Below are 57,671 nucleotides of genomic sequence, written 5' to 3' on the forward strand. Positions count from 1 at the left end.
CACCCTCGATCCCGCCAAGGGTTCCGGTTCTACTGATTACACTCGGCATTTCATGTTTTATAACGGCCTGACGCGTTTCGACAGTCGTATGGTCCCGCAATTGGAGTTGGCCGAGCGCTGTGAAACCACCGACGCCACACTTTGGGTGATCACCCTTCGAAAAGAGGTGACCTTTCACAATGGCAAGTCCCTGACGGCGGCCGACGTAGTGTTTTCTTTGTTACGGCACAAGGATCCCATCGCAGGCTCCAAAGTCCTGTCGCTGGCAGAGCAGTTCAGCGAGGTCAAGGCGATCAGCGAAAGTGAAGTGCAGATACGTCTCAGCGGCCCGAACGCCGAGCTGATGTCGATTCTCGCAGTGTCGCATTTTCTGATTGTTCCCGAGGGCACCACCGACTTCAGCATGGGCATTGGCACGGGGCCGTTCAAGGTCAAGGAGTTCAAGCCCGGCGTGCGCTCGATTGCCGTACGCAATATCCAATACTGGAAACCGGGTTTGCCTTACCTCGATGAGATCGAATTCATTGGTATTGCCGACGAACCTTCAAGGATCAACGCGCTGCTGTCAGGCGATGTGCATATCACCAATGAAGTCGATCCGCGCTCCACAGTACGCATCAAGGCCAGCAACACTCACAGGGTGATTTCGTCGCCGTCTGGAAACTACACCGACCTGATCATTCGCCAGGATCAAATGCCTGGTAAAAGCCCGGAATTCACTTTGGCGATGAAATACCTGCTGGATCGTGAGCAGATTGTATCTGCCGTCTTCAGGGGTTTCGCCGTGGTCGGTAACGATCACCCAATTTCGCCTGGTTCGCGTTACTTCAATGTTGATTTGCCACAACGAGTTTACGACCCGGAAAAAGCCAAGTTCCTTCTGAAAAAGGCCGGTATTGAGAGCATCAGCATGCCGGTGTACGCTGCGCCAGCTGCGACCGGCTCGGTGGATATGGCGGTTCTCTTGCAACAATCGGCGAAACAGGCCGGGCTCAAGCTAGATGTCAACCGCATGCCCAGTGACGGCTATTGGTCCAATCACTGGGCGAAGCATCCGCTGAGTTTCGGCAACATCAACCCACGGCCGAACGCCGACGTAATGTTCTCGCAGTTCTTCAAGTCGAACGCGCCGTGGAACGAGTCCGCCTGGAAGAACGAGAAGTTCGACCAGTTGCTGGTGTTGGCCCGTGCTGAAACCGATGAGGCCAAGCGCAGTACAATGTACGCGGACATGCAGGCACTGGTGCACGAACATTGCGGCATCGGTGTTCCGGTCTTCATCAGCAATATTGACGGTATCGATCAGCGCATCAAAGGCTACGGCAGCAACCCGCTGGGTGGTTTCATGGGCTACATGTTTGCAGAGCAAGTCTGGCTGGATGCTTAATCGGAGGCGGTACTTCGAGAAAACAGCACCAGCAAATGCATCGCGGTGGCAACGCTGCGGTTGTTGAAGTCATCCAGACGCAGGAGAAACCTGCCTGGGTCAGCTGGAGTTTTGATCGCCGCGCTGGATGACGGGTGGCAGCAGTTGTGCGCGGCTCATCCACTTTGTGGCAGCCTTTCAGTCAATGTGAGATCGCGATTTTGAGCTGCGGTGCGATCTGTTCGAAGGAGTTAGGGCCTTAGGTGGCTGAACTGCGCTAGAAGCCACTCAGCGAGTTCAAACTCCACGCCTTGCAGTTCATTCGACCCTAACCATATCAACCCATATTGACTGCCGTCAGGGTCAAAGCCAGCAGGTGCCGCCAAGCTTCCTCGTCCCACATCGTCAACAGCGAGTATCAGCGGGCTGAGGGCGACACCAAGGCCTGCAGCTGCAGCTTCGACAATCAGAGAGTGATGGTCGTAGTACCGGATTTCTGTGGGCCGAAGCGCCGACGGATGGGTGCTCAGCCATTGCGCCCATGCGTCAGGTCGCGTCTTCGACCCGAGAGCAAGATAGTCGCCGTGTTCGAAATTCGGCACCAATTCCGGCCTCATGACAGGCCCAACCTTTTCGGGGAAAAGGGGCCGGACATTCCACGTCTCGGGCACAGCGAAATCTAGCCGTCGAATAGCGAGATCCACCTGACTCTTGCGAAAGTCCACCAGCCCGCCACCCACGGAGAGGTGGAGGGCGATGTTTGGATGCGCCACTTGAAATCCCCCCAACCGCGGAATGAGCCAGCGCATGGCAACTGAAGGTTCGCAGGAGAGCACCAGGGCCGTTTTCCCGACACTGGTAGCACGCAGGCTTTGCATGGTGGCGGCCAACTCGCCGAAAAACCTGCCAAGGGTCAGGTTGAGTGTCTCGCCGGCCGGTGTGAGCCGCAGGCCTCGCCCATTCCTCTCGAATAACTTGACCCCGATGTCGTCGGCGAGTTTGGTGATGCGGCGACTGACAGCGCCGTGCGTGAGCGCGAGCGAGTCAGCGGCACGCCGGACTGAACCCAGCCGCGCTGTTGCTTCGAATGCTCGCAGGTCATCGAGCGAAGGTATTTCTGAATGGTCCATTGGTGAGAAATTATCACCAATAGTGATCAGAAACTATCGCTTTTTATAGTGTGAATGAATTTTTACAATCGATACATGTGTAGAAGACATCAACCGAATATTGGGGGCCTAATGCTTACAGATAATCAACCCAATATCGGGATCCTCGCCGACGATCTGACCAGTGCGGCAGATGGCGCGGCACCTTTCGTCGCTCGCGGACTGAGCGCGCAAATCGGAAGGGGCCAGCTTCCACGTCAAACAGCAGCGGTCGTCGCTGTCGATAGCGGTTCGCGATCCGCTACTTTGTCGCAAGCATGTGAGGAGGTCGCACGATTGACCTCACTGCTTTCCGGTTGCGCCGTGTTCTACAAGACGGTGGACTCCACGCTACGCGGCAATATCGCGGAAGAGCTTGAGGCATGTTTTGCGGCGAGCGGCCGTAGATCACTGGTGTTCGCACCAGCCTTTCCCCAAGCCGGACGTACGACGGTGGGCGGAATTCAGTTTGTTGACGGTATCCCGGTTTCCGAGAGTGTGTATGGCCAAGACCCTGTGCACCCGGCGCGGCATTCTGCGCTTGTCGACCTGGTCCCGAACTGCATCAAGGATGTCACGCTGCTCGATGCGGTAACGCAGGAAGAACTCGACGCGCAAATTGCTTCTATCGAGGACCCAGAATCTATCCTGTGGCTTGGCTCTCCTGGAATGGCGGTAGCCCTGGCGCGGCGTTTTGTGCCGGCGAAGACTGCACCGCAATTGCTTGATTGCATCAGTAACGATGTTTTGGTCGTCATTGGAAGCGCGAATCCGCGCAGCCATCGACAGGCAGATCTGGTCCGGGAGCTCAGCAGCGTCACGCTGCTGCGCGGACCAGCTACGCGCGAGCGCGACCCGGCTGCGGTGCTGCGCCGCATTGCAGACGACGCGGCGCGCGAACTTCAAGATACACGCTTCGGCGCGTTAATCGCCACCGGCGGCGACACGATGGAAGCTGTCCTGGATCTTCTCAACGTTCGTGAGTTCGAGGTCCTGCAAGAACTGGAACCCGGTTTTCCTCTTTCTCGCGCCAAGCTTGGCGGGGGACGCACGCTCCTGCTTGCCATGAAAGCCGGTGGCTTTGGCAGTGACGACTCTCTAGAGCGCGCTATCGCGCAGATACGCGGTGCAGCCCAAGCCATACACAAGGATTTACTATGAAAAATATTTTCCCTCCAATTGCCCTGACGATGGGCGATGCATCCGGCATTGGGCCGGAAATCGTTGCGAAGTTACTTGCGAAGGGCGGCGAACGCGTGGTCGTGTTCGGCAGCTGTATCGTGATGCAGGACATCGTGCGTCGGCTGGGCCTGGACATCGAGGTGAGACGCATAGATGTGCCCGATGCGGCGCAGTTCCAGCCGCGCGTCATTGAAGTCATCGAGGCCACCCGGATCGTCGAGCCTCCACCACTCGGGCAGATCAGCGCGATTTCCGGGCAGGCGGCCTTCGATGCCATCGTTGCAGCGATAGCAGCAGCCAAGTCCGGAGAGGTGAGCGGTATCGTCACGGCGCCGATCAATAAGGAGGCGATGAGCAGCGCCGGAATTCGCTACCCCGGCCATACGGAAATTCTGGCCGAGTATGGCGGCGCCAGTCGTGTGGCAATGATGCTGGCCAACGACGACATCCGTACGGTGCTCGTCACGATCCACACCTCACTGCGCAAAGCGATCGAACAGGGTGATTTCGACGCGCAGATGTCGGCCATCCGCCTTGCCCACGAAGGCGGGAAGGCGCTCGGCTTCCCGAGCCCACGTATAGCCGTTGCAGGTCTCAATCCGCACGCCGGTGAAGGCGGCCTGTTTGGCGATGAGGAAATCAGGATCATCCTGCCTGCAATTGAAGCGGCCCGTGCCGAAGGTATAGATGCCAGCGGCCCACATCCAGGCGACACAGTCTATATGCAGGCACGGATGGGCAGATTCGATGTCGTCGTAGCCCAATACCACGATCAAGGGCTGATCCCTGTGAAGTATCTTGGTCTGGAAAAAGGAGTGAACATCACACTAGGCCTGCCGTTTGTCCGCACCAGCCCGGATCACGGCACGGCGTTTGACATCGCGGGCCGGGGTATTGCCGACCACGCCAGCCTGGAAACTGCACTTGCCTACGCAAAGCGTCTTGTAGCTGCGCAAGCCACGCAAAACTAATTGAAAGGGAACCATCATGGGACTTCGCTTCATTTTCATGCTCACGCGCAATGACCGCACGGTTGCAGACGCATCGCAGCAACTCCAAACGGCGCTCGACCTCGGTGTTCGACACATCGGCTTCAAGGACATCGGCTTGCCGATCGAGCAGTTGAAGAGCCTCAATGCAGCCATCAAGGCGGGCGGTGCCACCTCCTACCTGGAGGTCGTGTCGTTGGACCGAGAAAGCGAAATCGTGTCAGCGAAGGCGGCTGTCGAGATCGGCGTCGACATTCTTCTTGGTGGCACGCGGGTCGATGACGTGCTGCCGATCATCAAGGAGACCGGCATCCAGTACTTCCCCTTCCCCGGTCTGATCACCGGTCACCCGAGCGTGCTGGAAGGCAGCATCGAGGAGATTGTCGACAGCGCCAAGGCGATGGCAGCGCGCGATGGTGTGCACGGCCTGGATCTGCTGGCATACCGTTCGGCGGAGAACGTGCCCGAGTTGATGCGGGCCGTCTGTGCTGCAGTCTCCAAGCCTGTCTACGTTGCAGGCTCAATCGCAAGCCCCGAGAGAATTGCAATAGTTCAGGGTGCAGGCGCAGCTGGATTCACGATCGGGACTGCGGCCTTGGACGGCCAATACCCTGCCGATGGGAAGGACGTGCCCAGTCAGCTCAACGCAATCCTGCGCGACGTCGCCGCTCTGAACAAGCATCTTTCGCCAATTCGCAAGAAGAACCTGTCAACCGTGTTTGCCGACAAAGTCGAGGGGCAGATCAACAACACGCACATCAAGGTCGCCATGTTCAAGGGCGCCTCCAACTGGTCATTTCGACAGAACGACGATGAACTGTTTTTTGTTCACCGGGGGCGGCTGCTCATGAAATTCCGTGACCGTGAAGAGATTGTCGAACCGGGAGAGTTCATCGTCGTACCGCATGGCGTTGAGCACTGTGCGGTGGCTTTGGACGCAGAGGCATGTGAAGTGTTGCTGGCAATCGCCGGCTAGGTCTTCAGAGAAATCATCGCGCAACGCGCAGGAGCAATCATGACCGTAGCCCAAGTGCTGCATCGCGCCGACGGTGCACCCGTTTCAACTTCCTTCCGCCAAGCGGCGTTCGGTAAGGACGATCCTTTTGCACGACATCGCGAGATTGCCTGGGAAGGAGCCGACTCGATGATCGCGGGTCGAACCAGTTTCATCGGTGAACTTGAAGTTCCGGGCTTCCCTCACAACGAAACCATTGTCGTCGTCGAGGGAGAGCTGACCCTGACCGCAGCCGGAGCGGCCCCGCTGGTGCTCGGCCCGCAAGCGGGTGCTGTCATCGGGTGCGGTACGGAGCTTCGCATCCAGGCCGAATCGGGCGCGCGATTCGTGTTTTGCGCGGCCGCTTGCGACAAGCCGACAAGACGCGGGCTGTTCCCGCTATACGCTGACGCCGACTTCAAGCCATCCGCCTCGCTGCCCGCAGAGGCACTGCTGAGCCAGCCCCCGCAATGCCGCAAGGACAATGTATTCACCGAGGACGGCACGCAGTACAGCGCGGGCACCTGGGATTCGACACCGTACCACCGGATTGTTCGCCCGCATCGCATCAACGAATTCATGTACCTGCTGGCCGGCGGCGTGCGGTTCGCGACTCCTGACGGCAGCGTGCTGTCGCTGGGCACTGGCGACGCACTGTTCGTGCCTCAAGGCGCGCAGGTTGGATGGGAAAGCAGCGATCGCGTGGCGAAGTTCTATGTGACCCAAAGCGTCCAGGCCTGAATTGACTAGCGAGACCCATCATGTCCCCACCACTGAACCACATCAACACATCCTCCAAGCCACCTGCCTCCGCCGAGGTCGTCGTGATCGGCGGCGGCATCATCGGTGTCTTTACCGCCTACTACCTGGCCAAGCGCGGCGTATCCGTCGCCTTGGTCGAGAAGGGGAGGATTGGGGCTGAACAGTCCAGCCGCAATTGGGGCTGGTGCCGGCAGCAGAACCGCGACGCCCGCGAACTGCCCATGGCGAGCAAGAGCCTTGATCTCTGGGAGCAATTTGCCGCTGAGAGCGGTGAAGACACGGGTTTTCGTCGCTGCGGGCTCTTGTTTCTTAGTAACGATGAGGCCGAGATTTCTCGTTGGGCCAGCTGGCATGATTTTGCCAAGAGCGCCGGCGTGACAACCCACATGCTAAGCAGCCGCGAGGCCGCCCAGCGGGGGCAAGCGACCGGTCGCGCCTGGAAGGGCGGCGTCTTCTCGCCCACCGATGGCACCGCCGATCCTGGTAAGGCTGCGCCGGCCGTGGCAGCTGCGCTTATAAAGCTCGGCGGCAGTGTCCACCAGAACTGTGCCGCCCGCGGCATCGAGACCGAAGGCGGGCGGGTTAGCGGCGTGGTGACCGAAGCCGGGGTCATCAAGACCAAGACGGTTGTGCTTGCCGGTGGGGCCTGGGCCTCCTCGTTCTGCCGTCAGCTGGGCATCCGGTTTCCCCAAGCTTCTATACGCCAATCGATCCTGAGCGTGTCCCCTGTGGAACATTGCTTGCCGGATGCCCTGTTTACGAAAGGCGTGTCCTTCACGCGCCGCAACGACGGACGCTACGCATTGGCCATCAGCGGCCGCGCACGCGTGGACGTGACGCCGCAGTTCATGCGATTCGCGCCGCAATTCTTGCCCATGTTCGCGGAGCGCTGGCGCAACCTTCTTCCGGGAGGCCTGCAAGGCATTCAGGGTGGGCACGAAACGCTAAGGCGCTGGCGGCTCGATGCGCCGACCCCCATGGAGCGGATGCGCATCCTCGATCCGAAGCCCTGTTTGTCCACGATCAGGGAGACCCACCGCCGCGCCGTTGAACTGTTGCCCCAGCTTCACGATGCAAAGATCACGCACGCGTGGGCCGGCTTCGTCGACTGCACGCCGGACGGTGTTCCCGGCATCGGCGAGGTACCGGGGGTGCCAGGTTTCATCCTCGCAGCAGGCTTTTCCGGACACGGCTTCGGCATTGCACCTGGAGCCGGCCACCTGATCGCTGACCTTGCCAGTGGTGCCGAACCGATCGTTGACCCTGTACCGTACCGGCCGGGCCGGTTCAGCAGTTCCGCATGGGGCAAGGTCGCTGATTTTTAGGCCATACCCACCCAGCCAAGCCTGAAACGGCTTTCTCGCGGAGTCCCGATGACGGCACACCGTTCCGGGAAGAAGCCAGGATCCTGCGAATGTTGCAAGTCCGAGGAGAGAAACCATGACCAATCAAACGAGGAATGCCGGCGTCACTTATCGCCGGATGACTGAGGATGACCTTCCCTCGGCACATGAACTGTCGCAGGCGGTGTACTGGGCGCATCGCCTCGAAGACTGGCAGTTAATGCACCGCCTCGGCACGGGTTTCGTGGCACAGGAAAACGGTACGCTGGCTGGCACCGGGCTGTGCTGGATATTCGGCAATACCCATGCCTCGCTCGGCATGATCATTGTGTCATCGGAACGGCAAGGCAAGGGCATCGGTCGCGAACTGATGAACCTGGTGCTTGAGGAACTGGGCGAGCGCTGCATCTTGCTCACGGCCACCCCGGTCGGACAGCCACTGTATGAAAAGCTGGGCTTCGTGCCGACCGGCACCGTCGACCATCATCAGGGCATGATGCAGCAACCGTCCCCACTTGCACTTGCCGCGGGAGAGCGCATCCATCCGGTTGCGGCCGGCGATCTGCAAGCGCTGGCGGCACTGGCAACGCGCGCCCTTGGCATGCCACGTGAAGAGTTTATGGCGCAAGTGCTAAATGTGGCCGAGGGCGTACTGATCGAAAAGGATGGCGAAGCGATCGGATTCTCCATCATGCGCCCCTCCGGCCTCGGCCGTGTGATCGGCCCAGTGGTGGCCCCCGATACACAGCGTGCCAAGGCCCTGATCGCCCATTGGGCGCGAACCTACTCCGGTTTCTTCGTGCGCGTCGATGTGACCGGCGAAAGCGGCCTTGGCACTTGGGTGGAAAGCCTCGGGCTGGCACTAGCCGGACCCTCGGTGCGCATGGTGCGCGGCCAGGCACCGGTATCGGACGACACGGTCAAGCAATACGCGATCTTCAGCCAGGCCCTAGGTTGAGCGCGGCCGCAATGCCGTCTACCTATTCCTGACCACTCTTGGGCATTTCGGCAAATCCTGGTTCCTGACGAAGGTAGTGGCGTATTACCGATTACGGGACCAATACACTGAATTTATGCAGTTGCGTCACGTTGCAAAAACGCTTCGGCAATGCGGGAGCATTCGAACCTTCAAACGGTAGAACCGATATGACTGACGATAAAAACAAAGTCGACTCCCAATTGATCACAGGCCAAGAAAGCCTGCGTGTTTTTGAAGGGCTCAATCGTGGTATGTCGCGCCGTGATGCCTTGCGCATGCTGGGGGTCGCAGGGATTGCTGCCGCTGGCGCGGGCAGCCTGTTCGGTTCGGCCGGCCAAGTGTTCGCCGCAACCTCAGCAAGTACGGGTCAAGGCAAGCAGGGTGGCCGCATCAAGGTTGCCACATCGACAAGCTCGACCGCCGATACGCTGGACCCGGCAAAGGGCGCGAACTACACCGACTACTGTCGGCACAACATGTTCTATAACGGCTTGGCGGTCTTGGATGCGCAACTGACGCCGCGCATGGCTCTGGCGGAATCATTCGATACAGATGATGCGACCTCCTGGACCATCAAGCTGCGCAAGGACGTTTTATTCCACGATGGCAGGCCATTCACTTCGGCCGACGTCGTCTATTCGTTGAACCGCCACAAGCTGCCGGAGACTGGCTCCAGGGTGGTGGCCATTGCGCAGCAGTTGGAGGAGGTGAAGGCCGTTGGACCACATGAGGTGCAGATCCGCTTGGTCAGCCCGAATGCCGACCTGCCGGCAATCCTTGCCACTACTTATTTTCTCATCGTGCGCGACGGTACCAACGATTTCGCCATCGCCAACGGCACCGGGCCTTTCAAATGTGCGGAATTCCAGCCAGGCGTGCGCTCGATCAGTGCGCGCAACGCCAGCTATTGGAAGCCGGGCCTGCCTTACCTCGACGAGATCGAATTCTTCTCGATCCCCGACGAGGCTGCTCGTATCAGTGCCCTGCTTGCCGGTGATGTGGACCTGATTAACCCGATCAATCCGCGTTCGGTTGCGCGCATTCAGGAAAGTGCCAAGGTAGAGTTGATGGAGACCCCGACCGGTGGCTATACCAACTTAGGGCTGCGCGACAATCTGGGCCCGGTGCAGAACCCGGACTTTGTCCTGGCGATGAAGTATCTGCAAGATCGCAAACAGATCAATCGGGTTGCTTTCCGGGGCTACGGCGTGATCGCCAACGACCAGCCGGTCGCCCCCAGCAATCGTTATTACTTCGCCGGTCTGCCACAACGTGAGTACGACCTGGATAAGGCCAGGTTCCACCTGCAGAAATCCGGCATGGCCGGACGTCCCTTGCCCCTTGTGTGTTCCGACGCCGCTACTGGCTCAGTGGACATCGCGCAGTTGCTGCAGCTCTCCGGGCAGCAGATCGGCCTCAAGCTGGATATCAAACGGATGCCAGCGGATGGCTACTGGTCCAGTCACTGGATGAAGCATCCGTTGTACTTCGGCAACATCGGTGCGCGCCCGACCGTCGACCTGATGTTCAGCCTGTTCTACCAGTCCAGTGCGGGCATGAACGAATCGGGTTGGAAGAACGAACAGTTCGACCAGTTGCTGGTCGCTGCGCGCGGCGAGACTGATGAAGCTAAACGCAAGCAGATGTATGGCGATATGCAGGTGCTGGTGAATGAACACTGCGGTGTCGGTATTGCGCAGTTCAACAGCAGCCTCGATGGCCACAGCGTCAAGTTGAAAGGACTTACCCCTCATCCACTCGGTGGGATGATGGGTTACATGTTCGCCGAGAACGTCTGGCTGGATGCCTGAGCAATTAGGGAAACGACAGCTCGATAACCAGGGTGTCGCCTGCAGCTCATGCAGGCGCCACTAAGTGAAGGTATGAATTATGAACAGTACTATTGCACGCTTGGTTGGTGGTCGATTGGCTGTAGGCGTGATAACGCTGCTTTTCGTTTCGCTCGTGGTGTTTTTCCTCACCAACCTGCTACCGGGTGACGCGGTCCAGGAACAGCTCGGCCAAGAGGCAACGCCAGAAGTGCTGGCGGCGCTGCGCGCGCAGTTAGGCCTTGATCTACCCGTGCACCTGCGTTACGTAAACTGGTTAGGTGGGCTGATCACCGGTAATCCTGGCGTTTCCCTGGTCAACGGTATGCCGGTTGACGAGATGATCGCCAGCCGGCTGCCCAATACCCTGAAACTGGGAGCGATCGCCGCGTTGTTCTCGGTGCCGCTGGCGTTGGTCATAGGCATTCTGTCAGCGATGTACCGCGGCTCAATCTTCGACCGTTACAGCAACATGCTGACGGTGTTCGCTGTCTCCGTGCCGGAGTTCCTGATCGCCACCGTCGCGGTACTGATCTTCGCGGTCAAGCTGGGCTGGCTGCCGGCGCTGTCGCGTAGCGTCGAGACCGAGTCGTTTGGCGAACTGGTTCACGTATATGCGTTGCCGGTGTTGACGCTGTGTTGCGTACTGACGGCGCAGATGGCACGCATGACGCGGGCCGCGGTGGTCGATCAGCTCAGCGCCTCCTATGTCGAAATGGCGACGCTCAAAGGGGCAGGGCCGATACGGGTAGTGCTTCGTCATGCATTACCCAATGCTATCGGGCCGATCGCCAATGCCATAGCGCTGAGCCTGTCGTACCTGTTGGGCGGCGTAGTCATAGTCGAGTCGATCTTCAACTATCCGGGCGTAGCAACACTGATGGTAAACGGTGTAGTCACGCGTGACATGCCATTGATACAGGCATGCGTGATGTTGTTTAGCCTGGGTTTTCTGGTGCTGGTTCTGCTGGCTGACCTCTGTGCAATCCTATCCAACCCGAGGCTGCGCAAATGAAACCGAACAGTATTTCACCTAAAACGAGTATCGGCAGCGGCAAGGATAACGGCCGGAATCAGGATGAGGATGGAGCGAGCCAGCCGCTGCGAACACGCCGGCGTCGGCTGTCCCTGTCTATAGGCGGCGTCATCGGCTTGCTGATCGTGACTTTCTGGGCGCTAATGGCCGTCGCCGGGCCCCTGTTGGCGCCCTACGATGCCAACGCAATGATCAGTGATGATTACTTCGGCCCGCTTAGTCTGGCGTTCCCATTGGGTACCGACTACCTGGGGCGGGATATCCTCAGCCGCTTGTTGCACGGCGCGCCTTTCACCATCGGTGTGGCGTTGACGGCCACAGCGATAGCCTGCACTGCTGGCGTCGTACTGGCGCTGGTGGCGGCTGCGTCCGGTGGCTGGGTCGACGCATTCATAAGTCGTACCCAAGATGCGCTGATCGCGATTCCAAACAAGATTTTTGCCCTGCTGATAGTGGCTACGTTCGGCTCCTCGGTACCACTGTTGTTGCTGATGGCCGCATTCGCCTATATGCCGGGTTCCTTTCGGATGGCGCGTTCAGCGGCGGTGAACGTCATGACCATGGACTTTATCCAGGTTGTGCGTACTCGAGGCGAAGCCATGCCCTACATCATCTTCATCGAAGTACTGCCGAACATGCTGCGCCCGGTGCTGACCGACTTTGGTCTGCGCTTCGTCTACGTGGTGCTGCTGCTAAGCGCCATGAGTTTCCTTGGGTTGGGCGTGCAGCCACCGGACGCCGACTGGGGTTCGCTGGTGCGGGAAAATATCGATGGCCTTTCGGCGGGGGCCCCGGCCGTGCTGGTACCGGCGGTCGCCATAGCCACCCTGACTATGGGTGTGAACCTGCTCATCGACAGCTTCGGCGGCCGATCCAATCGCTAGATGGAGAAGTGAGATGAACGAAATCGTCAGGGTAAGTGGCCTGCGTGTGGTTGCACGTAACGAAGAGGGCATCAATATACCCATCGTGCACGGTGCCGATTTCAGCCTGAAAAAAGGCGAAGTTCTGGCGTTGATCGGCGAGTCGGGTTCCGGCAAGAGCACCATAGCGCTGTCGCTGATGGGTTACGCCCGCTCGGGTTGCCGTATCGTCGGCGGCTCTATACGGGTCGGTGATATCGACGTGCTGAAACTGTCGAATACCGAGCTGGCAAAGCTGCGCGGGCGCACCGTGGCGTATATCGCCCAGAGTGCGGCCGCGGCATTCAATCCGTCCAAAAGCATCATGGAACAGGTGATCGAAAGCGCGCTGATCCATGGCGTTCTGTCACACAAGCAGGCGCAGGCCAAGGCCGTCGAGCTGTTCCGCGAACTGGCTCTGCCGGAACCGGAACGCATTGGTTCGCGCTATCCGCACCAGGTCTCGGGTGGGCAGTTGCAACGGCTGATGGCGGCGATGGCGCTGATAACCGATCCGGCACTGGTGATTCTGGATGAGCCGACCACGGCGTTGGATGTCACGACCCAGATTGAAGTGCTGCGGGCGTTCAAAAAGGTGGTACGCGAACGCGGCACCACGGCTATTTACGTCTCCCACGATCTGGCGGTGGTGGCGCAGATGGCCGACCGCATCGTCGTACTGTGCGACGGCCGGATTCAGGAAAACAACCCTACCGAACAGATCCTGGCTGCACCTGAACATCCCTATACGCGCAGCCTGCTGGCCGCGATAAGGCCGGCAGCTCGCCCGAGAGCGGGCGTTCAAGAGGTACCTTCGGCGCAAGAGGATCTGCTGCTCGAAATCCACGGTCTGGAGATTTGCTACGGCACCAAGAAGGTGCTGCAGAATGTCGATCTGAAGATCCGGCGCGGCGCGGCGGTCGGCGTGATCGGCGAGTCGGGGTCGGGGAAAACCACGCTGGCGCAGGCCATCGCCGGTTTGGCACCAACGTCGGCCGGACGTATCCTGCTGGACGGTCAGCCGCTCAGCAGGAAGCTGGCGGGGCGCACCCGAGAGCAGTTCCGGCGTGTTCAGTTCGTCTTCCAGAACGCTGATACGGCGCTGAACCCAAAGCACAGCATTGAACAGATCCTCGGTCGCCCGCTACGTTTCTACCACGGGATGAGCGGCGCGCAGCAGCAGCGTCGGGTGGTCGAATTGCTGGAGCTGGTGCAGTTGCCGGCCAGCATTGCGCAACGCCGGCCCGGCGAGTTGTCCGGCGGCCAAAAGCAGCGTGTCAACCTGGCGCGGGCGCTGGCGGCGGAGCCGGATCTGATCCTCTGTGACGAAGTGACCTCGGCGCTGGATACAGTGGTGGGCGCGGCGATTCTTGAACTGTTGCGCGACCTGCGCCGCGAACTGGGAGTCTCCTTCCTGTTCATCAGTCATGACATATCCACCGTTCGTGCGCTCTGTGACGACATAGTGGTGATGTACAGCGGCTACAAGGTCGAGGCCGGTGATCAGAGTGCGTTCGCCCAGGCGCCGTTCCATCCCTACACCAACCTGTTGACCAATTCGGTGCCGGAGCTGCGCCAGGGCTGGCTGGAAACCTGCGGAGCCGCTAAAGGCAAGCTGCCGTCGATTGGCGAGCAGACCAACGTAGCGAATCTATGTGCGTTTCTTGATCGCTGCCCGGTGCGCATCGACGGCCTGTGCAATCGTAGCGCGCCACCGCGCGGCAAAATCGCCGGCGGTAGTGAGATTCTTTGCCATCACACCAGTGCCGAGCTGCTCAAGGTGCAGGAAGGTGTGAGCAGCATGAAATTAGTGGGTACCTACGTATGAGTGCGCGCTTCGTCCGCCTGGCCGAGCGGGAGCGGCCCCCGGTCAGGCTGATGGGGGCCTGCCAGGACTGCCGGGCTTATTGATGCGTTAGATACGCTGGTTTCCAACTTGCACATGGCCGAGTTTTGGCAGGGAATTATGTTCGCGTATTCGTCCAATGATTTGGTGAGCGACTGGAGATATTTCAGTCTACAGACTCTTCGCGGGTTCTCACTCTCGCAGTTTAGGGTAGTTTGATGATTGTCAGAACATTGCTCTCGCGACTTTTGCGTGAGTAGCCACTGCCCGGTTTGATATTCCTAGGGTTCAATTCGACCTACCGGGTCGGAGTTCTGGCGCAGAGTGTTTTCTACTTCCACGTCGCCTGCAATCGAGTGTTAGCTTACGTCCTATAGGCCTCAGCGTTCCTGCGGCCGGCTTCGCCGAGGCCTATGCCGGCTTTGTTGCCCAGAAGATGGGGCTTCCGATCAATCAGATAACCATATCTACCAATCGTAATGATGCTCTGCGCCCATTCATACACTTAAAGACTATCCGGATCGCCAAAAAACATCTGGATCCGCGACCTCAACCAACGCTCCCCAGGGTCATTATCCTGCGCGCCGCGCCAGGCCATATGCAGCTCGAACGTACGGGTTTCAATCGGCAGGTCTTCAGAGCGGACGCCGCCGGCGGCGGTCAGTACCTGCGCGGCATAATCCGGCACGGTGGCGATGATGTCTGTGCCGGTCAGCAGGGTTGCCAGGCCGTTGAACTGCGGCACAGCGAGGACAACATGGCGTTTGCGGTCCAGTTTCTCCAGGTGTTCGTCAATGAAGCCGCTCAGGTCGCCGGCGAAGGAAACCAACGCATGGGGCCGGGCGCAGAAGTCGTCGAGGCTCAAGGGGCCGGGTATTGAATCGGCGCGCAGCAACTGCGGCTTGCTCCTGCGCAATACCTTGCGTTTGGCGTTGGCGGGCAGGTCCTGGGTGTAACTGACGCCGACCGAAATTTCCCCAGACGCCAGCAATGGCGGCATCAGGATGTAATTGACGCGTCTGACAACCAGCACAATCCCTGGTGCTTCGGAGCGCAGGCGCTTGAGCAGCGTGGGCAGCAAGGCAAATTCCACATCGTCCGACAAACCGATACGAAACACCGAAGTGCTGGTCGCCGGGTCGAATTCCGAAGCCCGACTGACGGCGGTCGAAATAGAGTCGAGTGCCGGGGAGAGCAGGGCGAAGATTTCCGTGGCGCGGGCGGTGGGTTCCATGCTGCGGCCGGTACGGACGAACAGCGGGTCGTCGAACAGGCCGCGCAGTCGTGATAGCGCAGCACTGATGGCGGGCTGGCCAAGAAACAGTTTTTCCGCCGCACGCGTCACGCTGCGCTCATGCATCAGGGTTTCAAAAACGATGAGCAGGTTGAGGTCGACGCGACGCAGGTCGTTGCGGTTCATGCGGAATATCTCGGGCCATTTGTCGGTTGAGGACGTGAGCAGGGTGCGATAGTACGAGCAAATGCGGGTCGGGCGCAGGGAAAATTAATGGCAAGGGCACTGAATGTCCACATGGCTTGCAATGTCTCGTCGACATGCGAACAATGGCGGCCATTACGCATACTGGCTTCCAGACGCTCTCTGGCCGCGGCATGCAGCTCTCAGGACACAATCGATGACAGGCATGTCGACTATCAATAGCCACCGATAGTGTTCCCGGCAATGCCCGGATAAAGTTTGTGGCATCAAGGTTTACCAGGCGAGGTTCTAAATGTCCCGCACGATCCGTTTTCACCAGTTTGGCCCGGCCGAGGTGCTCAAGCTCGAAGAGCAGCCTGTCGCGTCGCCTGTATCCGGCGAGGTGCAGGTGCGCGTCCAGGCCATCGGTGTCAGCTGGTACGACGTTCTCTGGCGGCAAAATCTCGCGTCCACTCAGGCCCGGCTGCCGGCTGGCCTGGGTTATGAGATGGCGGGCGTGGTCACAGCGCTCGGCGCAGGGGTCGATGACTTGCAGGTCGGCGACAAGGTCGCCAGCTTCCCGGCAGCCGACGCCAACCAGCATCCTGTCTACGGCGAATCCATCGTCATGCCACGTCGTGCGCTGACCCGTTATCCCGACATCCTTACCCCGGTTCAGGCCAGTGTGCATTACACGCCCTATCTGGTGGCTTACTTTGCCTATGTTGATCTGGCGCGTATCAAGGCTGGCCAGACTGTGCTGGTCACCGATGCCAGCCATTGCTCAGGCCCCGCGTTCGTGCAACTGGGCAAAGCTCTGGGGGTTAGCGTGATTGCAGCCACCAAGACTGATGACGCCCGTGAGTACCTGCTGTCGCTGGGTGCCGACAAGGTAGTGGTCACCGAAGAGCAGGACCTGCTGATGGCGATCAACAAGTACACCGATAATCGTGGTGTCGATGCCGTGTTCGATGGCTTGGGCGGTCCGCAGATGTCAATCATGGGTGATGTGCTGGCGCCGCGTGGCAGTCTGGTGCTGTACGGGTTGCAAGGCGGTAATCAGACGCCGTTCCCGGCTTGCGCAGCATTCCAGAAGAACATTCAGTTTTACGTGCATTGCCTGGGTAACTTCACCGGTAAGCCTGAACTGGGCATTATGCAAGACCAGGAAGCACTGCAACGCGCCCTGAAAGACATTAATCAGATGACGCAGGATAATAAGCTGGTGCCATTACAGACGCGCAGTTTTCCGTTCGAACAGGTCGTGCAGGCACACCGTTACATGGACGCCTGCCCGATTGGCGGGCGCGCAGTGCTGGAAGTCGAGTCTGCCTGACTCCGCACACAGGCACTCAGCAAGTTATTATCGAAAAGGCCTTCCACACGGCAGGCTTTTTTGCAGGCGCCGTGTGCCAAAAGACAAGGCTGATGAAAAGTTGCGGGCGCTGCGGCGGCCAGTTTTGTGTGCCAGAGATAATTAAAGTTGATACGCGCGGTTGTCGATAAGAAAAACAACTTTAACAGCAGTTTATTAGAGTTGATAAATTCTGTCAGAGCAGTGGGTGTCAGGCTGTCTTTTCCTACGGACCATGAAGGCAGAGAGCCACAGCTTAGGCGTTGTCGTAAAAGCCGACATGCCGCTGCCGTTTGTTGGCAGGCCCCGACTGACAGTGTGCTTGTTGATGAGCACTTCCATGACTATGTCGGGCGTTTAAACTAAAGGTTTATGGCGCTGTATAGTTTTACGGTCACAGCCCGCCTTTTGAAAGCAAACTGTATATTGTAATTATCCTGAAGGCCCTGATAATACTTCGGTCATTATTACTCAGGGAATGAGTCATGCCCGACCACACACTTGATTGTCAGCCTGATCTTCGATGCGGTGCCTGCCTATTGTTGTTGTCTGAACGACAGGCAGGGGACGCCCAATGAGTTCTATCCACGAACAAGCCATGAATTACGTCTACCAACAAGTACTGCAACGGCTGTTGGGGTACTTCACGCGTGCGGAACGAACGGCACTGCAGTTATTGATTCAGCGGTTGATTGTCGCTGCAGGCGGAATCGAAAGGATTTCCGGTTTCAAGGTGCTGGTTCTTTTTGGTGGCGGCAAGGACAGTGCCTACACACTGGCTTTTTTACGCGCTGCGCAGTTGAGCATTGCTTGCCGGTCGCCAGGCACGTTCAGCCTGCGAGTTGCCAACCGGCGTCATGCGGGCATGACGCCGGCGGTCATGGACAACATCAACCGTACCTATTCCGCGCTGTTTCTGTATGACGACCCACGCGTGGAAATGCTGGTGATCGACAATCAGTACACCCAGTCGTTTGAGCCGGATCTGCCTTTTTCCAGCGCCGGTCGAGAGCAGAATCGTCTGGACATGCTGCTGGGTGGTCATCTGTCCGCAGGAGACGCCCGCACCACGTTCTGCAATTCTTGCTACCTGGGGCTGGCCGAGTTCGTGGGACGTGCGCTGAGCTGGGGGAATGGCGTCGATGCAGTGGTCAGTGGCGATTCGCGCAGGGAGCAAAAGCAGTACATCACCTGGATCATGCGCCTGGCCCAGCGCACCGGGCAATACTCCGGCAGCTGGCGCGGTCAGACCCTGACCGGCGTGCTTCAGGTGATCGACACCATCGGACAGGCCTATTATCACGAGTTATACGGGGAGGGCGATGAAGGCCCTCGAGCGGTTCGTCCCCTCGCTTATCCGGAGAAAGCCAGCGCTCCTGCGTTCATCACCATCGCCGATCTGGTCAGTTGCAAGGCAGACGAGCACTGGACCTTGCTCACCGAGTTTCTGGATTTTCGCTTCGATGACCTGTCGTTCAGCTTCAGTGAGTCCGATTGTGCCAACCCTTTGCTCATGGCGCACCTGCGGGGTCTGACCACCCAGTACCTGCAAGGGCGCACCTATGCTGACGGCATCGCTGAATACCTGCAGTTGGCAACCTCACTGATGCGCAGAAAACAAATGCCGAAGCGGTTGGTCGATCAGGCGCTCGGCGCCTATGCCGGTAGAGCGCGCATCGAGGCGCGTCGCGAGCTGGCGTCTGGCTTCGCTCAGGACGGTTTCGGCCTGAACGAAACTCAATTGGTCTGCATGCTGTTCTCACCCTTCGTGAATCAGGGTGATGGCCTGGAGATGTTTCTGCGCCGCTGCCACCCCGGCATGCTGGTCGCGTTGCCGGATCTGCATAAGGCGCTGTCAGGCTCGACCGCCCCGGAACAGGTGATGCAATGGCTGGTGGATATCAGCGGTTTAAGCCTAAAGTCGCTGCAAAACCTATATTGCAAGCAGCGGGTCGACTTCGCTGACGAGAACTCGATCATCGCCCGCATACGCGCTGCAGACCCCGACAAACGTCAGGTCATGACCGTTGACCCGGCTACTGGTCAGGCCATGGCAGAAATACTCTCCGGACGCTGATCATGAAAAGCAGATCGGACTTCGCTTATCAGGCGATCTATCGCTATCTGGCGCGTCTGGCTGATGAGAAGCAAGGTGGGCTGCTGTTGAAGATGCCGTCTTTGCGTCAGCTTGCTAACCGTCTTGGTGTGTCGATATCCACGGTACAACGTGCCTATTCGCTGCTCGAGAAAGAAGGGCGGGTCTACTCGTTGGCCAAGTCTGGCTATTACTCGGCACCGCTTGGTCAGGACAGGCTCGTCGGCGCTGACTGCGAAGGTGATCTGTTACAGGTTCTGCAGCACAACGCTCAGCGTCCGGGAATGGTCCTGCTGGGCGGCGATGACCCCACATTGCTTCATCCTCTGGAAAGTCCGTTGCTGGCGATGGAGCGTGAGTTGATTCGGCACTATCCGCGCCCCCAGGCGCCTGGTTTTCAGCCCTTCGGTGACGCGGAATTGCGCAGCGCGTTGGCGGCCTGTTACACGCTTAATGCGGAGCACTGCTGGCACGCCGACCATGTCTACATCGCACCTGATCTGTCAGGGGCGTTCAAGGCCGTGCTTGAAACCCTGGGCCTGCGTGGCGCGAAGGTCCTGGTTGAGTCGCCTTGTGCCTGGACGTTGTTGCATTTGCTGCAATCATTCGACATTCAAGTCGTCGAGCTACCGCTGGATCAGGGCGGCAATCACGATCCAGAAGGGCTCGATGACCTCTTACAGACAAACCACATCGGTCTCGTAGTGTTGCCCTCGGGACTGAGTCCGGTGCGAGGAAGTGTGCGATTGCCAGCCAATAACCAGGCGATCGCCACGGTACTCAATCGTCACAAGGTATGGGTGCTGGAAAACGATACGCACAGCGAGTTGCAGTTTGTCCCCGATCCGTTTCGTCTACGCCACTTGATTGACCCGCAGCGGCTGGTGATCATCGGTGCATTCGACAAGCGTCTGGGGCCTGAAGCGCCCTACGGTTATTTGCTGTGCCAGAATCTTGAAGCGCAATGGCAGCGGTACTTTCTGCTGCGGGCTTTCAAAATGCCTCCGGTTCGCCAGCGGGCCATCGCGAGGCTGTGCAGCAATGGACGACTGGACGCATACCTCAAGGTGTTGCGGGAGACGCTGATCATGCGTGCGCAGTCCATGACACAGCTATTGGATGAGCACATGGGCGGGCTGCTGCGCTATGAAGTCCCCGAGGGTGGTTGCGGAGTCTGGGTCGAGAGCGTGTCTGTCGTCGACATGCGTCAGGTGTTCGATGTGCTGTTGGCTCAGCGTATTGTCGTGACTCCGGGCGAACTGTTCAGTCTGCGAGGCGATTATGGGCAATATCTGCGCCTCAGTTTCGCCATCGACTGGAGTTGCGATCCAGTCATATGGCCAACGGCTTTGGCAGAGGCCCTGAAGGGCGCACGTCATGCATGAATCCTCAGGCGGCAGGCCGTCGATCCATTTGTATTTGCCAGACGTGTTTCAAGGCTGTTAACTGGACGCCTGTCCAGTATTTTCAATCAATGGCTACCCCTCGCAGTGACCCTTATTGCCCCTGTACATCCCGATCCTGCACCTGCCATCGATGACGATGCACCCGCGCGTTATGTGGTGGCCGTGCGCGCGTTGTGCGAGTTCACCGCCAAGGCTGGCGATCTCGACCTGCGTTTCACGCCATCGCCTACCGCGCAGGACGGGATTGCCGGGCATCGCACGGTTGCTTCGCGTCGTGGTGCCGATTATCAGGCCGAGCTGTCGTTGGCGGGCGACTACCGGGAACTGACGGTGAGGGGCAGGGCGGACGGCTATGACGCAGGTCGCAACCAGCTTGAAGAAGTGAAGACCTATCGCGGCGAGCTGGACGCCATGCCCGCCAACCATCGTCAATTGCATTGGGCGCAGGTGAAGATTTATGGCTGGCTGCTGTGTCAGCGTCTGCAGCTCCGGGAGGTGACGCTGGCACTGGTCTACTTCAATATCGTCAGCGAACAGGAGACCCTCATTCGTGAGTCGTTCAGCGCCGCGACGCTGCAAGCGTTTTTTGAACAGCAGTGCACGGTCTTTCTGGGCTGGGCTCGGCAAGAACTGGCGCATACCCGAACGCTTCATCAGGCGCTTGGTAGCCTGACGTTCCCCCATGCCTCGTTTCGTACCGGGCAGAGAGTGCTGGCCGAGTCGGTGTACAAGGCGGTCAGCACCGGCTGGTGCCTGATGGCTCAGGCACCGACCGGCATCGGCAAGACCATCGGCACGCTGTTCCCGCTGCTCAAGGCAGCACCGGGCCAGAAGCTCGACAAGATTTTCTTCCTGACGGCCAAGACCCCTGGACGTCGCCTGGCGCTGGATGCACTGGGGGTCATCAAGCACAGTGCGCCCGAACTGAAATTGCGCGTGCTGGAACTGGTGGCGCGGGACAAGGCGTGCGAACACCCCGACAAGGCCTGCAACGGGGACTCCTGCCCACTTGCCCGAGGGTTTTACGATCGTCTGCCTGCGGCGCGTGCTGCTGCGCTGGAATCGCCTTGGCTGAATCAGGCTGGGGTTCGCGACGCGGCCTTGCAGCATCAGGTGTGTCCGTACTACTTGAGTCAGGAACTGGCGCGATGGGCCGACGTGGTCATTGCCGATTACAACTATTATTTCGACCTGAGCGCAATGCTGTTCGGGTTGAGTCAGCTCAATCAGTGGCGGGTGGCGGTGCTGGTCGACGAGGCGCACAACATGGTCGAGCGCGCGCGGCAGATGTACAGCGCCAGTCTGGATCAAAGCCAGTTGAAGACGTTGATCCAGAGCGCACCCGAACCCGTGAAAAAAGCGTTGCAGCGCGTGGATCGGCAATGGAGTGCCCTGCACAAGGCCCAGCCCGGTGCCTATCAGGCTTATGCGGCTGCACCGGAAAAGTTCGTCAACAGCCTGAATCTGTGTATTTCGACCATCGGTGATCATTTCAACGAGCACCCGCAGGCGGTGGATGGCACGTTGCAGGGCTTTTATCTGGAAGCCATCGGCTTTGCGCGCATTGCCGAGCTGTTCGACGAACACTTCATTTTCGACATCGCCCGGCGCGAGGCGGGCGGCAAGCGCATCCTGTCGCGTCTGAGCCTGCGCAATGTGGTGCCGGCACGTTTCATTCGTCCGCGCCTGGGCGCTGCGCGCAGCACCGTGTTGTTCTCCGCAACGCTCAACCCGCGGCATTACTATGCCGACCTGCTCGGGCTGCCGGACAACACGGCGTGGATCGATGTGGAGTCGCCGTTTCATCACGAGCAACTTGATGTGCGTATCGTCAGTCGTATTTCAACGCGTTTCACTCATCGTCAGGCGTCGCTGGCGCCGATTGTGGAACTGATGGCCGAGCAGTTCGAATCCAGGCCAGGCAATTATCTGGCGTTCTTCAGCAGCTTTGATTACCTGCAACAGGTTGCAGAACTGATGGCGCATACTCATCCGCACATCACCCTCTGGCAACAGGCCCGGGGAATGGGCGAGGAGGAGCGCCACGCGTTTCTCGAGCGTTTCACCTTGAGCAGTCAGGGGATCGGTTTTGCAGTGCTGGGCGGCGCTTTCGGCGAAGGTATCGACTTGCCGGGTGCACGCTTGATCGGTGCCTTCATCGCTACGCTTGGGCTGCCGCAGCTCAACCCGGTGAATGAACAGTTCAAGCAGCGCATGGCCGCACTGTTCGGTGCCGGCTATGACTACACCTATCTTTACCCCGGTGTGCAAAAGGTCGTGCAGGCAGCTGGGCGGGTGATTCGCAGCCAGAGTGATCGTGGCGTCGTGATGCTGATCGATGATCGGTTCGCCGAGCCCAAGGTGAAACAGCTGTTTCCGGCGTGGTGGCGTCCTGAAACGTCAATCGGTTAGGGATCAATACTCAAGCGGCGCTGTCGAACTGCCAGTAAACTGCCGTAACAATTTGATTTTCATCGGCAGCAAGTCTTTCTTTTTGCTCCGAATTTCATTTCTTCGTGGAGGTTGTATGAGTCTCAGTCCTTTCGCCGGCAAGCTGGCACCTGCGCAGTTACTGGTCGATATTCCGAGACTGGTCACGGCTTACTACACGGGCCAGCCCGATGCATCGGTGCCTGTTCAACGTGTTGCGTTTGGCACATCCGGGCACCGCGGCACGTCGTTTGACCTGGGCTTCAACGAGTGGCACGTACTGGCTATCAGCCAGGCAATCTGCCTGTACCGCAAGGCCAATGGCATCGACGGTCCGCTGTTTCTGGGTGCAGATACTCATGCGTTGTCCACGCCGGCCGCTGCCTCGGCGCTTGAGGTGCTGGCCGCCAACGGTGTTGTCGTAATGATTTCGCAAGACGACGAGTACACGCCGACGCCTGCCGTTTCTCACGCCATCATCTGTTACAACCGTGGCCGTACGTCCGGCCTGGCGGACGGCATCGTGATCACGCCTTCGCACAACCCGCCGCAAAGCGGTGGCTTCAAGTACAACCCGCCCAATGGCGGTCCGGCCGACAGCGATGTCACCAAGTGGATCGAAAACAAGGCCAACGAACTGCTGGCTGCGAAATTGGCGGGCGTTTCACGTATCAGCCATGAAAAAGCACTGCGTGCCGACACCACCCATCGCCATGACTACGTCAATACTTATGTGGCTGACCTGAAAAGCGTCATTGATCTGGACGCCATCCGCGATTCGGGTCTGCCTCTTGGCGTTGATCCACTGGGCGGTGCCGGGGTTAATTACTGGTCGGCGATTGGCGAGCATTACGGCCTGAATCTGGACGTGGTCAACAAATTTGTCGATCCTACGTTCCGCTTCATGACCGTTGACTGGGACGGGCAGATTCGCATGGATCCGTCCTCCAGCCATGCAATGCAGAGCCTGATCGGCCTCAAGGATCGTTACCAGGTAGCGTTTGCCTGTGATCCGGATCACGACCGTCATGGCATCGTGACTCCCACTGGCGGGCTGATGACGCCTAATAGCTATCTTGCTGTGTCGATTGATTACCTGTTCCAGAACCGTCCCGAGTGGCGCGCTGACGCCGCTGTGGGCAAGACCGTGGTCAGCAGCGGCATGATTGATCGCGTGGCTGCACGTCTGGGACGTCGCCTGTATGAGGTGCCGGTGGGCTTCAAGTACTTCGCGCAGGGGCTGTTCGAAGGGTCGCTGGGCTTTGGCGGTGAAGAAAGCGCGGGTGCCTCGTTCCTGCGTCGCGACGGTACAGTGTGGACCACCGACAAGGACGGTCTGATTCCGGCGTTGCTGGCTGCAGAAATGACGGCCCGCACCGGTCGTGACCCAAGCGAGCTCTACAAGACTATGACCGACGCGCTCGGCGAGCCGTTTTCGACCCGTGTCGATGCCAAGGCCAATCCGCAGCAGAAGGCGCTGTTGAGCAAGCTGTCGCCGGAGCAGGTCACCTCCACCGAGCTGGCAGGCGAGTCGATTCAAAAAGTGCTCAGCAATGCGCCGGGCAACGATCAGGCATTCGGTGGCGTAAAAGTCATGACCGAAAACGGCTGGTTTGCCGCACGTCCCTCGGGCACTGAAGACATCTACAAAATCTACGCCGAAAGTTTTGTCAGCGAAGATCACCTCAAGCGCCTGGTAGCGGAAGCTCAGGTGCTGGTGGACGGTGCCATTTCGCCGAAGTGATTTAGCCGATAACGGCTGGCGTCATGTGCCTGCGGCTGCGCAGGCCTGAGCTGGCAGATGTATCGAGAAGCCTCGAATCGCCCGATTCGGGGCTTTTTTATTACAGCGTTGGCCGTCAGTCGCGATAGAAGACTTGCACAAGGTGATAACCGAACTTGCTTTTGACCGGCCCGTGCACGACGCGCAATGGCTTCTTGAAGATCACCTGATCGATAGCGCCGACCATTTGTCCAGGTCGTACCTCACCCAGATCGCCGCCACGTTTGCCTGAGGGGCAGCTAGAATGCTTCTTGGCCAAAACATCAAACGCCTCACCCTTGGCAATACGCTGTTTGAGCTGTTCGGCCTCTTCGGCGGTCTTCACCAGAATATGGCGGGCTTGGGCTTTCATGTCGCAATATCACCTGTTGCAAAAGGCTGCCATTATGCCTGCCATTGGTAATTGATGCCCAGACAGGCTCCCAACGCCTGCCAGGGTAGTGCTGTTGCACGCGTACCGTCGTCAAGGCGCTCCGCTTTTACTTCACTTTTGTACGGTATTGATTATGGATTTCCCGGCGTTGTTGAAGATTCTGGCCAGCCAGGATGGATCAGACCTTTATCTTTCCACCGGAGCACCGCCCTGCGCCAAGTTCAACGGGGTGCTCAAACCGCTGGGCAGTGAAACCTTCAAGCCTGGCGACGTGGCTGCGATTGCTCAGGGGTTGATGGATGAAGAGCAGAAACTCGAGTTTCTGCGCGAACTGGAGATGAACCTCGCGGTTTCGCTGGCGGGTATCGGCCGGTTCCGGATCAATATCTTCATGCAGCGCAACGAGGTGTCTATCGTTGCCCGTAACATCAAACTGGATATCCCGCGCTTCGAGGAGTTGCACCTGCCGCCTGTGTTGCTCGAGGTGGTGATGGAAAAGCACGGTCTGGTGCTGTTCGTCGGCGCCACCGGCTCAGGCAAGTCGACCTCCCTGGCTGCGCTGATCGATTACCGCAACCGGAATGCTAGCGGGCACATCATCACCATTGAAGACCCGGTCGAGTTTATCCATCGACACAAGAAATCCATCGTCAATCAGCGCGAGGTCGGCGTCGACACTCGCAGCTTCCGCGCGGCACTGAAGAACACCCTGCGTCAGGCGCCGGATGTGATTCTGATCGGCGAGATTCGTGACCGCGAAACCATGGAACACGCACTTGCGTTTGCCGACACAGGGCATCTGGTGATCTCGACCCTGCACGCCAACAATGCCAACCAGGCGCTGGACCGGATCATCAATTTCTTTCCGGAAGAGCGCCGCGGGCAGTTGCTGCATGACCTGGGCAACAACCTCAAGGCGTTTGTCTCGCAACGACTGGTCAAGACGCCTGATGGCAAGCGGCGAGCAGCGGTGGAGGTGATGATGGGCACGCCGACCATTCGCGACTTGATCCAGCGCAACGAACTGACGGAACTCAAGGGCATCATGGAAAAATCCGGCAGCCTCGGCATGCAAACCTTCGATACAGCGCTGTTCAATCTGGCGATACAAGGAGCGATCAGCGAAGAGGAGGCCTTGAAGAATGCCGACTCGCAAAACAACGTGCGTTTGCGCCTCAAGCTGCACAGTGAAGGCGGAGCCGCCACACTGACCGCGCCGCCCCCGGCACCGACCGGTAGCCGTACTGCAAACACCGCCGAGTGGGGTCTGGTCGACGATGAGGAGCCCGGCCCTCAGGCGTGAACCTTTCAGGTAATTGCCCAAGGGCTTGTGTACGAGTGGCGTTGTTACAACGCCAAGGGCGGAAAGTTAGCGCCGCACGCGTTCCTTTGCGCACCTCGTCATTCAGGGTGGGCAGCGGCCAGCAGTTCGCGTGTGTAGGGATGTTGCGGTGAATCGAAAAGATCGTGACTGGGCCCGCGTTCGACTACTTTCCCATCCTTGACCACGATGACGTCATGGGCCAGGGCCTTGATCACGGCCAGGTCGTGGCTGATGAACAGGTAGGTGAGCCCATGCTTTTGCTGGAGGTCGCGCAGCAGCGCAACAACCTGTTTCTGCACGGTGCGGTCCAGCGCCGATGTCGGCTCATCGAGCAGTATCAGCGCGGGTTTCAGCACCAGCGCCCGTGCGATTGCGATACGTTGACGCTGGCCTCCGGAAAACTCATGGGGATAGCGATGGCGGGTTTGCGGATCAAGGCCGACTTCTTCCAGTGCGCGAATGACCTCGGCATCGCATTGTGCAGCGTCGAACCGGCTGTGTACCTCAAGGCCTTCGCTGATGATCTGCGCCACTGACATACGCGGGCTGAGGCTGCCGTAGGGGTCCTGAAAAACCACCTGCATCTCCTTGCGCCAGGGCCGCATTTGTTTCTGACTGAGTCCATCCAGCGCCTGACCCTTGAAGCGGATGCTGCCTTGCGATTCCAGCAGGCGCAGGATCGCCTGGCCCAGCGTCGACTTGCCGGAGCCCGACTCGCCGACGATACCCAGCGTCTTGCCACGCTCGATACTCAGGCTGATGTCGTCCACCGCTTTCAGGTATTCCTTGTGCTGCCGCAGAATGCCGCCGGTGAGAGAGAACCAGATCTTGAGATGATCGACCTGCAGCACCGTTTCTCGAGAGTCGCGCGGCAGCGGTTCGCCCGCAGGCTCGGCGTCAAGCAGCAATCGGCTGTAAGGATGCTGCGGTGACTTGAACAGCGATTTGCAGTCCGACTGCTCGACAATCTCGCCCGCGCGCATTACGCAAACCCGCTGCGCCACACTGTGAACCAGGTTCAGATCATGGCTGATCAGCAGCAGCGACATATTCAGGCGTTGCTGCAGCTCCTTGAGCAACAGAAGAATCTTGCGTTGCACGGTCACGTCCAGTGCCGTGGTCGGTTCGTCGGCAATCAGCAGTTCCGGTTCGCAGGCCAGCGCCATGGCGATCATCACCCGCTGGCGCTGGCCGCCCGACAGTTCGTGCGGGTAGGCTTTCAGGCGCTTCTCCGGCTGCTGAATGCCGACCAACTCCAGCAGTTCGACAATTCGATTGCGGGCCTCGCGCCCGCTGATTCCGCGATGCAGCAGCAACGTCTCACCAATCTGGCGTGAAACACTGTGCAGCGGGTTCAGGGAAGTCATGGGTTCCTGGAAGATCATCGCAATCCGGTTGCCACGCAGTTCACGCAGGGTACGATCATCTGCGCCAACCAGTTGCTGACCACGGTAAGTGATGCTGCCGGTGGTCTGCGTGCCAGTGCGCGGCAAGAGCTGCAGGATCGAGTGGGCGGTGACGGATTTCCCCGAGCCCGACTCGCCGACCAACGCCAGGCATTCACCACGCCTGACATCCAGGCTCAGATGGCTGACCACTTTCTGCCCATTGAAGGCGACACTGAGGTCGCGGATTTCGATCAGGGTTTCCGGCATGTCAGGACCTCGGGTCGAAGGCATCGCGCAACGCCTCGCCTATGAATACCAGCAGGGTGAGAATCAGCGCGAGCGCAAAAAACGCAGTCAGGCCCAGCCAAGGTGCTTGCAGGTTCTGCTTGCCTTGAGCGATCAGTTCGCCAAGTGAAGCGCTACCTGCCGGCATGCCGAAACCCAGAAAATCCAGCGCGGTGAGGGTCGATATGGCGCCAGTCAGGATGAATGGCAAGTAGCTCAATGTTGCGTTCATGGCATTGGGCAGAATGTGCCGCAGGATGACCTTTCGGTCGCCGAGACCAAGTGCGCGGGCGGCTTTGACGTATTCCAGGTTGCGGCCGCGCAGGAACTCTGCGCGCACCACATCGACCAGCGTGAGCCACGAAAACAGCGCCATGATGCCCAGCAGCCACCAGAAGTCCGGTTCGACGAAGCCTGACAGGATGATCAGCAGGTACAGCACCGGCAAACCTGACCAGACTTCAAGCAGCCGTTGGCCAAACAAGTCGACCCAGCCACCGTAATAGCCTTGCAGCGCACCGGCGGTGATACCGATCAATGCGCTGATAGCTGTAAGAACCAGCGCAAACAGAATCGAGATGCGCGCGCCGAAAATCACCCGGGCCAGCACATCCCGCGCCTGATCGTCAGTGCCCAGCCAGTTGCTCGCGGAAGGCGGGCTGGGGGCTGGAGTGGTCAGCTCGTAGTTGGGTGTGTCGTCGCTGAAGGGGATGGGTGGAAAGATCATCCAGCCGTCCCCCTTGGCAATCAGCTGGCGCACGTAGTCGCTGCGGTAGTCCGGCTGGAAGGGCAGCTCGCCGCCAAATTGCTGTTCGGTGTAACGCTTGAAAACCGGGAAATACAGCGAATGCTGGTAGCTGACCAGCAGCGGTTTGTCATTGGCAATCAGTTCGCCGCCCAGGGTCAGAGCGAATAGCCCGCAAAACAGCCATAACGACCACCAGCCCCGGCGATTGCTGCGAAAGCGTTCAAGGCGGCGACGTGCCAGCGGAGAGAGGTTGCGCATCAGGCATTCCTCGCGCTGAAGTCGATTCGTGGGTCGACAAGGGTGTAGCAGATATCGCCTATCAGCTTTATCAGCAGGCCGAAGACCGTGAAGATGAACAACGAGCCAAACACCACCGGATAATCCCGCGAGACTGCCGCTTCGTAGCTCATGCGACCAAGACCATCCAGCGAGAAGATCACCTCGATCAGCAGCGATCCGGCAAAGAACACGCTGATGAACGCCTGAGGTATGCCCGAGACCACCAGTAACATCGCATTACGAAACACATGCCCGTAAAGCACGCGCCGCTCGCTCATGCCTTTGGCCCGCGCTGTGGTCACGTACTGGCGAGTGATTTCGTTCAGAAAAGAGTTTTTTGTCAGCAGGGTCAGTGTCGCAAAGCCACCGATCACCAGTGCGCAGACTGGTAGCGCCAAGTGCCAGAAATAGTCTGCAACCTTGCCGACCGTCGTCAGTTGATCGAAATTGTCCGAGACCAGCCCACGCACCGGAAACCAGTTCATGGAGGTGCCGCCGCAAAATACCACCACCAACAACATGGCGAACAAAAAGGCCGGTGTGGCATAGCCGATGATGATTGCTGTGCTGCTCCAGATATCAAACTGGCTGCCGTGCCTGACAGCCTTGCGAATCCCCAATGGGATTGACACAAGGTAAGTCAGCAAGGTCGCCCAGAGCCCCAAAGAAATGGACACGGGCATCTTCTGCAAAATTAGATCGGTCACCTTGGCGCCACGGAAGAAGCTGGAACCGAAATCCAGCCGTGCGTAGTTTTTCAGCATCAGCCAGAGGCGCTCATGCAGCGGCTTGTCGAAGCCGTATTGACGTTCTATCTGCTTGATCAGTTCCGGGTCCAGCCCTCGGGATGCTCTGGAGTGCCCGGAGCTGGCCGACTCTGTCGCGCCAGCACCTGCGCCGGCGGTTGCGGCGCCGACCCCCTGTAAGCGTGCGATTGCCTGCTCGACGGGGCCTCCGGGGGCCGCCTGAACGATGAAGAAGTTGACCAGCAAAATGCACAGCAGGGTAGGGATGATAAGCAGTAGCCGTCGCAAGATGTAACCCAGCATCAGTGCATCTCCGCAGCAAGGGCCGAGGCGCCGCGCTTCTCGGCGAACTGCTCGTTGGTCAGCGGCGTGGGGCTGATTTCCCACCAGGTTTCGATGGCTTCGCTGTTGCTGGCCTGGGTTTTCGGAATGCCGAAACGGTTCCACCAAACGGTCGAGGAACCCGGTGGGTAATAGTTCGGGATCCAGTAGTAATTCCATTGCAACACGCGATCCAGGCAGTGCGCATAGTCGGTCATGGTCTTCTTGTTGTCAGCCTTGAGCAGCCCTGCAATCAAGGTGTCGACCGCAGGGTCCTGAAGCGCCATGTAGTTGTTCGAGCCAGGATCCATAGCCACCTTTGAACCAAAACTGTTGTACAACTCGGCTCCGGGGGACGTAGATACCGGGTAACCGGTGACAATCATGTCGTAATCGCGGGCCATCACACGGTTCAGGTACTGCGCCGAGTCAATCCGGCGAATGTCAAAATGGATGCCGATCTGCGCCAGCGTGCGCTTGTAGGGCAGCAGCATTCTTTCGAGCCCTGTCTGCGCGTTGAGAAACGTGAAGCTGAAAGGCTCGCCCTTAGCATTGACCAGCTCATCGCCTTTAGGTGTCCAGCCCGCTGCCTTCATCAGCGCCAGGGCTTGCAGCTGCTTGTCGCGAATAAGGCCTGTGCCGTCAGTCTTGGGCGCTTTGAACACGGTATCGAATACCTCGTCCGGGACCTTGCCACGCAAGGGGGCGAGGATTTCAAGTTCGGCAGCTGTGGGCTGCTGGCTGGCGGCCAGTTCGGAGTTCGAGAAGTAACTGTCCTGGCGAATATACATGTCGCGCATCATTTGCCGGTTGGTCCATTCAAAGTCCCAAAGCAGCGAGAGTGCCTGGCGTACGCGGCGGTCCTGAAACATGGGTCGACTCAGGTTGAACACGAAGCCCTGCGAGCTTTGAATGGCACCTTTGGCCAGATGTGCCTTCTGCAGTCGTCCATCGCTGAGAGCCGGACCGTCATAGCGTATCGAATAGCCAGTCGCCGAAAATTCACGGTTGTAGTCGTAGGCGCCGCCTTTGAGAACCGTGCGAGCCACGTCGATATCACCGAAATACTCGATACTGAATTTATCGAAGTTGTACATGCCTCTGCTGACTGGCAGGTCCTTGCCCCACCAGTCGGGGTCACGTTGAAAGGTAATGGTGCGGCCCGGATCAACATGGCCGATGGTGTAAGGACCACTGCCAGGCGGTATCTCAAACCCGGCGCCACTGGCGAAGTCGCGGGATTTCCACCAGTGCTCCGGGAATACCGGCAATGAAGCCAGATCAAGGGGCAGGGTGCGGCTGTCGTTTTGCTTGAAGTCGAAACGAATCTGCGTGGGCGATTCGACCGTCACATCCTTGACCGACTCGAACTGAGTCCGGTACTGCAGGCTGCCTTGGGTCATCAACAGTTCGTAGGTGTATTTCACATCATTGGCCGTTATCGGTGTGCCGTCGCTGAAGCGAGCCTTCGGGTTCAGGTAGAACCGCAACGACAGACCGTCCTCACCGCGCTCCATCTTCTCGGCAACCAGCCCATAGACCGTATAGGGCTCATCCAGCGAGCGTATGGCCAGCGGCGCATAAAGCATGCCGTTGATCTGTGATACGCCCAGGCCTTTGTCGGTGAACGGCATGAGGTGATCGAACTGACCGATTTCGATGGCTGAGCGACGCATGCTGCCGCCCTTGGGAGCATCCGGGTTCACGTAGTCGAAATGCCTGAAGTCAGCAGCATAGCGCGGCGCTTCGCCATAGACAGTCAGTGCATGTTGCGGTGCGGCGGACAAGGGAGGCACGGCGCCGAACAGGGTCAGCGTCAAAGCGAGCAATGATGAACAGACAAAACGCATGACTCGAATCCTGACTGATGTCCGCAAGCGAATATCAGGGTTAAAGGTGACGGGTGATCGGACACGCAAAGGCACAGGCAAGCAGGCCGTGCATCGATATCGCGATATCTTCTACAGACAAATGGCCGCTTAGCCAAGCCACTGCAGGCAGGCGTCTGAATCAATCGCCGGAAACGAAAACGGCCCATCCGAAGATGAGCCGTTTGGCACTCGGTACGGCAGGATCAGTCCTGACGGCTGGTCACTTCCAGCAAGTGGTAGCCGAACTGGGTCTTGACCGGACCCTGAACAGTATTAACCGGCGCACTGAAAACCACCGTGTCAAATTCCTTGACCATCTGGCCTGGACCGAACGAACCCAGATCGCCGCCCTGACGGCTGGACGGGCAGCTGGAATTGGCCTTGGCGATTTCCGCGAAATCAGCGCCGCCTTCGATCTGAGCCTTGAGTTCGTTGCACTTTTCTTCGCTCGAAACAAGGATGTGGCGGGCAGTGGCTTTAGGCATGGGAAATAATCTCCTGTGAAAAAAAGAAAGAGCGTACCGGATTCAGTGCGGTATTTCCCGACAAAGTTCCTTCGCCTTGCCTATCTGTAGCGCAGCCGGTCGACGGCTTCCCGCAACAACTGTTCGGTGGCTGTCCAGCCCAGGCAGCCATCGGTAATCGACACCCCGTATTGCAATGTCTCGCCCAGCGACTGACAGCCCTCGAACAGGTGGCTTTCGATCATCATGCCAATCAGTGAAGAATTGCCGGACAGGCGTTGCTCGAGAACATCGTTGAATACGTGGGGCTGACGTGCCGGGTTTTTGCCGCTATTGGCGTGGCTGCAATCCACCATGATTCGTGGAGCTATTGCGTTTCTGCTCAGGCTGGCCTGCACATGGGCGACGCTCAGGCGATCATGATTAGGGCCGCCATGCCCGCCACGCAGCACGATGTGGGTATCCGGGTTGCCCTGCGTCTCGATGATCGCCGGGTGCCCGTGGCGGTCCATGCCAAAGTGTCGATGCGGGTGCGCTGCCGAGCGCATGGCATCGCTGGCGACTGCAACGCCGCCATCCGTGCCGTTCTTGAAACCGACCGGCATGGGCAGGCCGCTGGCCATTTCCCGATGAATCTGCGATTCGGTAGTGCGCGCGCCGATCGCTACCCAGCTGAGCAGGTCGTCGAAGTAGCCCGCTGCCATCGGTTGCAGTATTTCAGTGGCGACCGGCAGGCCTATCCCAAGCATGTCGCGCATCAACTGTCGCGATAGCGCCAATCCGCTGGCCATGTCGTCACTGCCATCCAGGTGCGGGTCATAAGCCAGACCTTTCCAACCGACTGTCGTACGAGGTTTTTCAACGTAGGCACGCATCACCAGCAGCATCTGATCGCTGACTTGCGCTGCGAGATCGGCCAGTCGCTCGGCATATTCACGCGCGGATTGCGGGTCATGAATAGAGCAGGGGCCAACAACGATCAGTAGTCGGGAGTCGTCGCCATTGAGGATGGCGCGTATGGCGCGACGATGTGCAGCGACCTGTTCGGTCAGCTCCACACTCAGCGGCAGTCGGATCTTCAGCTCGAGTGTGCTTGGCAGGCGTTTTGAGGCGGGGCTGCTGTCCTCTAGCGTCATTACAGGCGTGGACAGGTCAGACGGTTTTACGGCAACGGACGAATTCATTTTCGGGCTTCCTGGGCTGGCGGGGCAATCCCGCGCTGACCCTACTGGGGTGTTCGACAAAGGGCCGTATTGGCCGGGCGTTTACGGTTGCCACCTGGCAGTGACCGGTCGGAGGCGGCAGGCTGTCCCGAACGGAGGTGGCTAAATCGCCAGGCGAAGTCGATGTCGTTGCGGTAATAAGTGGTGTATTTCATGTCGTGATCCTCAGCAGGCAGTGTGATGTTCTTGAAAAGTTGAAAATTCGGGACTCTGAAAAAACAAAACCCCCGATCGGGGAGCCGACCGGGGGTTAGAGAATTCTCTGGTTGGCGTCCCCTTGAAATGGGCGCCAGATGGGTATCAGGCGCGCCAGTGGCTAAACCAATACCCATAATAAGAATTGAGCTGAAAACACTGACGCAGCGACACCATTCGCACGGCCACGGCTGATGCCTGGCGAGTAATGCCGGCAAGAGCTTGAAGCGTGAATGGGATGGACTGCTGCATGGGTGTGTCTCCGTAGATTGAGCCGAAGCTTACTTCAGGAACGGCGGCGCGTTCAATTGGAAAATTCAATCAAGGTCATTGGCGCGGCTATCAGTGGAAAACAGTCAGTGGCAAACAGTGGAAAAACGAAACATGTTTCAAATGTCGCGCCCAACGCTCAGCGATGAACTACCCGATGGTGGGTGACAGGTGGGGCCGCAACAAGGTATCTTGCAAGCCTGTTTGCACCGCTGGAAGCATTGATTCCTGTAGCTTCCTCCCGATGAGATGAACAATACGTCACTCGTTGCCTTCTTTTTTGCCTGGGTTTTGCAGTCGGGATAAATTCACCCTTCTTGCCTGGCAATACCGTCACTTTATGCGCTTTGCCGTTCCTGCTTTCTGCCATTACCTGGCAAATTTGTTGCGGGATCAACGCTATTTCACTAACAAAAGACTGACCGGATGTGCACTGTTTTTCAAGCCAGGCCTTGGCTTGTGCTGCGGTGCGTATTCCGGGCATAGTTCAAAGCCGTTCAAATCAGTTTAATTCAGCTGGGTTCTACCACCCGTCAGGGTGTGTCAACAGGGTTATGCATTCAAATGAGTGGAATCGGATACCGATTAAGGAAAGAACGAGAACGTCTCGGGCTTTCTCAACGCAGCTTCGGTGAGATCGGTGGGGTTGAAGCCAATGCCCAGGGCAAGTACGAGAACGGTGACCGTGCTCCAAAGGCTGATTACCTGGCTGCTGTTGCTGCCAAGGGTGTAGATGTACTTTACGTGCTGACCGGAACCCACACACCTGTGCCGATCGATAATCTGAGTGTTATCGAGGAGAAGATTCTGGGCAATTACCGGGTGCTGGAAAAAGAAGATCAAGACGCGATCAGACGTCTGACCACGACTATCGCCGAGCATGCCGGCTGTGCTGTTGCTGCCGAAAAGCTCCCTTCCGGTAGCTGATCCGAAAGGGCTTTTCAGCGCTTCGGCACGGGTCATTGTCATATTGTCGAGCGTCGGAGTTCGCAGTGCTAGGTCTCACTCACTGTTTTTGTTATGGTGATTGTCATTCGTTATGACTGTTGCGTGAGGTGTCTGCTTGATTAAGGTGCTAGTTGTCGATGACCATGATCTTGTGCGGACAGGCATCACGCGCATGCTCGCCGACATTGACGGGCTGCAGGTTGTCGGTCAGGCCGATTCCGGTGAAGAATCCCTGAAGAAAGCGCGCGAGCTCAAGCCCGACGTGGTGCTGATGGACGTCAAGATGCCGGGCATCGGCGGTCTGGAAGCCACGCGCAAGATGCTTCGCAGCCATCCGGACATCAAAGTCGTCGCCGTCACTGTCTGTGAGGAAGACCCGTTTCCGACTCGCTTGCTGCAGGCCGGTGCCGCAGGTTACATGACCAAGGGCGCTGGGCTTGCCGAGATGGTTCAGGCGATCCGACTGGTGTTTGCAGGCCAGCGCTACATCAGCCCGCAGATCGCCCAGCAGCTTGCCTTGAAGTCGTTTCAACCGCAGGTCAACAACTCGCCATTCGATCTTCTGTCCGAGCGTGAGATCCAGATCGCCTTGATGATTGTCGGCTGCCAGAAAGTCCAGACCATCTCGGACAAGCTCTGCCTGTCGCCTAAAACCGTGAACACCTACCGATATCGTATCTTTGAAAAGCTTTCGATCAGCAGTGATGTCGAACTGGCTTTGCTCGCTGTGCGCCACGGCATGGTTGATGCCAGCGCCTGAACATGACCCAGACATTTGACCCCAGTGCTTTTCTTGCGACCTGTAGCGGGCGCCCCGGCGTCTACCGGATGTTCGATGCCGAAGCCACTCTGCTTTACGTCGGCAAGGCCAAGAACCTCAAAAAGCGTCTCGCCAGTTATTTCCGCAAAACCGGACACGCACCCAAGACCGGTGCGCTGGTTGCGCGCATTGCCCAGATCGAAACCACGATCACCGGCAACGAGACCGAAGCGTTGTTGCTGGAGCAGACACTCATCAAGGAGTGGCGGCCGCCTTACAACATCCTGCTGCGCGACGACAAATCCTATCCTTATGTGTTTCTGTCCGATAACGCGTTTCCGCGGCTGAGCATTCATCGTGGCGCCAAGAAGGCCAAGGGCCGTTATTTCGGGCCTTACCCGAGTGCGGGCGCCATCCGCGAAAGTCTCAGCCTGCTGCAGAAGACCTTCCAGGTTCGGCAGTGTGAGGACAGCTATTTCAAGAACCGCACCCGACCGTGTCTTCAATACCAGATCAAGCGCTGCAAAGGGCCTTGTGTCGGTCTGGTCGAGCCTGAGGTATACGCCGAAGACGTGCGCCATTCGGTGATGTTTCTCGAAGGCCGCAGCAATGCATTGAGTGACGAGTTGAACGCCTCGATGGAAAAAGCAGCCATGGCGCTGGATTTCGAGCGTGCAGCCGAGCTTCGCGATCAGGTGGCATTGATGCGCCGCGTTCAGGATCAGCAAAGCATGGACGGCGGCACCGGTGATGTCGATGTGGTTGCGGCGTTCGTCAACCCCGGCGGCGCTTGCGTACACCTGATCAGCGTTCGTGGTGGCAGGGTTTTGGGCAGCAAGAACTTCTTCCCGCAGGTGGGCATAGAAGAGGAGGTCGGCGAGGTAATGTCGGCGTTCCTGGCTCAGTACTTTCTGGGCGGGATCGACCGGGAGCTGCCCGGCGAAGTCATTGTCAACGTCGTCAACGAAGACTTCCCGGCACTGATTGATGCCATCGAAGAGCTGCGCGGCGTTGAAATGATCATCAGCCATCGGGTGCGCGGCACTCGGGCTCGCTGGCAGCAAATGGCTGTCACCAATGCCGAGCAGGCGTTGGCAGCGCGTCTCGCCAACCGTCAGCATGTTGCATCGCGCTTCGAAGCGCTGGCGGTGGTTCTCAATCTCGATGAGCCGCCGATGCGCCTCGAGTGCTACGACATCAGTCACTCCAGCGGCGAGGCGACAGTCGCTTCCTGCGTCGTGTTCGGGCCTGAAGGGCCGATAAAATCCGATTATCGCCGGTTCAATATCGAAGGTGTGACAGCTGGCGACGACTACGCCGCCATGCATCAGGCGTTGACCCGACGCTATAGCCGCATAAAAGCCGGGGAGGGCAAGTTGCCCGATGTGCTGCTGGTAGACGGCGGCAAGGGACAGATGTCTATGGCCCGCGATGTGCTCAACGAATTGCAGGTTCCGGATCTGATCCTGCTGGGTGTTGCCAAGGGCACCACGCGCAAAGCCGGGTTCGAGACGCTGTACCTGAACGACGCGGCCCATGAGTTCACGCTACCCGGAGATTCTCCGGCGCTACACCTTATTCAGCAGATTCGCGACGAGGCTCACCGCTTCGCAATCACCGGTCATCGGGCGCGTCGGGGCAAAACCCGGCGCACTTCGACCCTTGAGGGCGTTGCTGGCGTCGGGCCGACCCGGCGTCGAGATTTGCTCAAACACTTCGGTGGATTACAGGAATTGTCCCGTGCAAGCATTGATGAAATCGCAAAAGCACCCGGAATCAGTAAAAAGCTGGCAGAGTCGATTTATGCAAACCTGCACAGCGAGTAGAATGCCCGCTCACCTCGTAGCCAGTTGTGCCGATGAATATCCCTAATCTGATCACCGTATTACGCGTTTTACTGATTCCGATCTTCATTCTGCTGTTTTACATGCCTTATCACTGGAGCTACATGGCGGCCAGTGCGGTCTTTGCGTTTGCTGCGGCAACCGACTGGCTTGACGGGTATCTGGCACGCAGGCTTGAGCAAAGCACGCCATTCGGCGCGTTTCTTGATCCTGTGGCAGACAAACTGATGGTGGCCGTTGCACTGGTGCTGCTGGTTCAGGCGCATGCCAATCTATGGCTGACGCTGCCTGCGGCGGTAATCATTGGTCGTGAAATCGTGATTTCCGCACTTCGTGAGTGGATGGCGGAAATAGGCGCACGTGCCCAAGTCGCCGTTTCCAACATGGGTAAATGGAAAACTGCAGCGCAGATGCTAGCGCTGGTCATACTGCTGGGCAATCCGCCAGCTGTTACCGTCTGGGTAATCCTTGGCTACGCGCTGCTGCTTATCGCCGCGGGGCTGACGTTATGGTCGATGGTGCAATATCTCAGGGCCGCGTGGCCGCACCTCAAGACCACTGCAGAAAAAAAATAAGTTTTTGAATCAAAGGCTTGACGTCGCTATTTGAAAGGCTAGAATAGCGCCCGTCATCAAGACAATGCGGGAATAGCTCAGTTGGTAGAGCACGACCTTGCCAAGGTCGGGGTCGCGAGTTCGAGTCTCGTTTCCCGCTCCAATTCAAAGAAAAAGCCACTCAATGAGTGGCTTTTTCTTGCCTAAAATTTGGTCACGGCATGTGCCGCACACCACAGTCCTTCACTATTCAGATTATCCAGGCAAACGTTTGGCCTCTCGGCCGCGTTGAGCCGGTTTCCGCGCGCCATCATTAAAAAAAGGTTGAATAATCACACCGAATGTTATTTAAATAACAAAAATAATAACGCCGCAGGGCTTGCCACGGCGTATACAAGGTGACGATATTCATGAACAAGATCGCGGTCATCGGCAGCAACATGGTGGATTTGATCACCTACATCGACCGAATGCCTCTGCAGGGCGAGACCCTCGAGGCGCCGGGCTTTGCAATGGGCTGTGGTGGCAAGGGCGCCAACCAGGCGGTAGCCGCTGCCAGGCTCGGCACGTCTGTGCTGATGCTGACCAAGGTCGGCGATGACATGTTCGCCGATAACACGCTCGGCAATTTCAAGCGCCATGGCATAGACACTCGCTACGTCACACGCGTGGCTGGTGTACCCAGCGGTGTTGCTCCAATTTTCGTGAGCAGTGATTCGCATAACAGCATCCTTATCGTCAAAGGTGCCAATGCGCACTTGAAGCCCGCGGACATAGACCACGCCGAGGCAGCACTGATCGAATGCCGCCTTATCGTGCTCCAACTGGAAATCGATCTGGCGACTGTGTACTACGCCATCGAATTTGCCAAGCGCCATGGTATCGAAGTGTTGCTCAACCCTGCTCCTGCGTTGGCAGGGCTGAGCCGCGATCACCTGGCGCAACTGGACTTTTTTATTCCTAATGAAAGTGAGCTCGCGCTGATTACCGGCAAGTCCGTTGACGGCCCAGAGAGCGCGCTGATTGCTGCACGTGAACTGGCTGCGCAAGGCATCCGTCATGTCATCGTTACCCTGGGTGAGCATGGCGCGCTGTACGTTGGCGAGGAGGGCGAGTTCCATGTGCCGGGGCGCGAAGTCGTTGCGCGAGATACGTGCGGCGCCGGCGACGCGTTCATTGGCTGCTTCGCTCACTATTGGACCAAAGACGGTGACATGCGCGCGGCAATCACGCAGGCGGTGGCTTATTCCGCATGCTCGGTGACCGCGCTGGGTACGCAGAGCTCTTATCCCGACGCTGCCACTTTCGCGCGATTCGTTGAAAGTTTCTGATCCACGGTTGATGCCTTGCGTCGCTGACGCATTCTTTTGCTCACGGAGAATAACAATGACAAAAGTCCCGCTCCAACAGACTCCCGATGGTTTTTACCTCAACCGCACACCCTGGTTCGCGTTTCTGTTGCTGTGCAGTATTTTCGCCTTGTGGGCGGCGGCTGCGAGCATGAATGACGTGCTGATTGCTCACTTCAAAAAAGCGTTCTTGCTTAGCGACTTTCAGACAGCGTTCGTGCAGTCGGCGTTTTATCTGGGCTACTTTTTCGTGGCGATTCCGGCGGCGATGGCTGTGCGGCGTTTCGGTTACAAAAGCACGATTCTGATTGGCTTGGTGTTTTACATGCTGGGTTGTGCGCTGTTCTTTCCGGCTGCCTCGACTGCCACGTACGGTATGTTCCTGATGGCGCTGTTCGTCATCGCGTGCGGCCTGTCCTTTCTGGAAACTGCCTGCAACACCTATTCAACGTTGATGGGGCCCCGTGAAACCGGTACGCGTCGCTTGAACATTTCTCAGACGTTTCACCCTTTTGGTGCCATGACAGGCGTGTATGTCGGCAGTTTCGTCATGTTCAAGGACAGTGATGCAACCCGCGAACAACTCACCCAGATGAGCGCTTCGGAAGCGGCAGCCCAGCAACTGGAAATGATTCAATCGACGCTGTTGCCTTACAAATGGATGATCGCCGTCCTGGTGCTGATATTCATCCTGATCCTCATTACCCGCTTTCCTGCCTGCCGTGGCAATACCGAAAGTCGTGAAAAAAAGCATGGTCTTCTTCAGAGCCTTTCTCGGTTGTCGCGTAACTCGCGTTTCACCTTCGGGGTACTGGCGCAGTTCCTCTACGTCGGTGCGCAGGTAGGCGTGTGGAGCTTTACCATCCGCCTGGCGATGCAGATGGGCGGAATGAACGAGCGCAGCGCCTCCTGGTTCCTGTTGACCACATTTGCCACCTATTTCATCGGCAAGATGATTGCCAATCTGATGATGCGCAAATATCACCCGGCCAAGGTCTTGATGATTTACGGAGTGCTGGCAATTGTGCTGCTGGCTTACACCATTCTTGTGCCTAACATCAGCGCCGTATATGCCGCAGTGGGCGTCAGCATCTTCCTTGGACCCTGCTGGCCGACCATTTATGGCCTCACAATCGACGGGCTTGGTGAGGACACCGGTGTCGGCGGCTCGCTGTTGGTGATGAGTATCGTGGGTGGGGGCGTCATGCCGGTTTTCCAGGGCCTTTTGTCCGACGCCACTCATGGCAACATGCAGCTGGCGTATATCGTGCCCTTGCTGTGCTTTGTGGTGATTGTCGCTTATGCCTATTCGTGCATGCGCCATAATCGGACCACCCAGGCCGGTGCTGATGCAGTGGTGGCGTCATGAAAAACCTCACCATAGCCCTGACGCCTGAACAATTCACCATGAGCGAGAAGACGCTGGCGCAATCCGCTGACTTCAAGGTAGTGGCCTGGGCCTATCCCAGTGGGGTGAAGGCGCTGGCGCTGGAGAACGCTCGCGGACGGTTGGTCGTATTGCCCTATCAGGGCCAGATGATCTGGTCGGCGATCTTCGATGGTTGCGATTTGACCATGCGTAACATGTTCAGCCAGCCACGTCCGAGCCCCACTATTATCGGCACCTATGGTTGCTTCATGTTCCATTCCGGACTGTTGCGCAACGGTTGTCCCGGACCGGATGATGACCATCCGTTGCACGGTGAAATGCCCTGCGCGCCGATGGACCTCGCGTGGCTAGAAGTGGGTGAAGACGCCGCTGGGCCTTACCTGCGGCTCAAAGGGGAATATGAATACGTGCAAGGGTTTGGCGACCATTACCTGGCTGCGCCCTCGGTCACTTTGCGCGCCGACTCTGGTGTTTTCGACATAGGCATGCAGGTCACTAACCTGGCGGGTAGCGCGATGGAGCTGATGTACATGGCGCACATGAATTACGCCTATGTGCCTGAAGCGCTTCTGGTCGAGCCGCTTGGGCGTGCCAGCACACGGGTACGCCAGACTGTGCCCGCTCATGTGAAACCCACGCCGGAGTGGTCAGCCTATATTGCGCAACTGAGTGAAGACCCTGCTGGCTTGAGCCGGCTGGATGCGCCGGCTCTTTATGACCCCGAGATCGTCTGCTTCTTCGACGATGTGCCTGTAGATACTGCAGGGAATGCACATTTTCTGCTTGACCACCCTTCAGGCGCCGCGTTTTACACGCGCTATTCACCCGAGCAGTTTTCCCATGCCGCGCGCTGGGTTTTGCACAATGCCGATCAGCAAGTGGCTGCATTTGTGTTGCCTGCCACCTGTGAGCCGGAAGGCTATCAGGCGGAAAAAGCCAAAGGCAATGTGCGCTTATTGGGCGGCGGGCAAAGTACCGCGTTCAGCGTCACCACCGGGTATGTGTCCGCTGAAGAACGGCATTTGCTCCGCCAGGAATGGGAGAGCCGGTGAATGCCTCACACCACACAACGCGCCCCGTTTTTGGCAATCAATTCGCGGTAGGACTTGGGAAGTTTCTTGTCGGAAATCACCACGTTGAATTCGTTGAGCGTGGCGAAATGGGCGGTGCGCACGACGTCGAACTTGCTGTGATCGGCAAGCAGCACGCTGTGCTGGGTCTGGCGAAGAACCTTTTGCTTGACCTCGACTTCGTTGAAGTTGAAACACGTGACGCCGAAGGTTTCGCTGACACCTGCGGCCGACAGAAACGCCCAGGTCAGGCGCACATTGTCGAGAATGCTGTGCTCACCTGCATGGTCGAACACTTGGTTCTTGCGATGGAAGATTCCGCCACACAGCACAATGTTGCAGTTGGGCTTTTGCTGCAGCTTGAGCAGAACGTTCAGCGAGTTACACACCGCTGTGAACTCCATCTCATCGGGGATGAAGTCGATCACATACGGCACCGTGGTGCCGCAATCGAAGAACACTGTGTCTCCACGGCTGATGAACTTCGCTGCGAGTTTGCCGATGCGGCGCTTCTCCTCGACGTGCCGCGCGCCTTGTTCGGTCACCTTGTAATCGGAGGCGTCGGCGGGTTCGAAGGCGAGGGTGATGTGTCCGCCCAACAAGTGCAATTTTTCCGGATAGCGATTCAGGTCGCGACGCAAGGTCATTTCAGAGACGTCGAGCAACTCGGCCATCTCGCGTAAATGGATCGCTTTCTGATGCTGCAGGGCTTGCTGGATCAGCTTGATGCGTTCTGATTGTTTGCTTTCCACGGGCATTCCATTGGCTATTCGTGTTGTGATTTAAACATTTATTGCTATTATTCTAACATGTTGAGTGCGTGGCTTCTTAACCGCGGCTCCCCCCATGACTCATTATCAGGACTGAATCTCATGAGCCCATTAACACCTTCAGCACTCGCCAGATTTATTGATCATACCTTGCTGGCCCCCGACGCCTCTCGTCAACAAGTGGCCACGCTGTGTGCCGAAGCGCAGCAACATGGCTTTTATTCCGTGTGTGTGAATTCTGGTCAGGTGGCCTTTGCCGCACAACTATTGGCAGGCCAGGCCGTCAAGGTCTGCGCGGTGGTCGGGTTCCCGCTAGGCGCTGGAATCAGCGAGAGTAAAGCCTTTGAGGCCCGCCAGGCAATTGCAGCGGGCGCAGGTGAAATCGACATGGTCCTTAATATCGGTGCGCTGCGAGACGGGCTGACGGACACCGTGCGCGACGATATTGCTGCTGTGCAAGAGGCTTGTGGGCCGGTACCACTCAAAGTGATTCTCGAGACCTGCCTGCTGGACGATGCGCAGAAGACTCTCGCGTGTCATATCTGCCGCGAACTGGGCGTGGCTTTTGTAAAAACCTCCACCGGGTTCAGCCGCAGCGGCGCAACCGTCGAAGATGTAGCGTTGATGCGCAGCGTCGTAGGTGCCGATATCGGCGTCAAGGCCTCGGGCGGTGTGCGTGATTATGAAACGGCGCTGGCCATGATCGAGGCTGGAGCAACGCGCCTGGGCACGAGTTCCGGCGTGAGCATTGTCAGCGGCAAGTCCGCTGATGCATCGGGTTATTGAGGTCGCTGCCAGCGCAAGCGTTCAAACAAAAAGCCACTCTGTGAGTGGCTTTTGCTCATCTGCAATCCTTGCCAGGTATTCAGGGATCACCGCCGCCCGGCGCGCGTGCTCACATCTACCCACACTGCCAGCACCAGAATGCCGCCCTTGACGATCATCTGCCAGTAGCTGTCGACGTCGAGCATCGACATCCCGTTGTCCAGACTGGTAATTACCAGCGCCCCGAGCAGGGCACCATAAACGGTCCCGGAGCCGCCACGCATGGAGGTTCCACCGATGAAGCACGCGGCAATGGCATCGAGTTCGCCCATGTTGCCAGCCGAAGGGGAGCCAGCGGCCAGGCGTGCTGTATTGACCAGGCCGGCGAGGGCGCACATGACGCCCATGATGCCGAAGATCCAAAGTTTTATTGCCTGTACGTTGATGCCGGACAGCCGAGTGGCCTCCATGTTGCTGCCGACCGCGTAGACGCGTCGTCCGAATACCGTCTGGCTGGTGACGTAGCTGAACACGCCGAGCAGAACCAGCAGTAACAACACCGGAACCGGAATCCCGTCGTAGCTGTTGAGGATATATACAAACCCGGCCAGTACCGCACCAATCAACACTACGCGCAATCCGTCACGAATCATCGAATGTGGCGCCAGCCCGTGCAGCGCTCTGTTGCGTCGTTGTTTCCAGGTGAGGAACAACGTCAGGGCCATCAGCAACAGGCCCAGGCCGGTGCCTGCTGCGTGAGGCAAATACCCCTGACCCACATACACCAGCGACGGCGAAACCGGTGCAATCGTGGTTCCGCCGGTAATCCCCAGCAAAATGCCGCGAAAAGCCAGCATGCCGCCAAGCCCGACAATAAAGGACGGAATGCGCAGGTAGGCGGTCATGTAGCCATTGGCCAGGCCGATCATCAGGCCACACAGGGCAACCACGCTCAGGTTCGCCAACAGCGGCACGTGATAGACCACATCGAGAATCGCCGCCAGGCCACCGAGCAGGCCGAGCATCGAACCCACCGACAGGTCGATTTCGCCGCTGATAATGACCATCACCATGCCACAGGCCAGAATGCCGGTGATGGACATCTGTCGCAGCAGGTTGGAGAGGTTGCGCGGGGTCAGAAACCCGCCCTCTGTGTGCCAGCTGAAAAACAGCCAGATCACGACGATGGAAATCACCAGCGCGAGCATTTTGTAGCGGGCAAAGAACTGTTTGACCTGATTCATCTACGCGGTCTTCCGGTCGTTGTCATTAGGGTTGCCAAGGTCGTCGGGATGGCTGAGTGCAGCGGCCAGCACCTGTTCCTGAGTCAGACCCTGGTTGATGAAGTCGCCGCGCAGCCGGCCTTCGCCGATCACCAGTACGCGGTCGGAAACACCCAGCACCTCGGCCAGCTCCGACGAAACCATGATGATCGACACACCCTCGGCGGCCAGCGCGCCCATCAGTTTGTAGATTTCGTATTTGGCGCCCACATCGACGCCCCGGGTGGGCTCATCGAGAATCAGTACCCGGGGTTTGGTCAGGAGCATCTTGGCCAGTACAGCTTTTTGCTGATTGCCACCGGACAGGCTGGTGATCGGTAGAAACGGGCTGGCCGTCTTGAGGTGCATGCGCGAAATTTCCCGGTCGATGCTGCCCAGTTCGGCTTCGGCATCGATGCGCGTCATCTTCGAGTAGTTGTCGAGAACGGCGAGGGTGATGTTCTGACCGACGCCCATGTCGGGGATGATGCCCTGGCGCTTGCGATCTTCTGGAACCATGCACAGCCCGGCGCGGATCGATTTGCGCGGCGTACGCGTGTCGATGGGCTGACCATCCAGCCACACCTCGCCGCTGTAGCGCCCTGCATAGGCACCGAACAATGCCGAGACCAGTTCCGTACGCCCGGCACCCACCAGACCGGCGATACCGAGAATTTCCCCGCGCCTGAGGACAAACGAGACATCGTCAACCCGCTTGCGTTTGGGGTTGTCGACGTCATGACAAGTGATATGCCGCGCTTCGAAAAATACCTCGCCGACCTCATGCGGTTCGGTCGGGTACAGATTGCTCATTTCCCGTCCGACCATCTGCGTGATGATCTTCGGAATATCCATTACCGCCATGGCGGTGGTCGCGATGTGTTTGCCGTCGCGAATCACCGAAATGGTGTCACACACGGCTGCTACCTCATCGAGCTTGTGTGAGATGTAGACACAGGCAACGCCCTTTGCTTTCAGGTCACGAATGATATCCAGCAACACCTCGATCTCCGAGCGGGTCAGGGCCGAGGAGGGTTCATCGAGTATCAGCAGCCGTGCCTGTTTGTTCAGTGCCTTGGCGATTTCCACCAACTGCTGATAGCCGCCGCCGTATTGCGAGACCGGCAGCGCCACGTTCATGTCCGGCACCTTTAGCTCGCGCATCAGAGCTTCGGCACGGTGAATCATTGCGGGGTAATTCATGCGCCCGCCAGGCAGGGTCAGTTCGTGGCCCATGAAAATGTTTTCGGCCACCGACAGGTCGGGGACCAGGGTCAGTTCCTGGTGAATGATGACGATCCCGGCAGCTTCGGTTTCGCTGATGGACTGGGCCTTGAGTGGTTGACCGTCCCAGAGGATCTCGCCTTCCCAGGTGCCATAGGGATAAACCGCCGAAAGGACCTTCATCAAGGTGGATTTGCCAGCGCCGTTCTCGCCACACAGGCCGACGCATTCGCCGGGCCTGACCGTGATATCGATGCCATTCAGGGCTTTGACGCCGCCAAAGGTTTTGACGATGCCTTTCATTTGTAGCAGGTAGTCGGACATGGCTCAGGGCTCATACGCAGGCAGCAGGACGGGCTTGAGGACGACCCTGCGCAATCTGGTTGCGCAGGGCCGGCTCAGGCTCTATCGACGTGTCGACGTGTCGACGCTCGACAGTTCACTCTTTGCCCATCTGCGCCTTGGTGTAGAACCCGTCCTTTTCCAACAGGTCGATGTTGTTCTTGGTCAGCTCCGTTGGTGTGAGCAGGATGGTGTCGACTTTTTTGCTGCCGTTGTCATATTGCGAGCTGAAGGTGGTTTTTTCATTGCGCGCCAGTTGCACCGAGAGTTTCGCGGCTTCGGTAGCGATCAGCTTCAGAGGCTTGTAGACAGTCATGGTCTGAGTGCCGTCGATGACCCGCTTGACCGCTGCCAGATCGGCGTCTTGGCCCGAAATAGGCACTTTGCCTGCCAGTTTCTGGGCGGCCAGTGCCTGAATGGCGCCGCCAGCGGTGGCGTCGTTGGAGGCGACGATGCCATCGATCTTGTTGCCATTACGGGTCAGCGCGTTCTCCACAATGCTCAATGCTTCGGTGGGGCTCCATTCCTTGACCCACTGCTGCCCGACAATCTTGATATCGCCCTTGTCGATGGCTGGCTGCAACACCTTCATCTGACCTTCACGCAGGATTTTTGCGTTGTTATCGGTAGGCGCGCCGCCGAGCAGAAAGTAGTTGCCCTTGGGTGCAGCGTTGAGCACGCCTTTGGCCTGCATTTCGCCGACTTTTTTGTTATCGAAGGAGATGTAGGCGTCGATGTCGGCGTTGAGGATCAGCCGGTCATAGGACACGACCTTGATCCCGGCCTTTTTGGCTTCGGCAACAGCGTTGGTCAGCACCGTGGCGTTGAACGGCACAATGACGATCACGTCGACGCCTCGGGAAATAAGGTTTTCGATCTGCGAAATCTGCTTTTGCTCGTTGGCATCGGCTGACTGGACGAAGACTTTGGCGTTCAGCTTTTCCGCCGCAGCAACGAAGTAATCACGATCTCGTGACCAGCGTTCCAGACGCAGGTCATCAATGGAAAAACCGATTTTCGGGTGGGCGGCGTCGGCCATGACCGGCAGCGACAGCAGCGCCAGAGCGCTGGCGAGCAACGTACGTTTCAGGGTGTTCATAGGGTGCGTCCTTTTATTGTTGTTTGAAAGACACTTCATGACCGGCAGCGTAATGCCGGTGGAACTGTAGAACGTTGTCGGGCGCTTGGGGGACTGATTTGTCGCGAGAGTGTCACTGCAGCGCCCGTTTTCGAAACCTTCAGGTATAGATAAACCGGTTGACCACTCCTTCCAGCCATTCCTGCCGCCCGCTGACCGCCTGCGGGTTCAGTTCGTGGGCAAACGCACGCTCGGCCAGTGAGGCAAGGCTGAACTCGCCCGCCAGCACTGACTGGCCGAACGGCTGCTGCCAGCCCGCGTAGCGTTGATCCTTGAAAACCTGGAGCTTGTCGTTTTGCACCATCGCGGCTGCGCGTTCCAGGGCCAGTGCCAGCACGTCCATAGCTGCAACGTGGCCGTGGAACAGGTCGATTTCTTCCAGGCTCTGGCGGCGCACCTTGGAATCGAAATTGTAGCCACCGTTGGTAAAACCACCGGCTTTGAGAATTTCATAGGTCGCGAGTGTCATCTCTTCGACGCTGTTCGGGAACTGGTCCGTGTCCCAGCCGTTCTGCGGGTCGCCACGGTTGGCGTCGATGCTGCCGAATATGCCCAGCGATACGGCCGTGGCAATCTCGTGATGAAAACTGTGCCCGGCCAGTGTTGCATGGTTGGCTTCGATGTTGACCTTGATCTCGTTCTCCAGGCCGTACTGCTGCAGGAAACCAAAAACCGTGGCGCTGTCGTAATCGTATTGATGTTTGGTAGGTTCCTGAGGCTTGGGTTCGATCAGCAGATCGCCTTTGAAACCGATCTTGTGCTTGTGCTCGACCACCATGCGCATAAAGCGTCCGAGTTGTTCGCGTTCATGTTTCAAGTCGGTATTAAGCAGGGTTTCGTAACCCTCGCGACCGCCCCACAGCACATAGTTGGCGCCTTTGAGGCGCAGGGTTGCGTTCATGGCACTGAACACCTGCGCGGCAGCATAGGCGAACACTTCCGGGTCCGGGTTGCTGGCGGCACCGGCGGCAAAGCGCGGGTTGCTGAAGCAATTGGCGGTGCCCCACAGCAGCTTGAGGCCGGTTTGCTCCTGATGTCGCTCCAGGTGATCGACCATCTGTGCGAAGTTATTGCGGTATTCCTTGATCGACTGGCCCTCCGGGGCCACATCGGTGTCATGAAAACTGTAGTAGTCGATGCCTAGTTTGGAGAAGAACTCGAACGCAGCTTCTGCCTTGCCGATCGCCAGTTCCATTGGGTCACCGGTGCGCTGCCACGGGCGCTTGAACGTGCCGACGCCGAACATGTCAGCCCCCGGCCAGACAAACGTGTGCCAGTAACACGCAGACATCCTCAGGTGCTCACGCATGGGTTTGCCGAGGACCAGTTTATCGGCGTCGTAGTGGCGAAAGGCAAGGGGCGAGTCGCTGTTCGGGCCTTCGTAGATAACCTTGTCGACAGTGGGGAAGTACGGCATGGGCGATGTTCCTTATTGTTCTTGGCGATGCCTCGATACTAGCAACGGCCTCAGGGTTGCTGATTATGAAAATCATCAACATGGAGTGCGATTTTGAGTATTGAGATTCGCCTGTCACACGCCTAGTCTGTCGACACGCATCGCGCTTCCCGGATCGGCATAAAAACAATGAAAACCGTACCTCCCGTTCACCGCATCGCGCTGTTGTTCAACGGCAGCAAGATCTATGACCGCGGCATTATCAGTGGCATTGGCAATTACCTCAGCAGCACCCGCGTGTCCTGGGACCTGTTTCTAGAGGAAGACTTTCTGTGTCGCCTGAAAGGCATCGAGCGCTGGCAGGGCGACGGGATCATTGCCGACTTCGACGATCCGCTGATCGGCGAAGCGCTGGCCGGGATCAGGTTGCCGGTGGTGGCGGTCGGCGGTTCCTATCAGGATGAGCGTGCTTACCCGAAGGGCATTCCTTATGTCGCTACCGATAACCACGCGCTGATCAAGGCCGCCTACGAACACTTGATCGAGGCCGGGCTCACCCGTTTTGCCTGCTTCAGCCTGCCTGAGGCGCAGGCCAACCGCTGGGCACAGGAGCGAGAAAAAGCATTTCGCCGATTGTTGCAGCGCGACGGTCTGCATGCAGAGGTCTATCGCGGCATGGGCACCAGCGCGCCGCTCTGGGACAGTGCCGTGGAACAGCAGATTGCCTGGCTGCAAAGCCTGCCGAAACCCATTGGGATCATCGCTGTGACCGACGCTCGTGCGCGGCAATTGCTGCAGGCGTGCCTGACGGCCGGGATTGCCGTGCCCGAGCAAGTGGCCTTGATCGGCATCGACAACGATCCACTGACCCGGACCCTGACTCGGGTGCCGTTGAGCTCGGTGATTCAAGGCACCGAGACCATGGGAAGAACCGCCGCGCGCTTGCTCCACCAGATGCTGCACGGTATGCCTGCCACCGGAACGCAAATTCTGATACCCCCGGAGGCGATCAATGTGCAGGCCTCAAGCCTGCATCAACCGCTAGGCAATCCCTACGTGATGCAGGCGCTGTTGTTCATACGTCAATACGCATGCCAAGGCATCAAGACAGCGCAGGTGGCTGCCTATGTAGGCGTGTCGCGCTCATCGCTGGAGTCGCACTTTCGCAAGGTGAGGGGTTGCAGCGTGCATGACGAAATTCTGCGCTTCAAACTGGCTGCCGCTGCCAGCGGGCTGGAAAAAACCGATTCGGCGATTGCAGAGATTGCCCGTAATTGCGGCTTCAAGTCAGCGCAGTACCTGCATACGGTATTTCGCCGCGAGTTTGGCTGTACGCCGCGAGAATATCAGCAGGGCGGCAGCGATAACGCTGCCTTGGTCAACTGAGCTGCAACGACTAGTCGGCGATGATCCGTATCGTCCAGAAGTCCGAGGACAGATTCGGGTCCATAAGGTAGCCGTACGGCATGGTGAAATATCCTTCCATGCCCCAGGAGACGCCCCAGGAGTTACGTAGCAGGAAGCGCTGGTGTGCATCGTCGTAACCCACTACCAGAACACAATGACCACCGAGCATTTTTTCATCGTGTGCGGGCATGGGTGCATGCCCTGTCTCGGCGACTTTCTTTTTTTCAAAGCTTTCGTACACGCTGAACCCGATTACGAATGGATAGCCGGACGCCAGGCAGCCCTTCATCTGATTAAGGTGTTGCGCAACTTTCTGGTAGGACACGGCTTTATACTTTTTGGCGTCCTTGTAACAGGCGGGCGGCGGCTTTACCGCGAACTTGGCGATATCGTAAGGCCACTCCTTCTCGGGACAGTCACCCAGGGTCGCAACCGCTTTTATTCCATCCCGGATCATCGCGCCGCTGTCTGAACTCACGCTGTGTTCAATGACGCGTTCGTTGTAGTAGATAAATAAACGCGACGGTATGAACGCCGGTTTCAGTTTCTGCTTCATACGGTCAAACTGAATGGCGGCTGCAATTCCATTCGCTGTGCAGCTGCCGAGTTGTCCCTGATCGTAAACGGGAGGGCAATGCTTTCTCAGGTCAATCGAGCGCGGAAGTGTTGTCAACGCAGCCACGGGCGCGGCATACAAATGGTCGCGATGATCCGGCAGGTCGCGAATCCAGCCATATTGCTTTACGGTGTAAGTCATCGTGTTTTCCTTGCAAAAGGGACTGCCTGACAGGCACCAGATCAATTGAGTTGCTCATGATGCCTGGCGCCATGTAAGCAGTTTCCCCAATGGCAAGGGATGAAGATGTTTTTAATGCTTAGTTGGCTAAATATCGCGGACAGAGAGCCATCTTGCCCGAACCGGCAGCCGTTGCGCCTCGGAAAGCAGCATGGGCTCAGGCGCTTGCCGGGACAGACTTAAAGATGGCCCACTGTTTCACGACTTGTCATCAATTCCCGGCAAAAAAGCTCAACCCTTTGCCAATCGCGCATTCATAACTCACCACTTTGCCCACCGGTTCATAAGCCGGAACGCTCAGCGTCGTCATGCTGAAGCTCGCCTTACCGTCAGGGCGCACCTGATAACGAATGAATTGCTGGATAGGCTTGTTATCGCGGCTAATGGTGAAGTGCGTGTCGGAGAAGGCCAGGGTTCCGTCCCCGGTAATGAGGTAGGTATCTATGCGTTTGCCGCCTTTGGTCTTTGACGGCTCTGCGCCTTCGACCGAGGATTTGCATTGCCCCAGATCGATCGCCACGGCCACCGATTTGCCGGTATTCAGGGCCTGGGTAAGGGCAGGGTAGTTGACCAGGGCATCACTTGCGTGGGCAAGAACTGGCAGGGACAGAACAAGCAGTGCAGCACAGTAACGTTTCATGGCTTCTCCAGTAAGGCAGACGGGCCTGATACAGCCAGTCATGTCCGGGGGGTTAAAAAACAGCGAAAACCCTAGCACAGGCTGCTTTTAAAGTGGGCCTCGATTCGCTGTTGGCCAGGCAACAGCGAATCGGCAATCTGTGTTCCAACGCCGCCGGACGACGCCTGCCACTGAGCTGAAGACAATACGCAGCAACGGCAGGAACGCGCCTGCCGCCAAGGCTGGCAGGCGGCTTCAGATGTTTGGGCACGACCTGTGCACTGCTGAACAGGAATGTTTTCCTGAGCCAGCGGAGCTACCCGAATGCCTGATGCCGTCCCGACTTTCAAATCGATTCGATTGCCTGCCGTATGGCGCGCCCTTGCGCTGACCCTGATTGCTGCCAGTCTTGCTGCAACGGCCCGCGCCGACGACAGCGACGTGCCCTCACTGGCGGGCAAACGCATTGCTATCAGCATGACCGGCACCAGTCACTATTTCGATATCAAGACCTTTCAGGCCCAGGTCGATGAGGTCAAGCGTTTGGGGGGCACGCCGATCACCCTCGACGCCGGTCGCAACGACAAGAACCTGGTCAATCAACTGCAAACCGTGGTCACGCAAAAGCCCGATGCCGTTATCCAGACTCTGGGCACGCTCAGCGTGATCGATCCTTGGCTCAAGCGCATCAGCAAGGCGGGCATTCCGTTGTTCACCATTGATGCGCCATCGCAGTACAGCCTCAATAACACCACTTCCGACAACATGGCGACGGGCAAGGCGCTGGCCGGGCAACTGATTAAAGATGCAGGCGGAAAGGGCAATGTGCTGGTGTTCAACGGTTTTTATGGCGTGCCGGTCTGCGCCATCCGCTACGACCAACTCAAGCTGGCACTCAAAGACCAGCCTGAAATGAACATCATCGAGCCCGAGTTGCGTGATGTGATCCCCAATACCGTCCAGGACGCCTATTCACAGGTGTCGGCACTGCTCAATAAGTACCCCAAAGGCAGCATATCGGCCATCTGGGCCGCTTGGGACATTCCGCAGTTGGGTGCCAGCAAGGCGCTGGTCGATGCAGGGCGAACCGAGATCAAGACCTACGGTGTAGATGGCACCCCGGAAGTGCTGGAGCTGATGCGCCGTGAAGACTCGCCGATAGGGGCCGTGGTTGCACAGCAACCGGTACTGATCGGCAAGACTGCTGTGCAGAACGTCGCCCGCTACCTTGCCGGGCAGCGCGATTTGCCCAAGGAAACCCAGGTGCCGACGCTCCTGACCACTGCCGCCAACCTGCCAGAAGTGCAAAAGCTTCGGGGCGATAACTGAAGCGGGAGATTGATCATGGTTTCAGCGATGGCTCAGCCAGCAGATGTGCCTGCCTTGCACCTGAAGGGCATCAGCAAACGCTTCGGCGCCACCCAGGCGCTGGATGGCGTCAACTTGCGGGTGGAGGCCGGGACGATTCATGGGCTGGTAGGCGAAAACGGCGCAGGCAAATCGACGCTGATCAAAGTGCTGGCCGGTATTCATCGTGCAGATGCGGGGAGCCTGAGCATCCTCGGCCAGCCATTCGAGGCTGTCACACCAGGCCAGGTCGAGTCGATGGGCGTGCATTTCATCCATCAGGAGCGGCTGCTGCCAGGCAGCTTCACGGTCGGAGAAGCATTGTTTTTCGGTCAGGAAGTAAAGCGTGGCCTGTTTGTCGACCGACGCGCTCAGGATCGCGAAGCGGCCAGGCTGCTGGATGACTACTTCGCCATGCGCCTGCCAGCCGGGGCGTTGATACGCGATCTGGACAGTGCCCAGCGGCAGATTTTGCAGATCACCCGGGCACTGCTGGCCAGGCCAAGGGTACTGGTGTTCGACGAACCGAGCGTTTCGCTGGTCAAGCGTGAAGTGGACCGGTTGCTGGCCATCGTGCGGCGCTTGCGCAATGAAGGCCTGACCATTGTGTACATCTCGCATTACCTCCAGGAAATCGAATCGCTGTGTGACCAGGTTACGGTTTTGCGCAACGGTCGCGATGTGGCAGTGGTCGATCCCGCAACCACCAGCACTGCGCAGATTGCCCGGCTGATGGTCAATCGTGAGGTAGGTGAGCAGTACATTCGCGCGAAGGCCGTGCCCGGCGAGAACGTCTTGCAACTTCGCGGTTTGGGGGCAGGGCGTTATTACGATGGCATTGATCTCAGTGTGCGGCGCGGTGAAGTGCTCGGCCTGACAGGACTGGTGGGTTCAGGCGCAAAAGAACTGCTCAAAAGCCTGTTCGGACTGCTCAAGCCTGACCGCGGCGAGTTGCTTTTGAACAATCAGCCCTTGCGCCTGAAGTCGCCTCGTGACGCGGTGCGCAACGGCATCGCGCTGGTCCCCGAAGAGCGCCGGACGCATGGCGTGGCTCCGGCGCTTTCGGTGCTGGAAAACGTGACCTTGGCCAGCCTGGGACGATTCAGCCGCTGGGGGCTGCTCGACACTCATGCTCAGTTTCGGGAAAGCCAGCGTTTGATCGGTGAGCTGGCGATCAAGACCCCCGGCAGCGATGCCGCTGTTCATCTGCTTAGCGGCGGCAACCAGCAAAAGGTCGCCCTGGCCAAGTGGTTGAGTCGACATTCCTCTTTATATCTGCTGGACGAGCCCAGCGTAGGTGTCGATATCGGCGCGAAAGTCGAGATATATCGACTGATAGCGCGGCTGGCCGAGGCCGGTGCGGCGGTAGTTGTGTTGTCGTCGGACCTGCCCGAACTGATCGGTATCACCCAGCGCATTGTGGTCCTGCACCGCGGACGAATTGCAGGCGAATTCGAGTCGCACGCCACTGACAGCGATGAGTTACTGGCCTGTGCCACCAATGCCAGTGAGCGGCCCGCGCCTTTCAAATCAGTGCATTTCGAACCAGTGCTCAAGGAGGCTGACAATGTCGACGCATGAGGTGATCGCCAACCTGGACGTTGATCTTCCGCAACACCTGCTGGTGAGGATGGCGCAGCGCGGATCTGTGCTGGTATTTCTGGCGATTCTGTTGGCATTTGCCGTCAGTGCGCCTAACTTTCTCAGTGCCGGCAACATAAGCAACGTGTTCGCCCAGTCTGCCGTGTTGGGCATTCTGGCCTTGGGCCTGACCTGCGTAGTGATCGGTGGCGGGTCCAACGTGGTCAGCGGTGGGCTCGACCTGTCGCTGGCGGCCAATCTCGGTCTGTGTGCTGCCGTTTACAGCAGCTTGAACAATGCCGGGGTCGAAGCCTGGCAATCGATGTCCCTGACGTTTGGCTGCGGCTTGCTGGTCGGCGCGTTCAATGGCCTGGCAGTGGTGCTGTTGCGCCTGCCGCCGCTGCTGGCGACCCTCGCCAGCATGAACCTGATCGCCGGGCTGGAACTGGTACTCACGCAGAACACCGTGCTGGCCACCGATTCCGTGCTGCTGGACGGCCTGGCGTCGGGTGTCTGGCTGGGCGTGCCTGCGCTCGCATGGGTGCTGCTCGGTGTCGCGGGGTTGTTGTGGCTGCTTATTCAGCACAGCGTGTTCGGCCTGCGTCTGTATGCCATCGGCGAGTACCCGCAAGCAGCAAAAGCTGCAGGCTTAAGCCTGCAACGTTATGTGTTCGCCAGCTACCTGATTGCCGGCGGCTGCGCGGCCATTGCTGCGTTTTGCTCGGCGGCGTATTTCAGCGGCAGTACCACCGGTTCAGGCGACATGCTGCTGTCGGTGGTGGCCATTGCATTCCTCGGGGTGGTGTTCTCGCGTCGCTTGACCGCAAACATCCCCGGCACCTTGCTGGCTACGCTACTGCTGGGCTTTCTGATCAACGGTTTTCAGTTGCTGAACATTTCCAGCTTCTGGGTCAACGGCGTGCAAGGCGTGTTGATTCTGATGGTGGTGGCGTTTTCCGGTGTGCTTGCCCGACAGGAAGGTGAATCATGAGTGCGTTGACCCTGAACACCCCTTCGGCGGCGGTAAAAGTGTTGCCGCGCCTGTTGCCAGCGGTTCTGCCGCTGCTGGTACTGATCATCCTGCTGTTTTTTGCCGTCAATGCGCCGGGCTTTCTGAGCTGGGGCAACCTGTCGAGTCTGGTTCTGAACAATTTCGTATTGCTGGCCATCGTCGCAATCGGGATGACCTGGGCGGTGGCCGCAGGGGGGATTGATCTGTCGGTAGGTACAGCACTGGATTTTGCCAGCCTCGGTTTTGTGGTGACACTCAACGCCGGTTATGGTCTGGGTGCTTGCGTCGTAGTTGCCTTGCTCGCAGGGGGGGCGGCAGGCGCATTCAATGCGTTGCTGATTGCCGGGCTGCGCATTTCGCCGTTTCTGGCGACGCTGGGCACCTTGTTCATCGGTACCAGCGTGCAGCAACTGCTGTCTGACGGCGGCCAGCCGATCTACATCGCTCAAGGTGTGCTGCCGGGTGTCAGCAGTGTGTCGATTCTGGGCGTGCCGTTGCCATTGGTGGTCATGGCGCTGCTGGCCAGTGTGTACGGCCTGGTGCTGGCTCGCGGGCGTCTGGGCCGCGAAATTCTTGCCGTGGGCACGCAGCCGCAACTGGCTTATTACTCTGGCCTGCCCACCCGGCGTATCGCTGCGTTGGTGTTTATCGGCAGTGCTCTGGCCTGTTCTGTAGCGGGCATTCTGCTCAGTTCCACGGTAAATGCCTACGTGCCGATGTCTGGCAACGCCTACCTGATCAATGCGATAGGTGCCGTGTTTATCGGCACCACCCTTAGTCGTCAGGGACGACCTAACATCGCAGGCACGCTGTTGGGCGTGCTGCTCATCAATGTCATCGCCAATGGGTTGTTACTGATCGGCTGGAACTTCTATTGGCAGCAGGTCGCGACTGGCGCTTTGATCTTCGCGGTACTGGCGTTCAGCTTTGCCAGTCGCCATCTGCTGCGCAATGTCCTTTAGGGCGGGGCGCCTCAAGCGTTGCCGGTGCCGGTGCCGATCTGCCACACAAAAGGCGGCTCGGTGCCGTTGATGCGCCAGTCGCCGACAATGCGCGCCTTGTAGATCAGCGGGTTGTGCGATGCCGCTGTGCGCGCATTGCGCCAGTGGCGATCCAGTGATTTGTCGATACTGACGCCCGAGGCGCCCAATGCGTTGAACAGCTCGGTGGCAGAACGCAGCACCAGTTCCGAGACGATTACTTGCGCCTTGGCGGTCTCGATTTCGGCGGCAATGTTGGCGTCTTTCTCCTGTTGCGGGTCGTTGCCGAAGCGTGCCACATACGCACGCTGCAAAGGCTCGGCGGAGCATAACGTTGCGGCCTCGGCGGCGTATACCTGGGCTGCGATCTGACCGACCACCTGCTGCACCTGTGAATCCTGGCTGACGCTGCCCGCATTGCCGTGGCTGAAGATGCGTTTGCGATCGCGCACCTCTTGAGCGATATCGCGTTCGACTGCCCGGCCAATGCCTGCCAGCACTGCCAGCAGCACCAATTGATAAAAGGCCGTCTGATATTTGAAGCGTTCCTCGAACGGAATCACGTGGGCCGCAGGCAACGGCACATTGTCGTACACCGAGGTGCCGCTGCCGGTGGTGCGTTGACCGAACCCGTCCCAGTCATCGCTGTGGCGTACACCCGCATGCCTGGCATCCACCACGGCGATCACATCGGCGCCGGTATCAGCACGCTGGGCGTAGACGTCGATCCAGTCGGCGAAGATGCTGCCGGTGCTGTAGAACTTGCTGC

General features: G+C 58.4%; 48 protein-coding genes, 1 tRNA gene and 2 pseudogenes (2 of these 51 cut by a window edge). 32 read left to right on the top strand and 19 right to left on the bottom strand.

From position 1 onward, the window contains the following. Positions 1-1,387: the 3' portion of an ABC transporter substrate-binding protein gene (locus ALO43_RS07830; protein ID WP_054997337.1), read on the top strand. It extends 251 nt beyond the left edge of the window; the window shows 1,387 of its 1,638 coding nt (coding positions 252-1,638); its start codon lies off the left edge, out of view; the stop codon is at positions 1,385-1,387. Positions 1,388-1,617: 230 nt separating this feature from the next. Here ALO43_RS07830 and ALO43_RS07835 read toward each other — a convergent pair whose 3' ends face one another. Continuing rightward, positions 1,618-2,496, bottom strand: a complete 879-nt coding sequence (locus ALO43_RS07835) for a LysR family transcriptional regulator (RefSeq protein WP_054997338.1) — start codon at positions 2,494-2,496, stop codon at positions 1,618-1,620. Between the two features lie 111 nt (positions 2,497-2,607). Between ALO43_RS07835 and ALO43_RS07840 the strand changes: the two genes are divergently transcribed. From ALO43_RS07840 to ALO43_RS31810, 11 genes and pseudogenes are all read left to right on the top strand, one after another. Then, a complete protein-coding gene (locus ALO43_RS07840) occupies positions 2,608-3,675 on the top strand; it encodes a four-carbon acid sugar kinase family protein (protein WP_024669318.1) in 1,068 nt (355 codons plus the stop codon). Next, positions 3,672-4,667, top strand: a complete 996-nt coding sequence (gene pdxA, locus ALO43_RS07845) for a 4-hydroxythreonine-4-phosphate dehydrogenase PdxA (protein WP_005894197.1) — start codon at positions 3,672-3,674, stop codon at positions 4,665-4,667. The genes ALO43_RS07840 and pdxA overlap by 4 nt, the downstream gene beginning before the upstream one ends. A gap of 16 nt (positions 4,668-4,683) precedes the next feature. After that, a complete protein-coding gene (locus ALO43_RS07850; RefSeq protein WP_005894199.1) occupies positions 4,684-5,661 on the top strand; it encodes a cupin domain-containing protein in 978 nt (325 codons plus the stop codon). A gap of 39 nt (positions 5,662-5,700) precedes the next feature. Next, positions 5,701-6,420: a cupin domain-containing protein gene (locus tag ALO43_RS07855; RefSeq protein ID WP_054997339.1), complete on the top strand. Its 720-nt coding sequence runs from the start codon at positions 5,701-5,703 to the stop codon at positions 6,418-6,420. Positions 6,421-6,440: 20 nt separating this feature from the next. Continuing rightward, on the top strand, positions 6,441-7,766 hold the full coding sequence (locus ALO43_RS07860) for an NAD(P)/FAD-dependent oxidoreductase (protein WP_054997340.1): 1,326 nt from the start codon (positions 6,441-6,443) through the stop codon (positions 7,764-7,766). A gap of 115 nt (positions 7,767-7,881) precedes the next feature. Continuing rightward, the gene (locus ALO43_RS07865; protein ID WP_054997341.1) at positions 7,882-8,742 is read left to right on the top strand and encodes a GNAT family N-acetyltransferase; all 861 of its coding nucleotides are present in this window, start codon (positions 7,882-7,884) and stop codon (positions 8,740-8,742) included. Positions 8,743-8,930: 188 nt separating this feature from the next. Continuing rightward, entirely contained in the window at positions 8,931-10,574 is a 1,644-nt protein-coding gene (locus ALO43_RS07870; protein ID WP_054997342.1) for an ABC transporter substrate-binding protein, read from the top strand. Positions 10,575-10,653: 79 nt separating this feature from the next. Then, positions 10,654-11,607: an ABC transporter permease gene (locus tag ALO43_RS07875; protein ID WP_005894205.1), complete on the top strand. Its 954-nt coding sequence runs from the start codon at positions 10,654-10,656 to the stop codon at positions 11,605-11,607. Then, a complete protein-coding gene (locus ALO43_RS07880) occupies positions 11,604-12,512 on the top strand; it encodes an ABC transporter permease (RefSeq protein ID WP_081032913.1) in 909 nt (302 codons plus the stop codon). The genes ALO43_RS07875 and ALO43_RS07880 overlap by 4 nt, the downstream gene beginning before the upstream one ends. A gap of 13 nt (positions 12,513-12,525) precedes the next feature. Continuing rightward, positions 12,526-14,358, top strand: coding sequence for an ABC transporter ATP-binding protein (locus tag ALO43_RS07885; RefSeq protein WP_053480277.1), 1,833 nt, complete (start codon positions 12,526-12,528; stop codon positions 14,356-14,358). 232 nt (positions 14,359-14,590) lie between these two features. Then, positions 14,591-14,881, top strand: a pseudogene (locus ALO43_RS31810) (threonine synthase); the annotation flags it as partial. Here ALO43_RS31810 and ALO43_RS07890 read toward each other — a convergent pair. Continuing rightward, complete coding sequence (locus ALO43_RS07890; protein WP_003347707.1) at positions 14,882-15,796, bottom strand: LysR family transcriptional regulator; 915 nt, start codon at positions 15,794-15,796, stop codon at positions 14,882-14,884. Positions 15,797-16,106: 310 nt separating this feature from the next. On the opposite strand from ALO43_RS07890, the gene ALO43_RS07895 reads away from it, so the two are divergent. The 5 genes from ALO43_RS07895 to pgm all read left to right on the top strand — a co-directional run bounded on the left by ALO43_RS07895 (position 16,107) and on the right by pgm (position 24,822). Then, complete coding sequence (locus tag ALO43_RS07895; RefSeq protein ID WP_054997343.1) at positions 16,107-17,129, top strand: zinc-dependent alcohol dehydrogenase family protein; 1,023 nt, start codon at positions 16,107-16,109, stop codon at positions 17,127-17,129. Between the two features lie 592 nt (positions 17,130-17,721). Then, positions 17,722-19,224 carry a hypothetical protein gene (locus ALO43_RS07900; RefSeq protein WP_054997344.1) on the top strand — a complete coding sequence of 501 codons (1,503 nt, stop codon included), beginning with the start codon at positions 17,722-17,724 and terminating at the stop codon, positions 19,222-19,224. Positions 19,225-19,226: 2 nt separating this feature from the next. Continuing rightward, positions 19,227-20,627 carry an aminotransferase-like domain-containing protein gene (locus tag ALO43_RS07905; protein WP_054997345.1) on the top strand — a complete coding sequence of 467 codons (1,401 nt, stop codon included), beginning with the start codon at positions 19,227-19,229 and terminating at the stop codon, positions 20,625-20,627. Between the two features lie 105 nt (positions 20,628-20,732). Beyond that, positions 20,733-23,060, top strand: coding sequence for an ATP-dependent DNA helicase (locus tag ALO43_RS07910; protein ID WP_054997346.1), 2,328 nt, complete (start codon positions 20,733-20,735; stop codon positions 23,058-23,060). 115 nt (positions 23,061-23,175) lie between these two features. Then, positions 23,176-24,822, top strand: coding sequence for a phosphoglucomutase (alpha-D-glucose-1,6-bisphosphate-dependent) (gene pgm, locus ALO43_RS07915; RefSeq protein ID WP_024669303.1), 1,647 nt, complete (start codon positions 23,176-23,178; stop codon positions 24,820-24,822). Between the two features lie 115 nt (positions 24,823-24,937). Here the strand turns inward: pgm and ALO43_RS07920 are convergent, their stop codons facing one another. After that, complete coding sequence (locus tag ALO43_RS07920; RefSeq protein WP_024691119.1) at positions 24,938-25,213, bottom strand: peptidylprolyl isomerase; 276 nt, start codon at positions 25,211-25,213, stop codon at positions 24,938-24,940. A 154-nt stretch (positions 25,214-25,367) separates the two neighbouring features. Here ALO43_RS07920 and ALO43_RS07925 point away from each other — a divergent pair, with 154 nt between their 5' ends. Further along, positions 25,368-26,537, top strand: a complete 1,170-nt coding sequence (locus ALO43_RS07925) for a PilT/PilU family type 4a pilus ATPase (RefSeq protein ID WP_024691118.1) — start codon at positions 25,368-25,370, stop codon at positions 26,535-26,537. Between the two features lie 98 nt (positions 26,538-26,635). Here ALO43_RS07925 and ALO43_RS07930 read toward each other — a convergent pair whose 3' ends face one another. From ALO43_RS07930 to ALO43_RS28435, 8 genes and pseudogenes are all read right to left on the bottom strand, one after another. Next, a complete protein-coding gene (locus ALO43_RS07930) occupies positions 26,636-28,213 on the bottom strand; it encodes an ABC transporter ATP-binding protein (protein WP_054997347.1) in 1,578 nt (525 codons plus the stop codon). Position 28,214: 1 nt separating this feature from the next. Beyond that, positions 28,215-29,237, bottom strand: a complete 1,023-nt coding sequence (locus ALO43_RS07935) for an ABC transporter permease (protein WP_024669300.1) — start codon at positions 29,235-29,237, stop codon at positions 28,215-28,217. After that, positions 29,237-30,307: a microcin C ABC transporter permease YejB gene (locus ALO43_RS07940; RefSeq protein WP_054997348.1), complete on the bottom strand. Its 1,071-nt coding sequence runs from the start codon at positions 30,305-30,307 to the stop codon at positions 29,237-29,239. Before ALO43_RS07940 ends, ALO43_RS07935 begins: the two co-directional genes overlap by 1 nt. Next, a complete protein-coding gene (locus ALO43_RS07945; protein WP_005892517.1) occupies positions 30,307-32,175 on the bottom strand; it encodes an extracellular solute-binding protein in 1,869 nt (622 codons plus the stop codon). Before ALO43_RS07945 ends, ALO43_RS07940 begins: the two co-directional genes overlap by 1 nt. A 224-nt stretch (positions 32,176-32,399) precedes the next feature. Beyond that, on the bottom strand, positions 32,400-32,723 hold the full coding sequence (locus tag ALO43_RS07950; RefSeq protein ID WP_255870765.1) for a peptidylprolyl isomerase: 324 nt from the start codon (positions 32,721-32,723) through the stop codon (positions 32,400-32,402). A gap of 38 nt (positions 32,724-32,761) precedes the next feature. Continuing rightward, a complete protein-coding gene (locus ALO43_RS07955; protein ID WP_005892523.1) occupies positions 32,762-33,844 on the bottom strand; it encodes a 3-deoxy-7-phosphoheptulonate synthase in 1,083 nt (360 codons plus the stop codon). Between the two features lie 339 nt (positions 33,845-34,183). After that, on the bottom strand, positions 34,184-34,330 hold the full coding sequence (locus tag ALO43_RS29985; RefSeq protein ID WP_154897058.1) for a hypothetical protein: 147 nt from the start codon (positions 34,328-34,330) through the stop codon (positions 34,184-34,186). A gap of 295 nt (positions 34,331-34,625) precedes the next feature. Continuing rightward, positions 34,626-34,832, bottom strand: a pseudogene (locus ALO43_RS28435) (helix-turn-helix domain-containing protein); the annotation flags it as partial. 80 nt (positions 34,833-34,912) lie between these two features. Here ALO43_RS28435 and ALO43_RS28440 point away from each other — a divergent pair. The 8 genes from ALO43_RS28440 to ALO43_RS07995 all read left to right on the top strand — a co-directional run bounded on the left by ALO43_RS28440 (position 34,913) and on the right by ALO43_RS07995 (position 42,245). Next, positions 34,913-35,275, top strand: a complete 363-nt coding sequence (locus ALO43_RS28440; RefSeq protein WP_005892526.1) for a helix-turn-helix domain-containing protein — start codon at positions 34,913-34,915, stop codon at positions 35,273-35,275. A 136-nt stretch (positions 35,276-35,411) separates the two neighbouring features. Further along, complete coding sequence (gene gacA / locus ALO43_RS07965) at positions 35,412-36,056, top strand: response regulator transcription factor GacA (protein ID WP_002553344.1); 645 nt, start codon at positions 35,412-35,414, stop codon at positions 36,054-36,056. A 2-nt stretch (positions 36,057-36,058) separates the two neighbouring features. After that, a complete protein-coding gene (gene uvrC, locus ALO43_RS07970; RefSeq protein WP_024669297.1) occupies positions 36,059-37,882 on the top strand; it encodes an excinuclease ABC subunit UvrC in 1,824 nt (607 codons plus the stop codon). A 32-nt stretch (positions 37,883-37,914) separates the two neighbouring features. Further along, positions 37,915-38,475 (top strand): CDP-diacylglycerol--glycerol-3-phosphate 3-phosphatidyltransferase, encoded by a 561-nt coding sequence (pgsA, locus tag ALO43_RS07975; protein WP_005892534.1) that lies wholly within the window; start codon positions 37,915-37,917, stop codon positions 38,473-38,475. A gap of 66 nt (positions 38,476-38,541) precedes the next feature. Continuing rightward, positions 38,542-38,617: transfer RNA gene (locus ALO43_RS07980), tRNA-Gly, on the top strand. A gap of 247 nt (positions 38,618-38,864) precedes the next feature. Beyond that, entirely contained in the window at positions 38,865-39,785 is a 921-nt protein-coding gene (rbsK, locus tag ALO43_RS07985) for a ribokinase (protein WP_024669296.1), read from the top strand. 55 nt (positions 39,786-39,840) lie between these two features. Then, the gene (gene fucP, locus ALO43_RS07990; protein ID WP_005892538.1) at positions 39,841-41,172 is read left to right on the top strand and encodes an L-fucose:H+ symporter permease; all 1,332 of its coding nucleotides are present in this window, start codon (positions 39,841-39,843) and stop codon (positions 41,170-41,172) included. Then, a complete protein-coding gene (locus ALO43_RS07995) occupies positions 41,169-42,245 on the top strand; it encodes an aldose 1-epimerase family protein (protein WP_053932666.1) in 1,077 nt (358 codons plus the stop codon). Before fucP ends, ALO43_RS07995 begins: the two co-directional genes overlap by 4 nt. A 5-nt stretch (positions 42,246-42,250) precedes the next feature. Here ALO43_RS07995 and deoR read toward each other — a convergent pair whose 3' ends face one another. Beyond that, positions 42,251-43,021 (bottom strand): DNA-binding transcriptional repressor DeoR, encoded by a 771-nt coding sequence (gene deoR, locus ALO43_RS08000; RefSeq protein ID WP_005892543.1) that lies wholly within the window; start codon positions 43,019-43,021, stop codon positions 42,251-42,253. Positions 43,022-43,135: 114 nt separating this feature from the next. On the opposite strand from deoR, the gene deoC reads away from it, so the two are divergent. After that, positions 43,136-43,819: a deoxyribose-phosphate aldolase gene (gene deoC / locus ALO43_RS08005; protein ID WP_005892545.1), complete on the top strand. Its 684-nt coding sequence runs from the start codon at positions 43,136-43,138 to the stop codon at positions 43,817-43,819. Positions 43,820-43,905: 86 nt separating this feature from the next. Here deoC and ALO43_RS08010 read toward each other — a convergent pair whose 3' ends face one another. The 4 genes from ALO43_RS08010 to xylA form a co-directional block, all read right to left on the bottom strand. Then, complete coding sequence (locus tag ALO43_RS08010; protein WP_024691288.1) at positions 43,906-45,042, bottom strand: sugar ABC transporter permease; 1,137 nt, start codon at positions 45,040-45,042, stop codon at positions 43,906-43,908. Then, positions 45,043-46,608, bottom strand: a complete 1,566-nt coding sequence (gene xylG, locus ALO43_RS08015) for a D-xylose ABC transporter ATP-binding protein (protein ID WP_005892550.1) — start codon at positions 46,606-46,608, stop codon at positions 45,043-45,045. Between the two features lie 115 nt (positions 46,609-46,723). Continuing rightward, positions 46,724-47,725: a D-xylose ABC transporter substrate-binding protein gene (xylF, locus tag ALO43_RS08020; protein ID WP_054997349.1), complete on the bottom strand. Its 1,002-nt coding sequence runs from the start codon at positions 47,723-47,725 to the stop codon at positions 46,724-46,726. Positions 47,726-47,864: 139 nt separating this feature from the next. Further along, entirely contained in the window at positions 47,865-49,181 is a 1,317-nt protein-coding gene (xylA, locus tag ALO43_RS08025) for a xylose isomerase (RefSeq protein ID WP_053932663.1), read from the bottom strand. A gap of 168 nt (positions 49,182-49,349) precedes the next feature. On the opposite strand from xylA, the gene ALO43_RS08030 reads away from it, so the two are divergent. Further along, positions 49,350-50,546: a XylR family transcriptional regulator gene (locus ALO43_RS08030; protein ID WP_005892562.1), complete on the top strand. Its 1,197-nt coding sequence runs from the start codon at positions 49,350-49,352 to the stop codon at positions 50,544-50,546. Positions 50,547-50,556: 10 nt separating this feature from the next. On the opposite strand, the gene ALO43_RS08035 is transcribed toward ALO43_RS08030, so the two are convergent. Further along, on the bottom strand, positions 50,557-51,324 hold the full coding sequence (locus ALO43_RS08035; RefSeq protein WP_005892564.1) for a C1 family peptidase: 768 nt from the start codon (positions 51,322-51,324) through the stop codon (positions 50,557-50,559). Positions 51,325-51,574: 250 nt separating this feature from the next. Further along, a complete protein-coding gene (locus tag ALO43_RS08040) occupies positions 51,575-52,003 on the bottom strand; it encodes a VirK family protein (protein ID WP_005892566.1) in 429 nt (142 codons plus the stop codon). 303 nt (positions 52,004-52,306) lie between these two features. Between ALO43_RS08040 and ALO43_RS08045 the strand changes: the two genes are divergently transcribed. The 4 genes from ALO43_RS08045 to ALO43_RS08060 are packed head-to-tail and all read left to right on the top strand — an operon-like array spanning position 52,307 to position 56,884. Continuing rightward, positions 52,307-53,311, top strand: coding sequence for a sugar ABC transporter substrate-binding protein (locus ALO43_RS08045; protein ID WP_024691283.1), 1,005 nt, complete (start codon positions 52,307-52,309; stop codon positions 53,309-53,311). A 15-nt stretch (positions 53,312-53,326) separates the two neighbouring features. Next, the gene (locus ALO43_RS08050; RefSeq protein WP_005892573.1) at positions 53,327-54,910 is read left to right on the top strand and encodes a sugar ABC transporter ATP-binding protein; all 1,584 of its coding nucleotides are present in this window, start codon (positions 53,327-53,329) and stop codon (positions 54,908-54,910) included. Further along, on the top strand, positions 54,897-55,901 hold the full coding sequence (locus tag ALO43_RS08055; RefSeq protein ID WP_024669289.1) for an ABC transporter permease: 1,005 nt from the start codon (positions 54,897-54,899) through the stop codon (positions 55,899-55,901). Before ALO43_RS08050 ends, ALO43_RS08055 begins: the two co-directional genes overlap by 14 nt. Then, entirely contained in the window at positions 55,898-56,884 is a 987-nt protein-coding gene (locus ALO43_RS08060) for an ABC transporter permease (protein WP_054997350.1), read from the top strand. Before ALO43_RS08055 ends, ALO43_RS08060 begins: the two co-directional genes overlap by 4 nt. An 11-nt stretch (positions 56,885-56,895) precedes the next feature. Here the strand turns inward: ALO43_RS08060 and ALO43_RS08065 are convergent, their stop codons facing one another. Next, positions 56,896-57,671, bottom strand: partial view of an acyl-CoA dehydrogenase family protein gene (locus ALO43_RS08065; RefSeq protein ID WP_054997351.1) — the 3' portion only. The gene runs 463 nt beyond the window's last position; only the last 776 of its 1,239 coding nucleotides appear in the window; its start codon lies beyond the right edge, outside the window — the gene reads right to left on this strand; its stop codon occupies positions 56,896-56,898.

This window comes from Pseudomonas tremae, from assembly GCF_001401155.1.
Taxonomy (GTDB): Bacteria; Pseudomonadota; Gammaproteobacteria; order Pseudomonadales; family Pseudomonadaceae; genus Aquipseudomonas; species Aquipseudomonas tremae.

What these genes read in the sequence shown, in the direction of transcription:
- ALO43_RS07835 (WP_054997338.1), bottom strand. Translation starts at nt 2,496, where the DNA reads ATGGACCATTCAGAAATACCTTCGCTCGATGACCTGCGAGCATTCGAA.
- ALO43_RS07840 (WP_024669318.1), top strand. Translation starts at nt 2,608, where the DNA reads ATGCTTACAGATAATCAACCCAATATCGGGATCCTCGCCGACGATCTG.
- pdxA (WP_005894197.1), top strand. Translation starts at nt 3,672, where the DNA reads ATGAAAAATATTTTCCCTCCAATTGCCCTGACGATGGGCGATGCATCC.
- ALO43_RS07850 (WP_005894199.1), top strand. Translation starts at nt 4,684, where the DNA reads ATGGGACTTCGCTTCATTTTCATGCTCACGCGCAATGACCGCACGGTT.
- ALO43_RS07855 (WP_054997339.1), top strand. Translation starts at nt 5,701, where the DNA reads ATGACCGTAGCCCAAGTGCTGCATCGCGCCGACGGTGCACCCGTTTCA.
- ALO43_RS07860 (WP_054997340.1), top strand. Translation starts at nt 6,441, where the DNA reads ATGTCCCCACCACTGAACCACATCAACACATCCTCCAAGCCACCTGCC.
- ALO43_RS07865 (WP_054997341.1), top strand. Translation starts at nt 7,882, where the DNA reads ATGACCAATCAAACGAGGAATGCCGGCGTCACTTATCGCCGGATGACT.
- ALO43_RS07870 (WP_054997342.1), top strand. Translation starts at nt 8,931, where the DNA reads ATGACTGACGATAAAAACAAAGTCGACTCCCAATTGATCACAGGCCAA.
- ALO43_RS07875 (WP_005894205.1), top strand. Translation starts at nt 10,654, where the DNA reads ATGAACAGTACTATTGCACGCTTGGTTGGTGGTCGATTGGCTGTAGGC.
- ALO43_RS07880 (WP_081032913.1), top strand. Translation starts at nt 11,604, where the DNA reads ATGAAACCGAACAGTATTTCACCTAAAACGAGTATCGGCAGCGGCAAG.
- ALO43_RS07885 (WP_053480277.1), top strand. Translation starts at nt 12,526, where the DNA reads ATGAACGAAATCGTCAGGGTAAGTGGCCTGCGTGTGGTTGCACGTAAC.
- ALO43_RS07890 (WP_003347707.1), bottom strand. Translation starts at nt 15,796, where the DNA reads ATGAACCGCAACGACCTGCGTCGCGTCGACCTCAACCTGCTCATCGTT.
- ALO43_RS07895 (WP_054997343.1), top strand. Translation starts at nt 16,107, where the DNA reads ATGTCCCGCACGATCCGTTTTCACCAGTTTGGCCCGGCCGAGGTGCTC.
- ALO43_RS07900 (WP_054997344.1), top strand. Translation starts at nt 17,722, where the DNA reads ATGAGTTCTATCCACGAACAAGCCATGAATTACGTCTACCAACAAGTA.
- ALO43_RS07905 (WP_054997345.1), top strand. Translation starts at nt 19,227, where the DNA reads ATGAAAAGCAGATCGGACTTCGCTTATCAGGCGATCTATCGCTATCTG.
- pgm (WP_024669303.1), top strand. Translation starts at nt 23,176, where the DNA reads ATGAGTCTCAGTCCTTTCGCCGGCAAGCTGGCACCTGCGCAGTTACTG.
- ALO43_RS07920 (WP_024691119.1), bottom strand. Translation starts at nt 25,213, where the DNA reads ATGAAAGCCCAAGCCCGCCATATTCTGGTGAAGACCGCCGAAGAGGCC.
- ALO43_RS07925 (WP_024691118.1), top strand. Translation starts at nt 25,368, where the DNA reads ATGGATTTCCCGGCGTTGTTGAAGATTCTGGCCAGCCAGGATGGATCA.
- ALO43_RS07930 (WP_054997347.1), bottom strand. Translation starts at nt 28,213, where the DNA reads ATGCCGGAAACCCTGATCGAAATCCGCGACCTCAGTGTCGCCTTCAAT.
- ALO43_RS07935 (WP_024669300.1), bottom strand. Translation starts at nt 29,237, where the DNA reads ATGCGCAACCTCTCTCCGCTGGCACGTCGCCGCCTTGAACGCTTTCGC.
- ALO43_RS07940 (WP_054997348.1), bottom strand. Translation starts at nt 30,307, where the DNA reads ATGCTGGGTTACATCTTGCGACGGCTACTGCTTATCATCCCTACCCTG.
- ALO43_RS07945 (WP_005892517.1), bottom strand. Translation starts at nt 32,175, where the DNA reads ATGCGTTTTGTCTGTTCATCATTGCTCGCTTTGACGCTGACCCTGTTC.
- ALO43_RS07955 (WP_005892523.1), bottom strand. Translation starts at nt 33,844, where the DNA reads ATGAATTCGTCCGTTGCCGTAAAACCGTCTGACCTGTCCACGCCTGTA.
- ALO43_RS29985 (WP_154897058.1), bottom strand. Translation starts at nt 34,330, where the DNA reads ATGCAGCAGTCCATCCCATTCACGCTTCAAGCTCTTGCCGGCATTACT.
- ALO43_RS28440 (WP_005892526.1), top strand. Translation starts at nt 34,913, where the DNA reads ATGAGTGGAATCGGATACCGATTAAGGAAAGAACGAGAACGTCTCGGG.
- uvrC (WP_024669297.1), top strand. Translation starts at nt 36,059, where the DNA reads ATGACCCAGACATTTGACCCCAGTGCTTTTCTTGCGACCTGTAGCGGG.
- pgsA (WP_005892534.1), top strand. Translation starts at nt 37,915, where the DNA reads ATGAATATCCCTAATCTGATCACCGTATTACGCGTTTTACTGATTCCG.
- rbsK (WP_024669296.1), top strand. Translation starts at nt 38,865, where the DNA reads ATGAACAAGATCGCGGTCATCGGCAGCAACATGGTGGATTTGATCACC.
- fucP (WP_005892538.1), top strand. Translation starts at nt 39,841, where the DNA reads ATGACAAAAGTCCCGCTCCAACAGACTCCCGATGGTTTTTACCTCAAC.
- ALO43_RS07995 (WP_053932666.1), top strand. Translation starts at nt 41,169, where the DNA reads ATGAAAAACCTCACCATAGCCCTGACGCCTGAACAATTCACCATGAGC.
- deoR (WP_005892543.1), bottom strand. Translation starts at nt 43,021, where the DNA reads ATGCCCGTGGAAAGCAAACAATCAGAACGCATCAAGCTGATCCAGCAA.
- deoC (WP_005892545.1), top strand. Translation starts at nt 43,136, where the DNA reads ATGAGCCCATTAACACCTTCAGCACTCGCCAGATTTATTGATCATACC.
- ALO43_RS08010 (WP_024691288.1), bottom strand. Translation starts at nt 45,042, where the DNA reads ATGAATCAGGTCAAACAGTTCTTTGCCCGCTACAAAATGCTCGCGCTG.
- xylG (WP_005892550.1), bottom strand. Translation starts at nt 46,608, where the DNA reads ATGTCCGACTACCTGCTACAAATGAAAGGCATCGTCAAAACCTTTGGC.
- xylF (WP_054997349.1), bottom strand. Translation starts at nt 47,725, where the DNA reads ATGAACACCCTGAAACGTACGTTGCTCGCCAGCGCTCTGGCGCTGCTG.
- xylA (WP_053932663.1), bottom strand. Translation starts at nt 49,181, where the DNA reads ATGCCGTACTTCCCCACTGTCGACAAGGTTATCTACGAAGGCCCGAAC.
- ALO43_RS08030 (WP_005892562.1), top strand. Translation starts at nt 49,350, where the DNA reads ATGAAAACCGTACCTCCCGTTCACCGCATCGCGCTGTTGTTCAACGGC.
- ALO43_RS08035 (WP_005892564.1), bottom strand. Translation starts at nt 51,324, where the DNA reads ATGACTTACACCGTAAAGCAATATGGCTGGATTCGCGACCTGCCGGAT.
- ALO43_RS08040 (WP_005892566.1), bottom strand. Translation starts at nt 52,003, where the DNA reads ATGAAACGTTACTGTGCTGCACTGCTTGTTCTGTCCCTGCCAGTTCTT.
- ALO43_RS08045 (WP_024691283.1), top strand. Translation starts at nt 52,307, where the DNA reads ATGCCTGATGCCGTCCCGACTTTCAAATCGATTCGATTGCCTGCCGTA.
- ALO43_RS08050 (WP_005892573.1), top strand. Translation starts at nt 53,327, where the DNA reads ATGGTTTCAGCGATGGCTCAGCCAGCAGATGTGCCTGCCTTGCACCTG.
- ALO43_RS08055 (WP_024669289.1), top strand. Translation starts at nt 54,897, where the DNA reads ATGTCGACGCATGAGGTGATCGCCAACCTGGACGTTGATCTTCCGCAA.
- ALO43_RS08060 (WP_054997350.1), top strand. Translation starts at nt 55,898, where the DNA reads ATGAGTGCGTTGACCCTGAACACCCCTTCGGCGGCGGTAAAAGTGTTG.